Here is a 57,190-nt window from a genome sequence, read left to right as displayed (position 1 = left end):
GAAGTCCGGTTGTCCCCGGCTCACTTCGTGCTCGGAGAGCACGGTGGCCGACCCCGACGAATTCGTCCTGGACGAGCTCCTGGAGCTAGGCGCCGCCGGTCAAGCCGCAGATCGCGTACGGGTTTCCCGTACGCGAGGTCATTCGTAGAACCCGTGCGACCCGGCACCGTCCCGCCGCGTCGCGCACCGCGGTAACCAGCTGAGAACCCCCCGAAAGGCACCACCCCTGATGAACATGAAGACACGCACCTCCGTCCTCGCGGTCGCCGCGGGCCTCGCGCTCACGACCGCCGCGTGCGGCTCCTCCGACAGCGCCAAGGACAACAAGGCGACCGGTGGCGAGACCCGCACCGTGCAGTCGGCCAACGGTGAGATCAAGGTCCCGGTCGCGCCCAAGCGGGTGGTGACCCTCGACCTCGGCGAGCTCGACACCGCCGTGACCCTCGGTGTGAAGCCGGTCGGCACAGTCGGCATCCAGGCCGGTCAGGCGCTGCCGGAGTACCTCAAGCCCAAGCTCGACGGCATCAAGCAGGTCGGCGTGATCGGCGCCCCCGACCTGGAGGCCATCAAGAACCTCAAGCCCGACCTGATCCTGGGCAGCAACTTCCGCGACAAGGACCGCTACGACGAACTGTCCAAGATCGCACCGACGGTGTTCACCGTGCAGGTCGGCAAGGAGTGGCTGAAGAACTTCCCGGTCCAGGCCGACGCGCTGAACAAGAAGACCGAGGGCGAGAAGGTCGTCGCGGACTTCAACAAGCGGGCCAAGGAGCAGGGCGCGAAGCTCGGCGACCCGGCCGCTGTCAAGGTCAGCATGCTGCGCTTCATGGCCGGCCAGAACCGGCTGATGGGCAAGGGCAGCTTCATCGGCAACATCTTCGACGCGGTCGGCCTGGGCCGCCCGGCGGACCAGAACGTCGACGCGTTCATGGTCGAGGTCAGCCCCGAGCAGATCGAGAAGGCCGACGGCGACGTCCTGTTCGTCTCCACGTACGGCGACCCGGCCAAGACGGCCCAGGGCAAGGTCATGGACGGGGCGCTCTGGAAGACGCTGGGCGCGGTGAAGAGCGGCAACGCGCACGTCGTCAACGACGACTACTGGATGGTCAGCACCGGCTATACGGCGGCGAACAAGGTGCTGGACGACCTGGGCGGGTTCCTGCCGCCGAAGAAGTAATCCCGGCCGCACTCCACCGCTCGCTGCCACGTCGGTCGTGTACAGAAGTCCCCTCCGCCATCTCTGGAAGGGAATTCGGTACACGACCGACGCGCTTCACCCCTCCAGCACCACCACACCGCGCTGGTACCGGACAAGCCGCCACACCAGGTAGGCAGTGGCCAGCCCCGCGGCGATCCGCACCATCGACGGGGTCTCGCCCCAGAACCACGCGTACGACGTCGGCACGTCGGGGTCCGCGGCGCGGTCCGGACCCCACTTTCCCTTGCCCCGCAGCCACGCGGCGACCGCGTAGCCGGTGACCACCAGGCCGGGGATCAGGTAGACGGCGGTGCGTTTCTCGCCCTCCGCCCACAAGTAGGCGGCGAACACTGCGAAGAAGCCGAGCAGGCAGACCACCACGGAGCCGACCGCCGCGCCGACGGCCAGGATGAGGATCGCGAGGATCTCCCGCGGCCGGGTCCTGACGAATTCCAGCGGCGTCACGGCGACGACGGATTCCAACGCCAACCCGTCGCCCTCGCCGTCGGCCAGGTCGTCGAACCCGGGGTCCGGGGCGAGGCCGATCGGGTAGGCCGGGCCGGCCTCCGACTTCCCCGCGGCGGAGGCCTTGGTCAGGTCGGCCCCGCTGCCGCTGCTGGGCCGCTGCCGCCACCAGCTCTCGTCCGCCTGCGCGGGGGTTGTCTGCTGCGGCACCCGGCGCGCGGTCCCGGCGGGCCGCTTCACCGCGCCCTCCCACACGTCGGGCATCGGCGTCGTATCCGGCCGGAAACCTATCTGCGAGGCCACCGAGCCCTGCCCGGCCGTACGCCCCAGCATGTGGCCGAGGCCGGGGTCCTCCCCTTCGGGCCCGACCGGTTCCGTGGCGCCGTACTCGGGCGCCCGGAACGCCTCGTTGGCGACCATCGACTCGGCGCTGCCGAGCCGGGCCAGGATGCGGCGGACCACCGTCGGGGTGTCGGCGGGAGCTTCCTCGCGCTCGCTGTTGATCTGGCTGCGCAGCCGCTCGACCAGACGCATCCGGTCGGCGGGCCTCAGCCGCCGCTGGGCGATGGTGGCCACCTCGCCCAGGTAGTCGAGGACCAGGCGGTCGCTCTCGAAGTCCATCCGGGCCCCCAAGCCATCGGTGCTCTGCGGTGCGCCGCGCTGCGGCGACAGGTCATCGTACGAGTGCGGCGGGCAACCAGGCAGTCGTTCCGTGAGGATCAAGCCGCGGTCCGCTCACCGGAGGTGTACCCGCCGGGAGGCGCGGCAGTGTCGACGCGGGCCGGTAACGTAGGCGGGATGACCACCACCGTGCCGAGTGCCCGCCGCAGCGACCCGACCGGGGCCGGCGCACCCCGCACCCTCGCGGAGGACCTGCGTGCCCGGACCACCGCCGGGCTCGCCGACCTGTTGCGGGCCCGCCCCGACCTGACCGCGCCGGTGCCGGTGGACCTGACGCAGTTGGCGACCCGGGCGACCACCCGGGCCTCGGTGGCCCGCGCCCTGGAGCGGCTCGACCGCTTCACCCTGCAAGTGGTGGACGCGACAGTCGTCCTGCAGGACGGATTCGCGTACGGGCGGCTCAAGGAATTGGTCGGCGATGTCCCGCAGTTCGACGGCGCGGTGGCCCGGCTGCGCTCGCTGGCCCTGTTGTGGGGACCCGACGACGCGCTGCGGGTCGTCCGTACGGTCCGGGAATTGCTGGGTTCCTCCCCCGCCGGGCTCGGCCCGACGCTGACGACGGCGCTGGCCGGAGCCTCCCCCGTGCGGCTTCAGGAGTATCTGGCCGATCTCGGTCTGCCGCCGACCGGTGACCCGCGGTCCGCGGTGAACGCGATGGTGAGTCTGTTCGACACTTCGGCCGGTCTGGCGTCGATCCTGATCCAGGGGCCGCCGCAGGCGCTGGAAGTGCTGGAGAAGCTGGCGTGGGGGCCGACTGTCGGCAGCGTCCGCGGCGCTGACCGACCGGTGCGCGCGGCCGACGCGACGACCCCGGTGGAGTGGCTGCTCGCCCGCGGACTGCTGATCCCCGCCGGGCCTGACGCTGTCGTGCTCCCGCGTGAGGCCGCGTTGCAGTTGCGCGGCGGCAAGGTGCACGCCGAGCTCGAACCTGAACCGCCGGTGCTCGACGTCCGCACATTTGATCCACAGACTGTGGACGGCACGGCCGCCGGGCAGGCTTTCGTCGCCGTCCGCCGGATCGAAGACCTGCTCGAACTGTGGTCCCCCGGCGGCCCGCCGATGCTGCGCGCCGGGGGGATCGGCGTGCGTGAGGCCAAGCGCACGGCGACCCAGTTGGACGTGCCCGAGTCCGAGGCGGCCCTGTGGATGGAGCTCGCCTACGCGGCCGGGCTCGCGGCGGGCGACGGCGAAGAGAATGAAATCTGGCTGCCGACCCCGGCCTACGACCTGTGGCGGGCGCAACCCACACCCGAGCGCTGGGCGGTGCTCGCCGGGGTGTGGCTGGAGACGACCCGGGTCGCTTCGCTCGCCGGGTCGAAAGATGAGAAGGGGAAGGTACGGAACGCTCTGGGTCCGGACCTGGACCGCACACCTGTCCCTGAACTGCGGCGCGGCGTGCTCGAACTCCTGGCCGCCCAGCCGGTGGGCGGCGCGGTGCCCGCCGCGCAGGTGTCCGCCTGCCTCGGCTGGCAGCGCCCGCTCCGGGCGGCCAAGCTGCGGCAGACACTCGTACCGCAGTTGCTCCTCGAAGCCGAGTTGCTCGGAGTGACCGGCCGCGGGGCAATCGCCTCGTACAGTCATGCGGTTTTGGACGGCAACCTGACCGTGGCCGCGGACGGGCTGCGCCCGCTGCTGCCCGAACCCCTCGACCACGTACTGCTGCAAGCCGACCTGACCGCCGTCGCCCCCGGCCCGTTGGTCGCCGCGCTGGCGCAGGAGCTGCACCTGGCCGCCGACGTGGAGTCCACCGGCGGCGCGACCGTCTACCGGTTCTCCGAGGCGTCCGTACGCCGGGCCCTGGACTTCGGCCGGTCGGCCACCGACCTCCACCGGATGCTCGCGGCGCACTCACGCACCCCGGTGCCACAGCCGCTCACCTACCTGATCGACGACGTCTCCCGGCGGCACGGCAGAGTCCGGGTCGGTTCCGCTTCCGCGTATCTGCGCTGTGACGACCCCAGCCTGCTCGCCGAACTGCTGGCCGACCGCCGGTCCGCCGACCTGCGCCTGCGGCTGCTCGCGCCAACTGTGGCCGTCGCCCAGGCCGCACCGGACAGCGTGCTGGAGAAGCTGCGCACGATGGGCTACGCCCCGGCTGCCGAATCGGCCACCGGCGACGTCCTGGTCACCCGCCCCGACGCCTGCCGCACACCGCCGCGCTCACTCCCGCCGAAGGTCACCGGCGAACCGCCGACGCTGAGTCCCGCATTGCTGAAATCCGCCGTCGCCGCCATCCGGGCCGGGGACCTCGCCGGTTCCGTCGCGACCGAGGAGGCCGGCGAACTCCCCCGCACGACCGCCGCCGAGACGCTGCTCGTCCTGCAGTCCGCGCTCGCCGCGCAGCGGACCGTACGCATCGGCCACGTCTCACCTGAGGGCCGGGCGACCCGGCACCTGGTCCTGCCGATCAGTCTCCAGGGCGGCTACGTGACGGTCCAGGACCACACACTCGGCGGGACGCACACGTATCTGCTGCACAGGATCACGGGCGTGGCCGAGGTCGCTCCGGAGTAGCGGCCCGGGCCGGGGGCAGCCCGGACCGCAAGGCGCGCAGTAACGAATCAAGCACTCACGGTTTGCTAGAATCATTTTAGGTAAAATGAATCTACCCAAGTGGCAGGCATAGCTGAGTTCATCGGACGGTCCACGGAACTGACCGCTCTCACCAAAGCGCTGACCCGGGTACGCAGCAGCGGGGAAGGCTCTTCGGTCGCCATAAGGGGCCGCCGCCAGGTAGGGAAATCCAGGCTTGCCCAGGAGTTCTGCGACCAGGCCGAGGTGCCGTACTTCTTCTTCGCCGCAACCAAGGGCATGTCACCCGTCGCGTCCGTTTCCCGGTTCTGCGCCGAACTCCGGGAGTCCGGACTTCCCACAGACCCGGCCCTGGTCCCCGACCTCAGCAACGGCAACTGGTCGGACGCCCTGCGCGTCCTCGCCGCTGTCCTGCCGGACGCTCCATGTGTCATCGTCCTCGACGAAATCCCCTGGCTGGCCGAACAGGACCAGGTCTTCGACGGAGCGCTCCAGACCGCATGGGACCGCCTGCTTTCCCGCAGGCCGGTCCTCCTCCTGCTGCTGGGCAGCGACCCGCACATGATGGAACGGTTCACGGCATACGACCGGCCGTTCTACGGACGGGCCACCCCGCTGCGGCTGGGACCGCTCAATCCGTACGAGACCGGAACCGCCCTGGGTCTGGACGCCGCCGACGCCCTGGACGCACATCTCGTGTGCGGCGGACTGCCCGGAATCATCCGGGCCTGGCCTCAGGGCACCCCTGCCCTCGAATTCATCCGGCAGGAATGCCACGATCCGGCCTCGCCCCTGTTCGCCGTACCCGAAACGGCTCTGATGGCCGAGTTCCCCCAGCCCGACCACGCGCGCAGAGTCCTGGAAGCCATCGGGAGCGGCGAACGCACTCAGGCCAACATCGCCGCCGCGGCCGGCGGACGGGGCGGCGGCCTTCCGTCCGGGGAACTGTCCCCTTTGCTTCGGCGTCTGACCGAGGAAAAGGCCGTGGTCGTTCAGGAATCGCCGTTGTCCACCGTTTCGGGGAAACCTTCGCTCTACCGGGTCGCGGACAGCAACCTGCGTCTCCACCTCGCGCTGTTGCGCGACGCCGCCGAGGAGATCCGCCGCGGCCGCCCGCAGATGGCCTACCGACTGATCGAACGCCGCTGGACCTCCTGGCGGGGGCGTGCGATCGAACCTCTTGTACGTGAAGCCCTCGCCCGCGCGGCCCACACCCTCCCCTGGCCGGAGACCGGCGAAGTGGGCGGCTGGTGGAACCGACGATTCGACCCTGAGGTAGACCTTGTCGGCGCCGACCGGGGGCCGATCGCCCGCCAGGTCTACTTCGCCGGGTCCGTCAAATGGCTGGGTACGTCTTTCGACGGCCACGACCTGGCGGCGCTCCGAACGGGAGCCGCAGCGATCCCCGGATGGTCCGAGGCCGCGCAACCCGGCCTTGTCGGCGTATCCCTATCGGGATTCGATGTCCCCAAGGACGGGCTGGACGTGTGCTGGGGTGCCGGCGAAGTGTACGAAGCCTGGCGGTGACGGGAGTTCACTCCCCGCCAGACAACTGCCCGCCAGACAACTGCCCGTCATCGCGACGATGGCTCTCGCCCACGAAGCGCTACCGGCACGCCCCGCCGGACCTCAGATCCACTTTGCGGCCGAGGCGAAGCAAAAAGCCACCATCCGGCAATGCGTGACACACATCACATCACCCTAAGTCTCCCCCTCCTCGCACAGAAAGGCAAAGGGAGCGCAAAACGGTCGTCGATGTCCAGCAAAGCGGACTAATGCCCAAGGGTGCCAACTACCGAAGGTAGTCGCACGTCTTCGGTAGGCAATCTTCTTCCATCATGGCCTTGATCAATCCCTCCTGTGCTGGCATCTTCTAATCATCGCACTAGGAACGCACCTGGCAGCGTGACCAAAGAATCCATCCTGAGGGGGGAATGAATAAAATCAAACGCCTTCTGAGCGCCACTCGGAAGTGGCGGAATCAACGATAACGACCTTCGCAAATCAAAGCCGAGACACTCTTCTGATCGAATCAGGGTCGCGGCTACTTAGGGAACATAAATCATGCATTCGAAAATTTCAACACTCCGAATGATGCCGGCCATCGCAGCTGTCATCATTCTTTCCGCATGCGCTAATTCGGAAAGCAAGGACAAAGGGAAAGAACCCGCGTTGGGCGAAGTCAAGAAAGTCACTTCATATCAAGATCTAGCCCTCCCGTTTGACGCGTATGATTTCGACGGGCAAACACAGTCCAAAATAGATCAAACAACAAAAATGCTCGCAAGAGACTGCATGGTGCGCTTCGGGATCGACTGGCCAGTCCTAGAGATTTTGGAAGTAAAAAAATCATCAAACGATAGGAGATACGGAACATTCTCAATCGAAGAAGCAGCGGAATTTGGATACCACCCCCCCGCACCTAAGGGTGGGGACGAGGAAGAGAAACCAAAGCTTCCTCCCGGAGTTTCTCGCGAGGCGCTGGCTGTTTACTCTGGGGCTACTGCATCGTATGCGAGCAAGGAGGTCCCGCAGGGCGGGTGTCTCGGGGAAGCCAGGCGGGCACTCGAAGCCGGCGCACCACCAGCATCCAACTCCTCTCTCGACTCTCTCAGAATGCCAGCTCTAGAGCGCATGGAAAGCGACAGTCGAACGCTTGCTGCTTTCTCTAAGTGGAGCGAATGCATGAAAAAATCAGGCTTTAAATACAAAAACCCACGGGAATCCAACGACAGTCAAAAATGGTGGTCTGGAAGCGAAGGAGATAAACCCGGAATGGAAGAAAAGAAAACCGCCACTGCAGATGTAAAATGCAAATTCGAAACCGGCCTGATCGACGTCATGGCTTCCGTGGAATCGGCCTATCAAAAGAGATCGATCGATCGGGACCCGGAAATATTCTCAGATCTCAAAAAAAGGAAATCTGTCGTAATCTCCAACATAAACAGGATGCTCACTGAAGGTAAATAGACAAAACAGCCACCGGGGAATCGCAGGGCGAAATACCGCTTTAAAGACCCTTAGAAACAGCATCTCCGAACAGTCAGCGCAGTAAGGATCAGCAAAATATGGCTGAACAGCATCCTGGCGTACAGCTATCCAGGCCTGTTGACATAGAACGTCCAGCTTTGGCTCGGCGTCGCCGGCTTCTGTTCGCCGTCATTGCTAGTGCAGCCGTCCTGGCCGGCTCCGGTATCGGTGTATCTTTCCTTGTAAAATCCCCGGATCAAGTCGCTGCCGAGGCCGATGCGCCCCCCTCATCAATCCTTACCGCAACCACCGAGAAGCGGCCACTCAAAGACACAGTCGTAGTCCGGGGCAAAATCACCGCCGCACAGTCGGTGCACATTGCCCCGTCTGGCGGCAGCAGCAAAAACAGCGGCAAGCCGGTAGTGACCGGAATCCACGTAAAAGTCGGCGCGACGGTCAAAGCCGGACAGGTCATGATCGAGGTATCCGGTCGTCCCGTATTCGCACTGACCGGCTCAGTGCCGACCTACCGCGACCTTAAACCGGGGGCCGTCGGCGACGATGTCGCCCAGCTGCAAAAGGCATTGACTTCGCTCGGTTTCAAGTCGACGGACAAGGCCGGGAATTACGGACCTTCCACCAAAGCAGCCGTTCAAAAGTTCTACACCTCGATCGGATACGACCCGCTACCCGCAGCAGACGGCGGCGACCAGCAGATCCAGGCTGCGCAGAAGCAAGTAAAGCAGGTCGAAAGGCAGTTGGAGGCAGCGAAGGAAGCTGATTCAGCCGCGCAAACTCCACCACAGACACCACAGACACCACGGCCCGTTGGCACTCCGGCTGAGAATAAGACAGGTGGCGACAGTAAGACCCAACTCCGTTATGCAACTGAAGACTTGGTCGCTGCCAAAAAAGCCCTCACCGAGTTGCAAGCCGCCGCCGGACCTATGGTCCCGGTGGGCGAAGTCGTCTTCGTCCAGGGCTTCCCCGCCCGCGTCGACGCCGTCAAGGCCGCCGTCGGCGGCGAGGTCAAGGAGGAGCTCCTGACCCTCTCGGCCGGTGAACTCGTCGTCCAGGGCGGCCTCGCAGCCCACGAGAGGGGCCTGATCCGGCCAGGGCAATCCGTACAGATCCTGTCCGAACTCGGCGGGGAATCCGTGACCGGAGCCGTCACTGCTATATCCGACACTCCGGTAACCACCGCCGGCGACAGCAGTTCCCAACGGACCCAGGTTTCCGGCGGCCGGGGCTACACCATGACGGTCAAGCCGAATCAGCCGCTCGACCCGAAGCTCGCCGGCCAGGACGTGCGCCTCACCGTCGAAGCCGCGTCCAGCGACGGCCCGGTGCTGGTGGTCCCGGTCACCGCGGTGTCCGCCGGAGCTGACGGCCGTACGGTCGTCACCGTCCTGGAGGCGTCCGGCGACCGCCGCCGGGTCGAAGTCACCCCCGGCACCTCGGGGGACGGATATGTCGCCGTCATCCCCGTAGCCGGAAACTCCCTCGCTCCCGGTGACAAGGTCATCGTCGGTGTGAAATCCGGGAGTTCGAAGAACAACGCAACTGATCCCACCGGCCGTGCCTCATGACTCCACCGGTGATCGAACTCCGCCAGGCAGGACTCACGTACCCCGGACCGCCTGCCGTCGACGCCCTGCTGCCCTGCGATCTGACGGTTGATCAGGGTGAGTACGTCACCATCGTCGGCCCGTCCGGCTCCGGGAAGTCCACCTTCCTCAACATCGCCGGGCTGCTCGACCGCCCCACCTGCGGCAGCTACCTCCTGGACGGCATCGACACCGCCGGGCTCAAGGAAGCAGACCGGGCGGCTTTGCGCGGGCAGCGCATCGGCTTTGTCTTCCAGGCGTTCCATCTCCTGCCCTACCGCAGCGCGTTGGAGAACGTCCTCCTGGCACTGCTCTACGGCGGTGTCCCCCGCAAGGAGCGCGATTCCCGCGCCCGTGCGGCCCTGGAGAAGGTCGGTCTCGCCCACCGTGTCAATGCAGTCCCCACCACCCTGTCCGGCGGCGAGCGCCAACGGGTGGCGATCGCCCGCGCACTGGTCGCCGAACCCTCCCTCCTGCTGTGCGACGAGCCCACCGGCAACCTCGACACCGCTACCGCCGAAACTGTGCTCGGCCTACTTGACCAGCTGAACGCCGACGGCATGACAGTCATGGTCATCACCCACGACCCTGACGTTGCCGCCCGAGCCTCCCGTACGGTCACCATCCGCGACGGCCGCCTCTTCGAAGCCACCCCGTCGATCATGCTCGAAACGTCGTGATCCCCCGTGAAACCACAGCATTCGGAACATGATCGAGCCCAAGGTCCAAAACCCGCCCGGCGTTCACAGCTGGCCTGGCGCGACCTGCTGGGCGAAGCGCTCGCAGGAATCCTGCAGCGCCCGTCCCGCTCCGCGCTGACCACCCTCGGCACGGTGCTCGGCGTCGGCACCTTCGTCGCCGTACTCGGCCTGACGGCCACCGTCTCGTCGCAGATCGACTCGCGCTTCAACGCGCTGACCGCCACTGAGGTCACTGTCGAGGACACCGGCGGCGAAGACCCTGACGACGTGCCCATCGGGTTCCCGGTCGACGCTGACCAGAAAATCCGCAGTCTCAACGGTGTTCGGTCCGCAGGCGTCTACTGGCAGGTCAAGCTGCAGAACGCGACCGTACGGTCCGCCCCTGTCGGCGACGATGCGGCCGGACAGCAGATCACCGTCGTGGCCGCCTCATCCGGCGTCCTCGACGCCGCCGTGCCGACGATGAACTCCGGCCGCACGTACGACAGTTTCCACGACGCCCGCGCCGAACAGGTCGCCGTACTCGGCACCGGCATGGCCGCCCGCCTCGGCATCACCACACTCGACACCAACCCCGCCGTGTTCATCGGCGATATCCCATTCACCGTCATCGGCGTCATCGACGACGTCGAACGCAAACCGGATCTGCTGCTGTCCGTGGTGATCCCCCGTACGACCGCTGAAAAGATCTGGGGACCACCGGACGTCTCCGACCGGGCCAAGATGCTGATCTCCACCAGACTCGGCGCAGCCGTCCAGATCGCCGACGAAGCGGCCCTGGCCCTGCGCGCCGACGCACCCGGCCTGTTCAAGGTGATTCCGCCGCCGGACCCGAAGACTCTGCGCGGCAACGTCACCGGTGACCTCAACCAGTTGCTCCTGCTCCTCGCCGGGATCTGCCTTGTGATCGGCGCTGTCGGCATCGCCAACACCACGCTCGTCGCGGTGCTGGAGCGCACCGGCGAGATCGGGCTGCGGCGGGCGCTGGGCGCCCGGGGGCGGCACATCACCGGCCAGTTCCTCGCCGAGTCCGGCACCCTGGGCATGCTCGGCGGACTGGTCGGCGCCACGCTCGGCACGCTGACCGTGGTGGGGGTGTCCATCGCCCGCGAATGGACCGCCGTCATCGACCCGGGCATCGTCGCCGCGGCCCCGCTCCTGGGTCTGGCCACCGGCCTGCTCGCGGGGCTCTATCCAGCCTGGCGGGCGGCGAGGATCGAACCGGTCGAGGCACTACGCAGGTAGGCCGGGCTGTGTACGAACATCAAGCCACCTTCACTCAACCAGGTGATCGCAGGCCGAAAGACGGACAGGCGTTGGGCCGCAGGCCCCTTCCTGCTCGGCCCGCAGGAGTGGACGGTGCTTTCTTTGCGCCCGCTGGTCCTGGGCCCGGACAACGTCCCGGTGATCACGGACCCGGCCGAAGCCGCCCGGAACCTGACGCTCGCGGCGTTCTCGGCCATGACACATGGCCGCGACCACAACGCTCCGGCCATATTGGAGGCACTGGCACGGGCTCTGGGGACAGCTGATCCAGAGTCCATCGCGTACTACACGGAAATGCTGGAAATCGGCCTGGGCGACACCCCGGCACGGGAAACCTGGAGGAACCTCATGAGCGTGGGCAGTTACTTCCCTGGACGCGGAACCCTCATCGAGCAGAATTTCCTGCAGGGCAAAGCTGAGGGCAGGGCAGAGGAGCGGACGCATTTCCTGCTGCGTGTGCTCACCAACCGCGGCATCCTGACGTCCGCCGCACAGGACCGCATCACCGACTGCACCGACCTGGACACCCCCGGCCGCTGGCTGGACCGGGCCTTCACCGTGGTCGACGCCGACGCCCTTTTCATCGACGAATAGGCGAGTAAGCGAAGAGGCGGACCGGCGATCGGGGGAACAACCGCTACATCTCCCGGCGCCCCACCCGTCGCACCGCCAGCATCAGCATCAGCACCGACATCACCACCGCCACGATCGCCGCCGGGACGTACTGCCCCGCGTCGCCGCCGTCGATGATGTCGGACGACGCCGATCCCAGCTGGACGGGCAGGAGGTCACGCAGTGAATGCCACAGGCCGAAGATCGGCATCGCGATGAGGATGCCCAGGGTCGTGCCGAACACCGGGACGGGGCGGCGCAGGAACGCGGCGACCGCAGCGGCGAGGGACATCCCGAAGACGATCACCACCAGGTCGAACCCCATCCCGGCGAACATCTGGGACGCGGGCAGCGGCCCGAGCAGGTACCGCACCCCGATCCAGGCGATGGCCGTGCCCAGGAGATTGGCCACGGCCACGGCGGTCGTGGCCACCGTCCAGCGGGGCAGGAACAGGTCTCGGGGGCGACGCACCCGCGTCCGGTAGAAGGCCGACTTCCCCGGCTGGTGGTCGAAGGTGAGCGAGGCCGCGAGGATGCCGAGGGCGACCAGGCCGCCGATCTGCCCGGTGCTCATGATGTACGCGTGCATCCCGGTGACCGCGTTGACCTCCGTGATGCGCATCGAGGCGTCGGCACCGAAGGCGTCCAGGATCGCGTTCCAGTTACGCGCGGCCAGCGGGGCGACGATCCCGCCGCCGGGGTAGGCCAGGACCAGGAGCAGCAGCCCCTTGGTCCGCCACAGGCGCAGCCACTCAAGCCGCCACAGGCCCAGGCGGTGCCCCTCCCGCAGAACCGGCGGACGCCGTCGGGCGGCCGCGTCCGCGACCGGGGCCTGGACTTCAACACGGGTTGCCGTCTTCACGAAAGGTGCCTCCTCATCGCACGACCCCCGTGATCGACAGGAACGCGTTCTCCAGGTCGGACTCCTCCGGAGCGACCGACACCACCCGGGCACCGGAACGGTCGATCACCCCGTGGATCAGCCGTTCCCCCTCCTCCATGGTGCGGGCCTGGACCCGCAGCAGGCCAGGGCGTACGGACGTCACTCTGGCCACCCACTCCTCGGCGGCCAGGGCACGCAGCAGCACGGGGTTGCCGTCGCGGACCCGCACCAGCCAGGTCGGCTTCATGTGGGTGCCGACGAGGTCCGCGACGGGGCCTTGGTAGATCAGCCGCCCGGCGCGCATGACGCCGACCTGGTCGCACACCCGTTGGACGTCGGCCAGGATGTGGCTGGAGAACAGCACGGTGCACTTGCCCCGCATCGCGGCGACGATGTCGAGGACTTCGGCGCGACCGCGCGGGTCGAGCGCGGAGGTCGGTTCGTCCAGGACGAGCAGTTCAGGGTCGGCGACGAGCGCGCAGGCCAGCCCGAGGCGCTGCAGGGTGCCGCGGGACAGCGTGGAGACCCTGCGGTTCATGATCTCGTTGAGTCCGGCGCGGTGCAGGGCCGCCTTGACCTGCTGGTACGGCAGGCGTGGATAGACGAGCCGGCCAGCGAGCTCGACCGTCTCGGCGGCGGTGAGCCACGGCTCGAACTCGGGGACGTCGGTGACCACGGCGACCTTGGACGGGATCACCCGCAGGCCCACGGTCCCGGAGTCGGGGCGGCGCAGTCCGGTGACCAGGTTGAGCAGCGTGGTCTTGCCGGCGCCGTTCGGTCCGACGAGGCCGTAGACGCAGCCCCGGGGCACGGTCAGGTCGACGTCGAAGACGCCGGTGCCGCCGGGGTACGTACGGGTCAGGCCCTGGCTGCGCAGCGCGGAGGGCGGCCCTGGGTCGTCGGTGCGACCGGGGCCTGGATCGGGGGATGCGGCGGAGCCCTCGGGTAGCACGGGGTAGCGCCCTTCGGGGTCCTGCACGGATTGTTGCGCCATCAAGTTTCAGCCTAGGTGCGCCGGGAGTACTTCCGGTTCCTCCTTGAGGAGGTGACCTCTACTCCTCCCAGCGCAGTACGGAGCCGTACGTACTACTCGGGGAGGCATATAGGCCGGACTGTCACAGGTGAACACGCAGGTGCGGAACCGGGTTCGGAACACACCCGGTCCGCCGATGGTTCAAACTGAAGGTTTCGCCCGTCACCCCCCAGCAGGAAGGCGTGTGAGTGTCAGCGCCGACGACCGGCCCCCTCATCGTCCAGTCAGACAAGACCCTTCTCCTTGAGATCGACAACGAACTGTCGGCCGAGTGCCGCCGGGCCATCGCGCCGTTCGCCGAGCTCGAGCGGGCGCCCGAACACATGCACACCTACCGGCTGACGCCGCTGGGCCTGTGGAACGCGCGGGCCGCGGGGCACGACGCCGAGCAGGTTGTGGACATCCTGCTGAAGTACAGCCGCTATCCAGTGCCGCACGCGCTGCTGGTCGACGTCGCGTCCACGATGGACCGGTACGGGCGGCTCCAGCTGCTCAAGCACCCGGTGCACGGCCTGGTGCTGACCGCCTCGGACCGCATGGTCCTGGAGGAGGTCCTCAAGTCGAAGAAGATGGCGCCCCTGGTGGGGGCCAGGATCGACGCCGACACCGTCGCGGTTCACCCGTCCGAGCGCGGCCAGGTAAAGCAGGTGCTGCTGAAGCTGGGCTGGCCGGCCGAGGACCTGGCCGGTTATGTGGACGGCGAGGCGCACCCGATCGAGCTCGCGGAGGTCGGCTGGACGCTGCGGCCGTACCAGCAGGAGGCCGTGGAGGGCTTCTGGCACGGCGGCTCGGGTGTCGTCGTGCTCCCCTGCGGGGCCGGCAAGACGCTGGTCGGCGCGGGCGCGATGGCGCAGGCCAAGGCCACCACGCTGATCCTGGTGACCAACACCGTCTCCGCGCGGCAGTGGAAGTCCGAGCTGATCAAACGGACCTCGCTGACCGAGGAGGAGATCGGCGAGTACAGCGGCACGAAGAAGGAGATCCGCCCGGTCACCATCGCGACCTACCAGGTCCTGACGACCAAGCGGAAGGGCGTGTACGCGCACCTGGAGCTGTTCGACTCCCGTGACTGGGGTCTGGTGATCTACGACGAGGTGCACCTGCTGCCGGCGCCGGTGTTCAAGTTCACCGCAGACCTCCAGGCACGGCGGCGGCTCGGCCTGACTGCGACGCTGGTACGCGAGGACGGCCGTGAGTCGGACGTCTTCTCGCTGATCGGCCCGAAGCGGTACGACGCGCCGTGGAAGGAGATCGAGAACCAGGGTTACATCGCCCCGGCGGACTGTGTCGAAGTGCGGGTCACACTGACCGACGCCGAGCGGCTCGCTTACGCCACGGCGGAGCCGGAGGAGCGCTACCGGTTCTGTGCGACGACGGCGACGAAGACGCGGGTAGTCAAGCAGCTCGTCGAGAAGCACTCGGACGACCAGGTCCTGGTGATCGGCCAGTACATCGACCAGTTGGACGACCTCGGCCGTGTCCTGGACGCCCCAGTGATCAAGGGCGAGACCACGAACAAGGAGCGCGAGCGGCTGTACGAGGCCTTCCGGCAGAAGGAGATCTCGACGCTGGTGGTCAGCAAGGTGGCGAACTTCTCCATCGACTTGCCCGAGGCCGCGGTGGCCATCCAGGTGTCGGGTTCGTTCGGGTCGCGCCAGGAGGAGGCACAACGCCTGGGCCGGGTCCTGCGGCCGAAGGCGGACGGGCGTTCAGCCCGGTTCTACTCGGTGGTCGCCCGGGACACCATCGACCAGGACTTCGCCGCGCACCGGCAGCGGTTCCTGGCTGAGCAGGGGTACGCGTACCGCATCCTCGACGCGGACGACGCGATCGCCTGACCCGGGGCGACCCGGGGACATCATTCGACGCCGTTGCGGCCCAGGAAGACGACTTTCAGGGTCGTGAAAGTGAAGATCCAGACGCCGCGGGCGGCGGTCTGCAGGATGTGCGGGAAGCCGGTCGCGATACCGGTCACCGGGGCGGATGAGGTCGGGGTGTGGAGTGCGGTAGCCATGTCTCAAAAGTACGTTTTCCTACATATGGACCGCGTCAGTCCACAGGCTTTCCGCACGTACATCCGAAGGATGATCCCGGTACGCCCGAACCCTGAGGCGGGCCCGGGAAGCCGCGTACGGCCGCACCCGACCCAAGGCCCGGGAACGCGCGTACGGCCGGATCAGGTGTCAAAACCCGGTCCGGCCGTACGCAGAGCCATCCGGGCGGCGCTCACGCCGCCCTTCTGCTCTTCAGGTGACACCCTTCCCGCCGAAGAGCAGGAAGGTGACGATGACGACGGTGAACACGGCTACCCCGCGAAGGACCGTGCCGATCGCCCGGCCCGTGACGCCGGCGCCGTGCCGGATACCGTCGAAGGCGTAGTGGTCGTGGGTGCTGGAGGTGTGGAGTGTGATCGCCATGACTTCACGGTGCCCGGCGTATGTGATGAACGTGTGAGTTCCCTGTGCGATCCATGTAAGAAAACGGACATATCGTAAGGAAAATCAAGAAACGGCCCTTGGCGCCCGCGGACCTCGACACGGCACCCGCAGACCTTGCACAACCCTCACGAGCCTTGCACCGCACACGCGCCGCCGCTTAGTCTGGCGGGCTCCGCTGTCCACACCGGCACCTGTGCCGCTCCACTGCGCTTTGCCCAGCGGTGTCCTCTTACGTCCGCCCCCCGCTTCGCTGCGGGCTGACGCCGGACATCGCGGCGGAGATTGAGCACCAAGCCCTGTGTATGGAGCAGTCATGCCCGCGCCCGTCTCCCCCGCAGTTTCCCTCGCGCTTCCCACAGATCCTTCCCCCGTGTTTTCCGCCGAGCCTTCGCTCGCCGCCGAACAGGCCCACCTCGCCGCCGCCCGTAGCGCCCTGCGCAGCATGCGCGAGGAAGCCGAAGCCCTCGACCTGACCGATGTCGGCGGCAACAAGGTGTCGAACGAGATCGTGTACGGGCTCATCCAGCTGCGCATCAAAGCACTGGCCGACCACGCCGACACCGCCCTGTTCTTCGGCCGGGTCGACGGACACTGGGGGGCCGGGGGGATCGCCCCCCGTAAACACAACTCGGGTGGTTCGGACGGCAGTGAGCCCGTCGAGGTCACCGCCGACCCGACCCGCCCCCTCGAACGCTTCTGGATCGGCCGCCGCCACGTCCACGACGCAGCCGGCGACCCGATGGTCGTCGACTGGCGCGCGCCCATCTCCCGCACCTTCTACCGGGCCACCCGCAAGGACCCGATCGGCGTCGAACTGCGCCGCCGCTTCGGCTGGACCCGTGGGGAACTGACCGCGTACGAGGACGAACACCTCACCGACGTGACCGAAACCGACACCGCGAGCGGCATCCTCGCCGCGGAGATCGAACGACCCCGGGTGGGGCCGATGCGCGACATCGTCGCGACGATCCAGCCGGAACAGGACGAGATCGTACGGTTGGACTTGAGCGAAACGGTCTGCGTGCAGGGGGCGCCGGGAACCGGGAAGACCGCCGTCGGCCTGCACCGTGTCGCGTGGCTGCTCTACGCCTTCCGCGATCGGTTGCACCGTACGGGAACCCTCGTGGTCGGCCCCAACAAGTCCTTCCTCGACTACATCCAGCAGGTGCTCCCGGCGCTCGGTGAGATCGAGGTCGGGCAGACCACCGTGGAGGACCTGCTCGCCCGGGTCCCGGTCAAGACCGCTGACACCGCTGCGGCCGGGCGGGTCAAGGGTGACGCGCGGATGGCCGAGGTGCTGCGCCGGGCCGTGTACGCCGGAGTCGCCGCACCGGTGGAGCCGTTGCTGCTGCTCCGCGGTTCGCGCCGCTGGCGGCTGGCCGCGTATGAGATCGAAGAGGTGCTCGACGGTCTCAAGTCCCGCGACCTGCGCTACGGCGCGGCCCGCGATGCCCTGCACCAGCGGATTTCCCACGCGCTCCTGGTGAAGATGGAGGACGGCGGTGAGGCCCCTGACGACCGGGTGCAGAACGCCGTCGCGCGGAGCAAACCCGTACGGGACGCCGTCAACGCCGTCTGGCCGGCGGTGGACCCGGCGAAGCTCGTGCTGCGACTGCTTTCGGATCCGGAGTTCCTGGCCGCCTCGTCGGAAGGCATCCTCACAGCCGACGAACAGTCAGCGATCGGGTGGCCCAAGCCCGCCCGCGGAGTCAGGACAGCTCCTTGGGCCCCCGCCGACACCGCGCTTGTCGACGAAGCCTTCGACCTCGTCGAACGCACCGCCAGCCTCGGCCATGTTGTGGTCGACGAAGCGCAGGACCTTTCCGCGATGCAGCTGCGCGCGATCGGCCGCCGCTGCTCGACCGGTTCGGCCACCGTGCTCGGCGACATCGCGCAGGGCACCACCCCGTGGGCGACCCCGTCGTGGGCCGAGACGCTGAAGCACCTGGGCCGCCCCGACGCGCGCGTCGAGGAGCTGACCCGCGGTTTCCGCGTGCCGCGGGAGATCCTCGACTTCGCGTCCCGACTGCTGCCGTCCATCGCTCCCGGCCTGGCTCCGGCGTCTTCCGTCCGGGAGGCACCCGGATCTCTGACGATCATTCAGACTGACGATCCGACCAGTGAACTGCGGGACACCGTAAGCAAGTTCCTCGCTCTCGAAGGCTCCGTCGGCCTGATCGCCGCCGACGCTGACATCCCCCGGATCGCCGCCGCCCTGGCCGATATCCCGCATCTCCCGCTGGGCACGGACAGCCGGTCCGAACGCTTGACGCTTGTCCCCGCGACGCTCGCCAAGGGCCTGGAGTACGACCACGTGATCGTGGCCGAACCCGCCGCCATCGTGGCCGCTGAAGCCTATGAACGCAGCGGTCTGCGTCGCCTGTACGTGGTGCTCACGCGCGCCGTGTCATCCCTCGCAGTGATCCACACCACCCCCCTTCCGGAGGTGCTTTTGTGACGAACTCACCACTACAAGTGAAGCATGAGTCGATCTACGTAAGATTTGTCCTTACTGAGAATGCGCCTTGCAAAGATGCGGTCGGCGACCCGGGGGCCCGCAGTGGCAGGTTTCGCTGGCCGTTCCGGATGACACCCCAAGCATCGTGGTCATCGATGAAGTCCCCTGGCTGGTCGAGCAGGACAGCGAGTGCGAAGGCGCTCTACAGACGGCCTGTGGCCAACGCCTGTCCCGGAAACCAGTCCTGCTGATCACCGGCGGGTTCCCCCCTGTCGCAGTTGCCTCAGGTGACACGCCACGTCGGCCCTGACAGCGAAACCGGTACAGAACCGCAGTCCTCTGACATGCTGTCCGACGTGGAACGCACCCAGGAATCCGCCCACGGGCTGCTGATCGACTACTGGACCCGACTCACCGGCGACGATGCCGATGTGGTCGTGCAGGATCTGCTCGCCCGCTACACCGAGCCGCACCGGCACTACCACACGGCGGGGCACCTGCTCGCGGTGCTCGACCTGGTGGACGAGCTGGCGACGTACGCCGACGACGCTGACGCGGTCCGCCTCGCCGCGTGGTTCCACGACGCCGTGTACGACCCCGCCAGGGCCGACAACGAGGAGCGCAGCGCCCGGCTCGCCGAGCGCGCCCTCAACGAGTCAGGGCTGCCGCAGGAGTACATCGACGAGACGGCCAGGCTGGTCCGCGAGACCACCCTGCACGCCCCCGCCGTGGGCGACTGGAACGCAGCCGTGCTGTGCGACGCCGACCTCGCGATCCTCGGCTCTGACCCGCAGGTGTACGAAAAATACGCCGACGCGATCCGGCGGGAGTACCACTTCGTGCCGGAGGAGGCGTTCCGCAACGCCCGCGCCTCGGTGCTGCGTGACCTGCTTGAGCTGCCGACGCTGTTCCACACCCCGCTGGGCATCGAGCGCTACGAGGCGAAGGCCCGGGCGAACATCCAGGCGGAGCTGGTCCGGCTTGAGGGCGGCATCCCGCAGCAGTCAGCCTGATCCGTCTTTACCGCGTCGGTCAGGTACAAAAGTGCCCTTCTTGATCTCTACAGGGGACTTTTGTACCTGACCGACGCAGCCGAACCGACGCGGCTCAGCCCGGGAACTTTCTCTTCCGCAGCCCGCCCGCGGTGAGCCGGGCCACCAGTTCCTTGCCGCCGACCTGCTGCGCCCCCAGGGCTACCGCCGCGGCGTGGTACTCCGCGGGGACGTCGTAGTGGTCCCGCTCGAACGCTTTCTCCGGCACCCCGAGCCGCCGGGCGAAGTCGTGGAGTTCTCCGTACGAGACATCGCTGACCAGGTGGGACCACAGACGCCCGTGTCCGGGCCAGGTGGGTGGGTCGATGAGGATCGCCATCCTCCAATGATCCCGCAGCCGGTGCGCGCCGGCGGGGACAATAGGGGGATGGATCTCGAGGAAGCCCTCCACAGCGCCCGCGCCCTGGTCCTACGGGATCTGAGAGTCTGCGGTGCCGAGACACCCCGGAAGTGGTCTCCGTCGTCGAGGACGCGGTCGCCGGGCGCCGATGGTGGGTGGAGCAGTGGCCGGGCTGGGTGAGCTCTAGCTGTGTCGATCATGTACAAAAGTGCCCTTACCGATCTCCGTAGGGGACTTTTGTACATGATCGACACGGCTGGATCCGGGAAGGCGAAGGGGCGGCACCCCGGCTGACGCCGGGATGCCGCCCCTCAGTTGTGGATCAGCTGGTCCCCCAAGGGATCAGAAGTCCATACCGCCCATGTCCGGAGCGCCGCCGCCGGCGGCGCCACCCTTCTCGGGCTTGTCAGCGATGACGACCTCAGTGGTGAGGAACAGCGCGGCGATCGACGCGGCGTTCTGCAGCGCGGAGCGCGTGACCTTCGCCGGGTCGATGATGCCCGCGGCGACGAGGTCGACGTACTCGCCGGTCGCGGCGTTGAGACCGTGACCGGAGGGCAGGCTGCGGACCTTCTCCACCACAACGCCGCCCTCAAGGCCGGCGTTGATCGAGATCTGCTTCAGCGGAGCCTCGACAGCAAGGCGGACGATGTTGGCGCCAGTGGCCTCGTCGCCTTCCAGCTCCAGCTTCACGAACGCGAGCTCGGCAGCCTGGAGCAGGGCCACGCCGCCACCGGCGACGATTCCCTCTTCGACGGCGGCCTTGGCGTTGCGCACCGCGTCCTCGATGCGGTGCTTGCGCTCCTTGAGCTCAACCTCGGTCGCGGCGCCGGCCTTGATGACAGCGACACCGCCCGCGAGCTTGGCCAGACGCTCCTGGAGCTTCTCGCGGTCGTAGTCCGAGTCGGAGTTCTCGATCTCGACGCGGATCTGGTTGACCCGGCCGGCGACCTGGGCCGACTCGCCGGAGCCGTCCACGATGGTGGTCTCGTCCTTGGTGACGACGACCTTGCGGGCGCGGCCCAGCATGTCCAGGGTGGTGGCGTCGAGCTTGAGGCCGACCTCCTCGGAGATGACCTGACCACCGGTGAGGATGGCGATGTCACCGAGCATGGCCTTGCGGCGGTCACCGAAGCCGGGAGCCTTGACGGCGACCGACTTGAAGGTGCCACGGACCTTGTTGACGACGAGGGTGGCGAGAGCCTCGCCCTCGATGTCCTCAGCGATGATCATGAGCGGCTTGCCGGACTGCATGACCTTCTCAAGGAGGGGCAGCAGGTCCTTCAGCGAGCCGATCTTGGAGTTGACGATCAGGATGTACGGGTCCTCGAGGACCGCTTCCATCCGCTCCATGTCGGTGGAGAAGTAGGGCGAGATGTAGCCCTTGTCGAAGCGCATGCCCTCGGTGAGCTCAAGCTCAAGACCGAAGGTGTTGCTCTCCTCGACGGTGATGACACCTTCCTTGCCGACCTTGTCCATCGCTTCGGCGATCATCGCGCCGATCTGCGGGTCGGCGGCGGAGATCGAGGCCGTGGAAGCGATCTGCTCCTTGGTCTCGACATCCTTCGCCAGGATGAGCAGCTGCTCCGAGACGGCCTCGACGGCCTTCTCGATGCCGCGCTTCAGTGCCATGGGGTTGGCACCGGCCGCGACGTTGCGCAGGCCTTCGCGGACCAGGGCCTGGGCCAGGACAGTCGCGGTCGTCGTACCGTCACCGGCGACGTCGTCGGTCTTCTTCGCGACTTCCTTGACCAGCTCTGCGCCGATCTTCTCGTACGGGTCCTCCAGCTCGATCTCCTTGGCGATGGATACACCATCGTTGGTGATCGTGGGGGCGCCCCACTTCTTCTCAAGGACAACGTTGCGACCCTTCGGGCCGAGCGTGACCTTGACGGCGTCCGCGAGCTGGTTCATCCCGCGCTCGAGGCCCCGGCGGGCTTCCTCATTGAACGCGATGATCTTGGCCATGTGGTGGGGTCCTCCCAGAAAGCGGGGTGGATGCATAGGACCGCGCAGGCGCCCGCGACGGACGGTCTGGCCGACCTCGGCGATCCTGTTTGCCGTGGTCGTCCAGGCCTCACCGGCCCGGTCCGTTTATCACTCTCGCATCCAGAGTGCTAACGCCAATCATTAGCACTCGCCTAGGGTGAGTGCAAGCGACTCGGGTCGGTTGCCTGGTCAGAGACCCCGTCCATGAGCCGGGCGCAGCACCGGATACTCAGTCATCTGGTCCAACGTTCCGGCTGCCGGGAACATGCCCGTACGTCCACGGCACTTCACGCCGACTGCGCTTCCCTGGCTCAAACGGCGTCAAGGCTCCGAGCGGCGTCAAAGCTCCGAACGGCGTCAAGGCTCCGAACGGCACTGAGGCCCGGACTGCTCTTCCCGGGCCCGGACAGCGTTGAGGCCCGGACCCCGTCGGGGGTCCGGGCCTCACAACGCTTGAATGTGGTGCAGATGAGGATTGTGAGAAGCCCCAGACTCAGACAGCCAAGCGGACCATGTCGGCCTGCGGGCCCTTCTGCCCCTGCGAGATCTCGAATTCGACTCGCTGCCCTTCCTCAAGCGACCGGTACCCGTCCATCTGGATCGCGCTGTAGTGGACGAAAACGTCCGCACCACCGTCGACCGCGATGAAGCCGTACCCTTTTTCCGCGTTGAACCATTTGACGGCGCCCTGAGCCATTCCGAACTCCCCTGCTGCTTACTGACCCTTTCACAAAAGCTGCGCTGCACAGCCCCGGGTCGTCCCCACTGTCACCACGTGCCAGAACCAGTACGTGGAACTGTCCGACCGCGGCTGAATGTATCCGGATGGGTGCCCGCTGCAACAGGTCAAACGGACGAGAATTCCAGCGAAGTCAAAACCTCCCAAAAGCGGCATAGGCAAACTATTGCGGCATATACCTACGGGATATTTACCGCATACCGTGCCAAGTCGGATGCAATCTCACAGGCCGGCGGTCCGGCTGCTTTCCCGGAAATACCAAAAGGCCGAAAACTGGCAGGTTACGCACCGCGTTGTCCGATCTCTCGCACGTCCACCCGGCTTAACCGGAGCGCTCAAGAGCGTTCGAGCACTCCGCCCTTCCCCTCCGACACTTGCATCACACATGGAAAATCCGCCGCACAGTCACGCTGTGCGGCGGATTCCCTATTGCGCATTCGCTTTGATTACCGAGCGTCAGCAGACTTCCCTGACGCGGCCCGGCCCGGCCCCCGCGGCCACCGCCTGTATCCACCCGGGGACCCAGCCCCCGGCCCTTCGGACAAAGCCCGCGGCCCGGCCTCAGCCCCCCGCGACCGCCGGGATGATCGAGATGTTCGCGCCCGCCGGAGTGGGCGTCTGGAGGCCCTCCAGGAAGCGGACATCGTCGTCGTTCACGTAGATGTTCACGAAGCGGCGCAGCTTGCCCGCGTCGTCGAGGACGCGCCCGGCGATGCCCGGGTGGCCCTTCTCCAGCGCGTCGATGATCTCGGCCAGGGTGCCGCCCTCGGCGGTGACCTCGGCGGAGCCGCCGGTGTAGGTGCGCAGGATGGTCGGGATGCGGACGGAAACGCTCATGGTTCTCTTCTCCTCAACAGCAACGGCAACGGCAGGGTGCGGACGGAAGCTCAGGAGTCGAGCCCGGCCTGGCGGAAGGCGTCCAACGTGGGACGGATCGTCGCGGTGACGCCCGTGGTGGGCACGATCGCGTCGAGTGTCTTGAGGCCGTCGCCGGTGTTGAGGACGACGGTGGTGGCCTCCGGGTCCAGCTTGCCGTTCTCGACGAGCTTGCGCAGGCATCCGACGGTGACGCCGCCGGCGGTCTCACCGAAGATGCCTTCCGTACGGGCGAGCAGCTTCATGGCGTCGACGATCTCGGCGTCCGTGACGTCCTCTACGGCACCGCCGGTGCGGTTGCAGATGTCGATGACGTACGGGCCGTCCGCCGGGTTGCCGATGGCCAGCGACTTGGCGATGGTGTTCGGCTTGACCGGGCGGATCGTGTCGTGACCGGCCTTGAAGGCTGCGGAGACCGGCGAGCAGCCCTCGGCCTGGGCACCGAAGATCTTGTACGGCTTGTCCTCGACCAGGCCCAGCTTGATGAGCTCGCGCAGTCCCTTGTCGATCTTCGTGAGCTGCGATCCGGAGGCGATCGGGATCACGAGCTGGTCGGGCAGTTCCCAGCCAAGCTGCTCGCAGATCTCGTACGCCAGGGTCTTGGAACCCTCGCCGTAGTACGGGCGGAGGTTGACGTTGACGAAGCCCCAGTCCTCACCGGCGGGGTCGCCGATGAGCTCCGAGCAGAAGCGGTTGACCTCGTCGTACGTGCCCTCGATGGCCACCAGCTCGCCGCCGTAGACAGCCGCGGTGACGACCTTCCCGGCTTCGAGGTCGGAGGGGATGAACACGCACGAGCGCAGGCCCGCCCTGGCCGCCGCGGCACCGACCGCGCCGGCGAGGTTGCCGGTTGAGGAGCAGGACAGCGTGGTGAAGCCGAACTCACGTGCGGCCTCGACGGCGATGGCCACCACGCGGTCCTTGAAGGAGTGCGTGGGGTTTCCGGAGTCGTCCTTCACGTACAGCGTTTTGATGCCCAGCTCGCGGGCCAGGTTGTCGGCCTTGACCAGCTTGGTCCAGCCCGGGTTCAGGTTGGGCTTGGAGGCGACGTCCGCGGGGACGGGCAGCAGCGGCGCATAGCGCCAGATGTTGTTCGGTCCCGCTTCGATCTGCTCGCGGGTGACCTGGCCGAACTCGTAGGCGATCTCGAGGGGGCCGAAACACTCTTTGCAGGCGAACTCCGGGCCGAGCGGCGAACGGGCGCCGCACTCCCGACAGGACAGGGCCACTGCGGGGCCGAAAGCGGCCGAAGTGGCCGTGGGGGTTGCAACGATCGTGGCGGAAGCCATGGCGAAGCCTTTCCTCTCCTCATCTTCCCCTCGACGTGTTCGCCGAGAGCCGGAGTTGGCACCAGTCCAGACCGTCGACCGGACAGGAAAATGTCACAGTCGGTGATCGGATGGTTGCCGGGGCTTCTACGGGCCGGTCCCTCTGCCCCTCTGGATGAGCTCTATGACGGTTCCGATCCCCGGTCTCCGGGGGTGATCCGTGTTTGTCCGACCTGACGTGCGATCGTCGTAGGTCGTGGCGAAGACTGTAACCGACACCCGGTCCGCGGATCATCAGGGTTCCGGTACGTGGGACGCGGATCGCCGTAAAGAGGACAGTGACCGTACGGATCCAGCCAGCCGGCAGCCGTCCGGGACGCGCCGGGAACCACCGGGGACGAGTAGGGGAAGAACGACGTGCTGCCCGAGGTGAGCCGCTGGCTCGAGCGACGCTCCTCCACCGCTGCCCAGTGGCCCGTGGACCGGCTCGTCGACGCCAAGCGCGCGTCCGGGACGCGGATCAGCCTGGTGCTCCCGGCACTCGACGAGGAAGCCACCGTCGGGGAGATCGTGCGGGTCGTCCGCAAAGAACTGATGGAGGCGGTCCCGCTCGTCGACGAGCTGATCGTCATCGACTCCGGATCGGCCGACCGGACGGCGGAGGTCGCCCTGGAAGCCGGGGCGCACGTCATCGCCCGCGACGACATCCTCCCCCGCATCCCCGCGCGGCCCGGGAAGGGCGAGGTTTTGTGGCGGTCGCTGCTCGCCACTTCCGGCGACATCGTCGCGTTCGTGGACGCCGACCTGCGGGACTTCTCCGCCGACTTCGTCACCGGCATCCTCGGACCGCTGCTGACCGACAGGTCCGTGCACCTGGTGAAGGCGATGTACGACCGGCCCCTGGAGATCGGCGACACGGTCGTCCCCGCGGGCGGCGGCCGGGTCACCGAGATCGTCGCGCGTCCGCTGCTGAACATGTACTGGCCGCAGCTGGCCGGATTCGTCCAGCCGCTGGGCGGCGAGTACGCCGCCCGCCGCTCACTGCTCGAACGCCTCCCCTTCCCGTGCGGCTACGGCGTCGAGACGGCAATGCTCATCGACACCCTGCATCTGGTCGGCCTGGACGCGATGGCGCAGGTCGATGTGGGGGTGCGCCACCACAGCCACCAGGGCGACCTGGGCCTGGGCCGGATGGCCGGCGAGATCTGGCAGGCCGCCGCCGAGCGCCTCCACGCCGACGGCCGGATGACCCAGAACCCGGGCGAGCTCAACACCGTCTTCAGCCAGTTCGAACGGACCGAGGACGGCTTCCAGCCGCGCAGCACCGACATAACCGCGGTGGAGCGGCCGCCGATGGTCACGGTGCCGGAATACCGGGCCCGGCAGGCCCTGGCGGGCTGAGCGGATGACCCCGGTGGGGCACCCGAGCACAGTGGGCGCTCCATACGTTCGCAGGCCGAACAAGAATCGAACAACCAACCATTCGCTTAAGTGAAGCGAAGGCGAAATCCTTCAACGGGCTGGGTATCGTCAATACGGTGCGGTGGTGGTCAGCCAAGGACGTCACCCCAAATCCGATATCGCCGCCGCTCCGGACCGAGCCCGAGCAGCAGGCATGGCAGTCAACTACGCCAAGAACGGGCACCGCTGGGGATGGGTGGTCTGCGCCCCCTGCGGCGAGCGTCTCCCCGTCTGGGGAACGCCGAGGAGCCCCGGCAACGAGGCCAACAAGATCGATCGATTCGTCAACCGGCATTCCCACTGAGAGGAGACAGCAGTGGCCGACTGGAACTTCGAACTCACTCTGAACCGAAATCCCACCGACGGTGAGATCGACGCCATCTACGAACACCTGGGTGAAGGCGACTGCACCCCCACCGTGCGGGACCGCGGGCCCGCGACCCTGTAGTGCGACCGGGAAGCGGACACCCTCCTCGACGCCGTCGCTTCCGTCTTCCACGGGCTGCGCCAGATCCCTGACCTGCGTGCGGTCGGCGTCGTCCATCATGACGATGTGACCCTCGGCGAAGCCGCCCAGCGGCTCGGCACCACCGTGCAGTCACTGCACAACTACTCCATCGGGAAGCGCGGCCCCGGCGGTTTCCCCGCTCCGCTCGCCACGGGTGGGGTGAGCTTCTATTCGTTCCATGCCATCGCCGAGTGGATCCGCGACAGTCTGGGACGGGAAGTCCCCGAAACCCACCCCGAGTTGATCATCGCCGACCTGCTGATCCGCGCCTCGGTCCTGGGTGAACAAATCAATCGCTCCCCCAAGCGGTTCTTGCGGCAGGCGACCTGAGGCAGCCCCCACCACACCCCCCGGTGTGACCGATCACGCGATTACACCCCCGACCTGCCGGTTATGGTCCCCCCTATGAGCACTCCCCCCACCGCACAGGTCCTGGTCGCCTCCAACCGGGGGCCCGTCTCGTTCACTTCCGAGGACGACGGCTCGCTGTCCGTCAAGCGCGGCGGCGGTGGTCTGGTGTCGGGGCTGTCCGCGGCCACCGGCGGCTCCGACACCGAAGCGGTGTGGGTGTGCGCCGCACTGGCCGACGCCGACCGGGAGGCCGCGCAGAAGTCCCCGGGGGGCCGGCTCGACCGGGGCGGGTTCGACGTGGGCGGTGCGGCGGTGCGGATGCTCGACATAGACGAGCAGACCTTCACCCGGGCTTACAACGGCATCGCCAACTCGACACTGTGGTTCGTCCACCATCTGCTTTACGACACTCCGCTGATGCCCGTCTTCGATCGGGAATTCCGTACGGAATGGTCTTCTTATGCGGCCTACAACCGGGCCTTCGCCGAAGCACTCGCCGAAGAGGCCGCACAGGGCGCACGCGTCGTCGTGCAGGACTACCACCTGACGCTGGTCCCCGGCATGCTCCGTGAGTTGCGGCCCGACCTGCGGATCGGGCACTTCTCGCACACCCCGTGGGCACCCGCCGACTACTACCGGATGCTGCCGGACGATGTCGCGCGCGAAGTGCTCGAAGGCATCCTCGGGGCGGACCGGGCCGGGTTCCTGACGCACCGTTGGGCACGGCTTTTCCTGGACTGCTGTGAATCCGTACTCGAATCGGCCGTCGACCGGGAGGCGATGACTGTCACGCACGCCGGCCGTACGACGGTCATCGGTGTGCACGGACTCGGCGCGGACGGCGACTTCCTGCGGGACCGCGCGGCGCAACCTGATGTGGAGGAACGGCTCACCGCGCTCAGGGAGTTGGTCGGCGGGCGGAAGACGGTCGTCCGGGTCGACCGGACGGAACTCAGCAAAAACATCGTGCGCGGCCTGCACGCCTTCCGAGACCTGCTGCGGGCGCGGCCCGAGTGGCGGGACGACGTTGTGCACGTCGCGTTCGCCTATCCGTCGCGCCAGGACGTGCCGGAGTACCGCGCCTACATGGACGAGGTCCGGCGGGTCGCCGACGAGGTGAACGAAGAATTCGGTACGGCCGACTGGCTGCCCGTGCTCCTGCGCACCGACGATGACTTCGCGCGCTCGCTCGCCGCGTACCGGCTGGCTGACGTGGCGCTGGTGAACCCGATCCGGGACGGCATGAACCTGGTCGCCAAGGAGGTCCCGGTGGTGTCCGACGCCGGGTGCGCGCTGGTGCTGTCCCGGGAGGCCGGGGCGTGCGAGGAACTGGGCGCCGACGCTCTGGTGGTCAATCCGTACGACGTGGTCCAGACCGCCGAGGCCCTGCACGAGGCACTGTCGATGGACCCGGCCGAGCGACTTGAGCGCACCAAGCGCCTTGCCGCGGCAGCGACTTCCCTGAGTCCGCAGCAGTGGTTCCTGGACCAGCTGGACGCGCTGGCCTGAGCCGGGCCCGCTGTCCGGCTCACAGTCGGGCTCACAGTCGGGGCCACCCCCTGGGCCGGGGCCACAGCCGAGCCCGTGGTCAGGTCGCCCGGAAAAGCATTTAAATGGACAATGTCCAATCTGAGTGACAGAGTGGAACCTGTCGGCCCGTCCGGTGTTCCCCCCAGACCGGGCGGGCCGACCACCAATCCACGGTCACACCGGAAGGGGCACCCCCATGCCTGAGCAGCGCACCCTGACCACCGAGTCGGGCGCCCCCGTCGCCGCGAACCAGTTCAGCCAGTCAGCCGGGGCCGGCGGCCCGCTGCTGATCCAGGACCAGCAGCTGATCGAAAAGCTCGCCCGGTTCAACCGCGAGCGCATCCCTGAGCGCGTCGCCCACCCGCGCGGCTCCGGCGCGTACGGGCACTTCACGGTGACCAACCCGGACATAGCCCAGTACACCAGCGCTGACTTCCTCGGCGAGGAAGGCCGCCGTACGGAGTTGTTCCTGCGTTTCTCCACCGTCGGCAACAACCTCGGCTCCGCCGACGCCGTCCGTGACGTGCGCGGCTTCGCGGTGAAGTTCTACACCCGCGACGGCAACTACGACGTGGTCGGCAACAACACTCCGGTCTTCTTCCTGAACGACCCGGTCAAGTTCCCCGACTTCATCCACACGCAGAAGCGCGACCCGCAGACCGGAATGCCGTCGGACGAGAACAAGTGGGACTTCTGGAGCCTGCACACACCGTCGCTGCACCAGGTGACCATCCTCTTCAGTGACCGCGGCATCCCCGCCTCCTACCGGCACATGCACGGCTTCGGCTCGCACACCTTCCAGTGGGTCAACGCCGCGGGCGAAGCCTTCTGGGTGAAGTACCACTTCAAGACCGACCAGGGAATCAAGAGCCTCACCGACGCCGAAGCGGGCGAACTGCTCGCCCGGGACACCGACTCGCACCAGCGCGACCTGCGCGACTCGATCGGGGACGGCGACTTCCCGTCCTGGTCGCTGAAGGTGCAGATCATGCCGGTGGCCGAGGCCGCGACCTACCGCTTCAACCCGTTCGACGTCACCCGGACGTGGTCGCAGCAGGACTACCCGCTGATCGACGTCGGCACGATGGTCCTGGACCGCAACCCCGAGAACGTCTTCGCCGAGGTGGAGCAGTCGGCCTTCAACCCGGCCAACTTCGTACCCGGCATCGGTCCCTCCCCGGACCGGATGCTCCAAGGGCGCCTGTTCGCGTACGGCGACGCGGCCCGCTACCGCATCGGCGTCAACCACACCCTGCTGCCGGTCAACGCCCCGCGTGCGACAACGGCCGACAACTACGGCCGGGACGGTTCGATGGCCCTGAACACGGCCGGAGCGCAGAAGAACTACGAGCCGAACAGCTTCGGCGGCCCGGTGCAGTCCGACCGGCCGCTGTGGGCTCCGGTGCGGGTGGAGGGCGCCGCGGGCACGTTCCCTGTCCCGGCGCACGCCGAGGACGACGATTTCGTGCAGGCCGGTGACCTCTACCGGCTGCTGCCCGTGGACGAGCGCGCCCGGCTGGTGGCGAACATCGCCGGGAGCCTGGGCAACGTGGACCGTCAGGACATCGTCGACCGGGTGCTCGACCACTTCACCAAGGCCGACCCGGAGTACGGCGCGGGCGTCCGCGAGGCCGTCAAGGCCGTCAAGGCCCACCGGAGCAACACCGCCCGGAGCTGACGCTGCTCGGAGCTGACACGGCTCGGAGCTGACGCTGCTCGGAACTGACGCTGCTCGGGGCGGGCCTGGCTTTCGGCCACCCACAACCGCTGGCCCGCCTCGCGGTGCGCGTTCCGTACGGGAGACTCAAGGCATGGCTTCGACAACCGATCAGGCCCCGTACGACCCCGCCGCCCGGCTCCGGGGGGCGGGGCTCAAGGCCACCGCCCCCCGGGCCGCCGTGCTCGGCGCGCTGGCCAGGCTGGGCGGGCACCGTACCGCCGACGAGGTGCGCGACCTCCTCGCCGCCGACGGCGTCGCGCTCCCCCGGTCCAGCGTCTACAACATCCTGCGGGACCTCACAGAGGTCCACCTGGTGATGCTCGCGGACGCCGGGCACGGTGCCGCGCTGTACGAACTGGGCGGCACATGGCACCACCACTTCGTCTGCACCCGGTGCGGGGACGTCAAGGACGTCGACTGCGTCGTGGGCGCCAAGCCGTGCCTGGACGCGGGGCCCGGCTTCGGCCGGATAGACGAAGCCCAGGTGATCTTCCGGGGTGTGTGCCCGGCTTGCCTGGCGGTGGAAAACCGGTAGCGACTACACGCCGAGCCGGTCCGCGAGGTCGGCGAGGAGCGTGGCGAGCCCGGCCGGGCCGTCCACGATCAGGTCCGCGCGTTCAGCCAGTATGTGCACCTCTTCGGAGCCACTGCACACGTTGATGCCGTACCGGCCCTCGTGCGCGCGGAACGCGCTCACCTCCTCGAACGCCGACAGGTCGCCGAGGTCGTCGCCGCCGAACAGTACGGTGTCCACGGCCCGTCCGGTCAGGTAGGCGTTCAGCGCCCGGCCCTTGTCCATCCCGGCCGGGCGCAGTTCAAGGACGAACCTGCCGGGTTCCAGGACCAGTCCGTGCGCTGCCGCCAACTCGGCCAGCGGGTCGCGGAGCCGCCGGAAGTCGCCGTCCGGGTCGGCGGCCCGCCGGGTGTGCACGGCGAGCGCGCTGCCCTTGTCCTCGATGGAGATGCCCGCGTCGGCGCTGAGACCGCGCAGCAGGTCCGGGAGCAACTCCCGCACCGCCGCGACGCCTACGGGCACGTCCGGCGCGGTGACCCGCCCGGTGCCCGCGTCCCAGCGCTCCCGGCCGTAGTGGCCCAGCACCACCAGGTTTTCAAGGCCGGGTGTCCCGGCGAACCCGCCGTACTCGACGGCCAGCGCGGCGGGCCGCCCTGTGACGATGACGACCGAGTCGAGTTTCGGCGCGATCCTGGCGAGCGCTTCGACGGCGGCGGGTTCGGCCCGCGCCGCCGCCGGATCGTCCACGATCGGCGCGAGCGTGCCGTCGAAGTCCAGTGCGACCACGGCTTTGCCGGGCCGGTCGAGCAACGCGTCGAGGGCGGCTTTTCCTTCTACGGTCCTGAGCCGGTGCTGGTCCATGTGACCAAACATATCCATCTAGCGCGCCATCGAAGGCTTCACGGGACGTTCGGCCGGGGCGCTGCCGTCATCCTCGACGAGGACCAGACTCAGTCGGTTACGGGACAGCCCGGCGAAGGCCGGCTTGACCCGGTGCACATCGGGGAACTGCGCTGCCAGTTCGTACGCTGCCTCCTCCTGGCCCACCGGGAAGTACACCGTCGTGGCCGGAACCCTGCCCTTGAACTTGCCACTGCCGGACACACCCCAGCCGCCGGCCTCCAACTGCTGCACCATGCGGTCGGTGCGGGCCTGCCCGCCGTCGAGGTCGAGCACGGCGACCTTGATGTCGCGGGCGGCGGGCGGCGGACCTGGCGCCGGAACTGCGGCGGGGACCTGCGGTTGCGCGGCCACCGGCGGCCCGGCGGGTGCCGGTGCGGCGGAGACCGTCGAGGTCACCGCGGCGTCCGCGGCCTTGTGCCGGTCCCGGCCCTCATGGTTGTTGGTGGCGGCGATGACGGCCACGAGGGCGACTGCACTGAGGGCCGCCGCGGTGGCGACGACCGTGCGGCGGCGGCGCGGGTCGGCCGTGGGCCGTTGGGGCACCTTGCCCGTCTGGAAGTCGAAACCGGCGAACGGGCCGGGGACGACGCAGGACGGAATGTCGTCGTACGGGTCGTCATCCGCGTCAGGCGCGGCGGATTCGCCCGGTGGGGTTCCTGGTCTGCCCGTGGGCTTCGCGGGTCTGATGATGGAACGGACGGCGACCGCTTCGAGTCTGCGTTTGCGCCACGGCACCTGGGCGGGATCCGCCTGGGGCGGCTCGGCTGTGCTCAGCTCGACTGTGCTCGGTTCAGCCACGCTCGGTTCAGCCACGCTCGGTTCAGCCACGCTCGGCTCGGCTGTGCTCGGCTCGCTCGACTCGCTCAGGGCCGGCTCGGCGGGTTCTGCTTCCAGGACGGATTCCGGCACAGCTTCCGGCCCGGTTTCCGGCTCCCCCGCCGCTCCCGCGGCCGATCCGGTCACCGCGGCCGCCGGTGCCGCCGGTGCCGCCGTCGGCTTGGGCGGCGGTTCGACGGGGCGCGGCCCGCTCTGCCCGGTGTTGTGCCAGACCTCTGGGCCGCGGCCGAAGCCGGGGAAGCTCTCGTACTCGTCGTCATGGGAGCGCATAGCGTGACTTACCCCTACCGTGTGTTCGAGCGGTTACGGTACGTGTCCATCATGAGATGTGCGTGTTGTGCGCAGATCGCGTACGGATGCCCTGTGGTGTTTCGGGACGGCGGCTCTCAGTTGCTGGAGCGGGCCTGGCGCCGGGCGTCACGCAGGCGGCGCAGCCGCTGGACGAGCACCGGATCGTACTCCAGGGCTTCTGCCCGGTCGATCAGCGCGTTGAGTGCCTGGTAGTAGCGCGTCGGGGATGTCTCGAAGACGTCCCGTATCGCCCGTTCCTTGGCGCCGGGGTGCTTCCACCACCGGTGCTCGAAGACCAGGATCTGCTTGTCGTGTTCGCTGAGGCCCGACCCGGCGGAACGCGGCGCGGGCACGGCTGTGGCCTGGGTGTCCGTCAGGTCTTCACCGTCCACTGCTGGCCCTCCCCCGCTGCGTTGTTTTACGAGTGTGTCCGTTTCGACCTGGACTGCCATTGTGTACGGGGTCACTGACAGAGCCAGCCGACACTCCGCGCGTCCGTTCGGATTCACCCATCGCGAAGAACCGATCGTCGTACAGATATTGTGCGCGACATGTCGATCAACCCCGGCTCCGCCGCCCCTGGACTTGTACAGAACATCCCGAGTGCCGCACTCGAACCCGACCCGCTGGACCCCGCGCAGGTCGTTTCGGGGAACCCTGAGGTCAGCGGCCTTGTGCTGGCCGAGTCCGAATCCGTCGTACGGGGCATCTGGCAGCACACGCCGGGTGTCTCCACCGACACCGAGTCGGACGAGATGTTCGTGGTGGTCAGTGGCCGGGCGATGATCGAGTTCTTCGCGGGCGACACCGACGAGGTCGAGTCGAAGCTGGACCTGGGTCCGGGTGACGTGTGTGTCCTCACTGAAGGCGCGCGGACCCGGTGGACGGTCTACGAGACGCTGCGTAAGGCGTACGCGATCCAGCTGTAGAACCGCGAAGGGACCGCCAGGCCATCGGCCGGGCGGTCCCTTCATCGTTCTGACCAGTTATTTCACAGATCCCGCGGTCAGCCCCGAGACCACGTGCTTCTCAATGAAGATGAACAGGATCACGACCGGCACCACGGCGACCACCGAGCCGGCGAAGAGGTACTGCCACTGCACCTCGTACGCGCCCATGAACGAGTTGATTCCGACGGTCAGCGGCTGCTTTTCCGGGGTGGTCACCAGCGTCAGCGCGACCACGAACTCGTTCCACGCGGCGATGAAGGTGAAAATCACCGCGGTGACGATGCCGGGCAGCGCCAGCGGCAGGGTGATCCGGCGCATCGCGCCGAAGCGGGAGGAGCCGTCGATCATCGCGGCCTCTTCCAACTCCACCGGGATCGCCGCGAAGTACGCGGTGAGGATCCACACCGAGAAGGCCAGGTTGAAGGCCCCGTTGACCAGGACCAGGGCCCAGTACGAGTCCAGCAGGTCGAAGCTGTAGAACTCGCGGTACAGGCCGACGAGCAGTGCTGTGGGCTGGAACATCTGGGTGACCAGGACCAGCATCAGGAACGCACCGCGACCGCGGTACCGCTTGCGTGCGGTGTAGTACGCGGCGGGCAGTGCCACCGCGATGACCAGCACCGTGGACAGCGCGGCGACGACCAGCGACACCTTGAGGTTGTCGCCGAGTTTCGACTCGCTCCATACGTTGACGAAGTTCGACCATTCGAACTTGGACGGGAGGTAGCCGTCCTTGGTCAGTTCGTTGCTGGGCCGCAGTGCGGCGATTCCCATCTCCACGTACGGCAGCAGGAACAACAGAGCGATGGCCCAGGCGACCACCGCGGTGACCGCCTTGCGGGCCGGGCTCGCCCCGAGGTTCCGGCGCCGGGACGGCTTGGCCGCGCTGTCCGCCCGCACTGCCGGGGAGGACTTGGCCATGTCCACAGTGCTCATGCGCCTTCCTCCTTGTTCCAGCGGCTGACCTTCAGGAAGAAGCCGACCAGGATGATGACCAGCAGGAAGTTGACCACCGACATCGCGGCGCTCTCGCCGATGTCACTGGCCTTCAGCTGGTACATGAACACCGTGGTGGTGGCCGTCTCGTAGCCGGGGCCGCCGTTGGTCATCCCCCAGATGATGGGGAACGAGTTGAAGACGTTGATCAGGTTGATCACGATCGCGACCATGACGGCCGGGCGGAGCAGCGGCAGCGTGACGCTGACGTACGTCCGCCACGTCGAGGCGCCGTCGATGCGGGCCGCCTCGTACACGTCGCCGGGGATCGTCTGCAGACCCGCGAGCAGGGTGTACGTGGTGAACGGCAGTGAGACGAACACGGCGACGGCGATCATCCACGGCATCGCCGTGGACGGTTTGCCGAGCCAGTCCTGACCGTGGTCGATGAGGTGCAGGTCGACCAGGAGTGTGTTGATGACGCCGTGTCCGTCGTGGAGCATCCAGCGGAAGACCAGCGCGGTCATGAAGATCGACGCGGCCCACGGCACGATGAGCGCCCACCGGGCGTACCTGCGCCCGGGGAAGGTCTGGTTGAACAGCTGTGCGAGGGCGAGCGAGATCAGCACTGTGATGAAGACGACCACGAGGACCCACACGACCGTGTTCTTCAGAACATGGGCGAAGTCGGGCTCGTTGAAGAGGTTCTCGTAGTTCTTGGTGCCGTTGGAACCTTTGACCAGGCCGCTCTTGCGGATCCGCAGGAACGAACTGCGCACCATCTCGACGACCGGCCACAGCACGACGACCGCGATCAGGAGGACGGCCGGGCCGATCCAGGGCAGGGGGCCGAGGGCCCGGCTCAGCCGCTTTGTGAGCGACGGCCGGGCCCCGGTGGGGATCTGTGACACGAGGAGTCGTTCCTACTTCTGCTGCGCGACGGCTGCTTCAGCGTCCTTCTGGAGCTGGTCCAGAACTTCCTTGGGCGACTTGCCGGAGACGGCGGTGCCGAGAGTGGTCTTGATCTTCGGCGAGACGACATCCCAGGCGACGTCGTTCAGCGGGTAGAACTTCGCGTTCGGCAGCTGCTCGATGAACGGCTTGAGGTCGGCGTTGGCCGGGTCGGCGTTCATCTTCGCGCTGACCGACTTGGTGACGGGCGCGAACGAGTTGTCCACCTGGAACTTCAGCTGGTTCTCGGTGTTCATCGCGACGTCCATGAAGGCCTTGATCTGGTCCTTGTGGCCGCCCTTGTTGAACGCCATCAGCCAGTCGCAGACACCGAGGGTGTCGGTGAGCGGGCCGGCCTTGCCGGGGATCGGCGCGGTGGCCCACTTGACGTTCGGGTACTTCTTCTTCAGCTGCGGGAGCATCGTCGGGTGGCCGTTGGCCATCGCGACCTTGCCACCGTAGAAGTCGGTGAAGACGTCGGCGCGCTTCTTGGTCCCCGGGTTGGGCTCGGTCAGGTTGGTCTTGACCAGGTTGTCGTTGATCCAGTTCAGGGTGTCGACGTTGGCCGGGCTGTTGACCGTGTACTTGTCACCGGTCTTGTACGCGCCGCCGTTTCCGAGGAACCAGTTCATGAACTCGCCCTGGGCCTCTTCAGAGCCGAGCGGCAGGCCGTACGGCACCTCGACGCCGGCTTCCTTGAGCTTCCCGGCATCGGCCTTCAGCTCGTCCCACGTCTTCGGCGGGTCGGTGATGCCGGCCTTGGCGAAGAGGTCCTTGTTGTAGATCAGGCGGCGGGCGCTGGAGGTGAAGGGGATGCCGTACTGCTTGCCCTTGATGGAGGCGGCGGGCGTGAACGACTCGATGAGGTCGGACTTCACGGCGGGCGTCAGGATGTCGTCGGCCGAGTACAACAGGTCGTCCGCGACCTTGTCGGCGTAGCCGCCGGTCTGGAGGATGTCCGGCTGCTGGCCGTTCTGGATCATCGTGGCGACCTTTTTGTCGATGTCGTCCCAGCTGACGACATCGAGTTTCACGGTGATTCCGGGGTACTTGGCGTTGAAGTTCTTGATCACGCCGTCCCAGTACGCCTTGGTGCTTCCGTCACCGGCGCCGTAGTCAGCGGCGACCATGCTGATCGTGCCGTCCTTCGGCTTGGCCGCATCACCGGCCGCCGGGGTGCCTGCCGCCGGCGGAGTGCTGCTGCCGGCCTTGTCGTCCTTGTCGTCCGACCCGCCACAGGCGGTCAGCATCAGGGATGCAGCCAGACCCATCGTCGCCATCGCCGTCAGGCGGCCTTTTGTCCTGAGGTTCACCATGATTACCGCCTTCATCGCCACTGAGCCACTGCCACTGAAGCTGTTCCTGAACGGGGTGCACGGGGCTGCTCGATGCTGCGTACAGGATGTTCATCGGGCAGTGTTTCGCGCAGTAGCGAGCATGTTGGCCGAGTACCTGGGGGCAGTCAACAGTTTCGCTCGGAAAAGGTCTATACCAATCGGGTCACGGCCGAGTCCGACGTTCCGGTCAGACGGTGAGCACCTGAACCCCCGCCTCAACAAAACGGGCGACCATTTCCGCGGGCGCGCCAATGTCCGTGACTAGGACATCAATTGCTGAAGTGGGGCAGATTCGGGCAAAGGATCTGCGGCCGAGCTTTGAGGAGTCCGCGACAACGACCACTTTGGCCGCTTGCGTAACCATCAATTGGTTAATGTCCGCTTCGCCTTCGTGATGGGCGCTCGCGCCGTGCTCGATGTCGACCGCGTTGACCCCGATGATCGCGATGTCCAAGGCGACCGCGTGCAGGATCCCGGTGGCCAGCGGACCGATCAGTTCGTACGATTGCGGCCGGGCCACCCCGCCGGTCACCACCAGTTTCACCTGCTGCCTGACGGTCAGCTCAGCGGCGATGTTCAGCGCGTTGGTCACCACCGTGAATGCTGGCGATCCCTCAGATCCGTGCAGGTCAGCACGTGTTACCAGGGCGCGGGCGACCTCGGTCATGGTGGTGCCGCCGTTGACCGCGACCGCTTGTCCGGGCTGCACGAGGTTGGCTGCGGCGGCGGCGATCCTTTGCTTCTCGGTGGCGTGCTTGGCGACCTTGTAGCGCAGCGGCAGGTCGTACGAAACGCTGTGCGCGACCGCGCCGCCGCGGGTCCGGGTCAGCATCTGCTGCTGGGCCAGCTGGTCGAGGTCCCGCCGGATGGTGGCCGCGGAGACGTCCAGCGCCTCTGCCGCGTCCTCGACGTCGAGTTTCCCGTGCTTGGCGAGCAGCTCCAGGAGCGCTCCCCATCGGTCGTACCTGCCCACGAAATCCCCCTCATTCCCCGCGATCACCGCACTTGACGGTGCGCCAGAGACCGTACGGCACGTGCAGCTCGATACGGGCACAGCATGCACAGCATTGTGTTTTCCTGTTCTCAACTGCTATTCAATGAACACAAACGAGCATCACTCGTCATTCGGTGGCCTACCACTCACCTGCGGAATCCGCCGAAATGCCACGCCGAGAAGGAGCACTTGTGACCTCCGTACCGCCCGCACCCGGAAGCTCGCGCACTCTGGCTGAAATCAACACCCAGCCGGCCCTCTGGCGGCGGGCCGCCAAACTGATCGGGCAAGTCCCGCTGCCCGAGCCGGGCGAGCGGGTGGCGGTCGTCGGGTGCGGCACGTCGTGGTTCATCGCCCAGGCGTACGCGTCACTGCGCGAACAGGCGGGACAAGGCTGGACCGATGCCTTCGCCGCGTCCGAGTACGTCCACAACCGAAGCTACGACCGCGTGCTGGCGCTGACCCGCTCGGGCACAACGACCGAGGTCATCGACCTGCTCCGGAAGCTGCGGGGCGTGGAAGCGACCACGGTGATCACCGGCACCCCCGGCAGCCCGGTGTTCGATGTGGCCGACCAGAGCGTGCTGCTCGACTTCGCCGACGAGGAGTCAGTCGTCCAGACGCGCTTCGCGACGACCACACTCGCGCTCCTGCGGGCCTCCCTGGGCGAGGACCTGACCTCGGTCATCGCCGACGCGGAGACCGCACTGACCGGCAAGCTCGACGAACGCCTCATATCCGCCGAGCAGTTCACCTTCCTGGGCACCGGCTGGTCGGTCGGCATCGCCACCGAGGCCGCGCTGAAGATGCGCGAGGCGGCGATCGCCTGGACCGAGTCCTACCCGGCGATGGAGTACCGCCACGGGCCGATCAGCATCGCCGCGCCGGGCCGGGTGACGTGGGTTTTCGGCCAGTCCCCCGCAGGCCTCGGCGAGCAAGTGGCACCCACCGGTGCGCACTTCGAGAACGGTGCGCTGGACCCGATGGCCGACCTCATCCGGGTGCAGCGCCTCGCGGTGGCCATCGCGGAGAAACAAGGCATCGACCCGGACCAGCCGCGCAACCTCACGCGGTCGGTGGTTCTGAGTGGGCAGAGCTTGAGTGGGCAGAGCTTGAGTGGGCAGAGCTTGAGTGGGCTGAGTTCGGCCGGGACCGAGTGATACTCGCGGTCACCCCGAACCCGGCGCTGGACATCACCTACACGGTCGACCGGTTCGAACTGCACGGCAGCAACCGGGTTTCCGCCGTGGCGCAGCGGGCCGGCGGCAAGGGGATAAACGTCGCCCGGGTGCTGCGGGCGATCGGCGAAGAGGTGGTCGCGCTGGCTCCGGTGGGCGGTTCGACCGGGGAGTGCGTACGCGCTGATCTGAGCGTCGCCGGGATCGACTTCCGCACAACGCGGCTCTCCGCTGAGACACGACGTACGGTGACGATCGTGGACGCCGCGAACGCGACGGTGTTCAACGAAGCCGGCCCGCAGGTCTCCGCGGAGGAGTGGGCCGGCTTCGAGGATCTCTTCCGGGAGCTGCTCCCGCAGGCGAAGGCCGTGACGCTGTCGGGGAGCCTGCCGCCGGGTGCGCCGGCCGACACGTACGCACGGCTGATCCGCTTCGCCAAGGAGCGCAACGTACCTACGCTGCTTGACAGTTCGGGCGATGCGCTGCGGCACGGGATCGCCGCGGGGCCGGATGTCCTGAAGGTCAACGACGGGGAAGCGGCCGAACTGGCCGGTTCGGACGACCCGGTCCTCGACGCCGTCCTGATCGCTGAGGCTTCGACGATCCCGAATGTGCTCATCTCCATGGGCGAGCACGGTCTGTACGCCGACACTGAGGCCGGCAACTGGTTCACGAAGCCGCCCCGGGCGGTTCCGGGGAATCCGACCGGGGCCGGGGACGCCTGCCTGGCGGCACTGGCCGCCGGGTTGGTCCGGGGTCTTTCGTGGCGTGAACGGCTCTCCGAAGCCGTCGCGTGGTCCGCCGCGGCCGTCGCGGCTCCGGTCGCCGGCGCGGTGGACCGGCAGGTCTACGACGACCTGCGCGACCACATCGTCACTGAGCGGAACCCGGGCACGGACAGGACCCACAGGAAAGGCAGGACACAGTCATGACCCTGACCCCCACCGGTGACCTCGTCGCCGCGGCCTACCGGACCGGTCGCGGCCTGCCCGCGTTCAACGCCGTCACGCTGGAGCACGCCGAGGCGATCGTCGACGGCGCGGAGGCCGCCGGGCAGCCGGTGATCCTGGCGTTGAGCGAGAACGCGGTCATCTTCCACGGCGGCCGGCTGAAGCCGTTGGCCGCCGCCTGCGCGGCGCTCGCGGCGGGGTCTTCCGTCCCCGTGGGTCTGCATCTGGACCACGTCGTGTCGGTCGAACTGCTCTACGAGTCGGCTGAGGTCGGGATCTCGTCGGTGATGTTCGACGCGTCGAAGCTGCCGTACGGGGAGAACGTCAGGGCGACCCGGCGGGCCGCCGAGTGGGCGCACGCGCACGGCGTCTGGCTGGAGGCCGAACTGGGCAAGGTCGGCGGCAAGGCCGGCGAGCCCGCGCTGGACGCGCACGCGCCCGGGGCGCGGACGGATCCGGCTGAGGCGGTGGCCTACGTCGAGGCGACCGGGGTGGACGCGCTGGCCGTCGCGGTGGGGTCGTCGCACGCGATGACTTCCCGTACGGCCGAGCTCGACAACGACCTGATCGCGGCACTCCGCGCGGCGGTTGCGGTGCCGCTGGTCCTGCACGGTTCATCGGGGGTTCCGGACGAGCGGATCCGGGCGGCCGTCACCGCCGGGATGACAAAGATCAACATAGGGACGGCACTGGCGGTCGCCTACACCGGAGCGGTCCGCGGCCACCTCGCGGCGGACCCCGCGGGGGTGGACCCGCGCCGGTACATCACGGCGGCGCGGGAGGCGATGACCGGGACGGTCCGGCACCTGCTCGGGATCGTCGCGGGATAGCCACCGCCCGGTGGGTGCCGACGGTGCCCGCCGGGCGGTCGACCAGGCACAATGGTCTGAACCAATCGCAGCCAATCACGGCTAAGCACGGCTAAGCACGGCTAATCACGGCTAATCACGGCCAATCGCAGCCAATCGATACAGGAGCCCCCATGCCGCAGGACGTCGAGTACGCAGTCGCTCTCGACGTCGGCGGGACCATGATCAAGGGCGGGCTCGTCTCCTCGGACGGCCGCCTGGTGCACGTCGAGCGGCGGGACACCGGGCGTGAGCTCGGCCCCGACCACATCATCGAGGTCCTGCTCGGCTTCGCCGACGACCTCGCGGGCGTCTGCCTGACGGAGTTCGGCAGCCCGGCGAAGGCCGGCGGCGTCGTGGTGCCCGGCATGGTGGACGAAGTCGGCGGCATCGCCGAGTACGCGTCCAACCTCCGCTGGCGGAACGCCCCGCTGCGCGCCCTGCTCGCCGACCGGCTCGGGGTGCCCGCCGCGCTCGGGCACGACGTACGCGCCGGGGGCCTGGCCGAAGGGCGCCTCGGCGCCGCACAGGGCGTGGACAACTTCTTGTTCCTCCCCATCGGTACCGGCGTGGCCGGGGCCTTTGTGGTCAACGGTCACCCGTACGCCGGGGCGTCCCACCGCGCCGGGGAGATCGGGCACATCATCGTCCGGCCGGGCGGCCCCCTGTGCGGCTGTGGCGCGCGCGGCTGCCTGGAGCAGCTGATCGGCGGCCCCGGCGTCTCCCGCGCGTACGCCGAGGCCACCGGCGGCGGGCAGGTCAGCGCCGCTGAAGTCGCCGGACTTGCGGCCCGGGGCGACGCCACCGCCCAAGCGGTGTGGACCGACGCGGTGTCCGCGTTCGCCGACGGCCTGCTCACCGGAATCGCCCTGTTCGACCCGGGGCTCCTGGTCATCGGCGGCGGTCTGTCCCGCGCCGGGGAGCAGTTGTTCACTCCCCTGCGGGAGATGCTCGACGAGCGCGCGACCTTCCACCGGATCCCGGAGATCGTCGTGGCCAAGCTCGGCGACGAAGCAGGGTGCCTGGGCGCGGGGCTCCTGGCCTGGGACGCCCTCCAGCTCGACGGTCCGGCCTAGTGCTGCTCCGGGCTCCCGCCTGATCGCAGCGGGTTCACCCGTACGCGATCACCACAGGTGAAAACCGACAAATCGACTAGCCTCGCGACATGTGCGGCCCCCTGGGTCCACAGGCCGCCTTCGACGTCCGGGATCTCCACCGCCCACCAGTTTTTCCTGCCAGATGTCACCCGTACAAGACGACATCCGTCAGCACCGCGTGGTGGTCCGTGTCCGGCAGCGTCAGAAACCGTACGGACTTCGTCTTGAAGGACTTCGAGTCGAGCAGCACGTGGTCGATCTGCGACCCGAAGGTCGGCGCCCACCTGGCCGGCCAGGTCGGCGTACGGGCCTTCCCCTGCGCGGCGGCCGCGTCGTAGAGGCCGGTGTCCAGGACCCCGCGCAGCGCCGCGTGGTCGAGGGTGGCGTTGAAGTCCCCCGCCACGATCGTCGGCCCGGTCCGCAGGCTCCGGCGCGCGTACGTCTCGATCGTCCCCAGGTCGCGCTTCCACGTGCCGGTGGCCCCCGGGATCGGCGCCATCGGGTGCGCGACCTGGAAGCTGACGTCCCGTCCGGCGATCCGCACGACCGCGTCGGGCATCTGCATCACGCCGGGAAGACTGCCGCTGGAGACGATCGGGAACCGGCTGAGCAGCCCGGAGCCCTCCGCGTTCCGCACACCTGTCGCGAGAAGATTTTTGTACGGGTACAAATCCTGGACATCGGACTGTCGCAGACGCTCGGCACAGCGGACGTCGCACTCGGGGATGGACACCAGGTCGGGCTTCTCCCGTTTCAGCACCTCCACCAGGTCTTCGACTGCGTTCCCGTACTCAAGGTTGGCGGACAGGATCCGCACGGCGGCGAGCGGCCGGCCGGCCGGGGACCGGGAGGGCTCCCCCGGTACCTGGAGGGTGAAGTAGCCGATGCCGAGCACCAGCACGAGCCCCCACACCACCCCGGCGATCCACCGGGCGCCGGTCGTGAGCAGCAGGGTGACAGCGGCCGGGACCAGGAGGTACGGCCAGAAGGCCGTCAGTTGCGGCACGGGGGTGTACATGTCGAAACCGAAGGTGCGGGCGGACAGCAGGACCGACAGCCCGGCCAGCGCCGGGACGGCGGACCAGGCCGCGGCTCTGCGGCGGCGCGGCTGCGGCAAGGCATAAGTGTTGCGTGCGGCCAGGCCGCGTAGCCGTTGCCCGTCGATCGCCACCGGTCCGCCTCCCAAGCGTCACTGCGTACGAAGGGAGTAACGCACTGGGGCCGCGGCTAGTTGCTCCGTACACCAAATGATCTTGTGGGGATATCCGGTGCCCCGTCGGGCATACATGAACCCATGTCTGTTTCGAAGCAAACCCTGTTGGGACTGCCCGACTCCGTCGACACCTGCCTGTTCGACCTGGACGGCGTGCTCACCCAGACGGCGAAGGTCCACGCCGCCGCCTGGAAGCAGATGTTCGACCACTTCCTGCGTATCGAGGCGGCCCGGAACAAGACGGAATTCGCCCCGTTCGACCTCGGCAAGGACTACACCTCGTACGTCGACGGCCGGCCACGCCTCGACGGCACCCGCACGTTCCTTGAATCACGCGGCATCCACCTGCCCGTCGGTGGTCCGGCTGATCCGCCGGACGCGCGCACCCTGTCGGCCCTGTCCAACCAGAAAAACGATCTTGTGCAGGAAATAATCCGCCGGGACGGCGTGGAGACGTTCGCCGGTTCGGTCCGGTACGTACGGCTCGCCCGGGACAGTGGTCTGAAAACCGCCGTGGTCTCGTCCAGCGCGAACACAAAGGAGATCCTGGAGTCCACCGGCATCGCCCACCTGTTCGACACGGTGGTGGACGCCGTCGTGGCACAGGAGCGCGGGCTGACCGGCAAACCGGCTCCGGACACCTTCCTGGCCGGGGCCGCCGAGCTGGACTCGAAGCCCGCGCAGTGCGCGGTGTTCGAAGACGCGCTCGCCGGCGTGCAGGCCGGGCGGGCCGGGAACTTCGGGTACGTCGTCGGCGTGGACCGGGCCGGGCAGGCCGACGCCCTGCGGGAGCACGGCGCGGACGTAGTCGTGACCGACCTGAAGTACTTGATCCAGAATCCCTGACCAGCAGAAATCCCTGATTACCGGAAGATCCCTGGCCACCAGAGATCCAGAGAAGGCGGTAGGCACTTGATCACCCAGCGGGCCTTCTCGGTGGAACCGTGGGGACTGACCGAAGACCGGTTCGACCTGGACATACTGGCCCAGGCCGAGTCGGTCTTCGCACTCTCCAACGGGCACATCGGACTGCGCGGAAACCTGGAGGAGGGCGAGCCGCACGGCCTGCCCGGCACCTATCTCAACGGCATGTTCGAACTCCGGCCGCTGCCGTACGCCGAGGCCGGCTACAGCAACCCGGAGTCCGGGCAGTCGGTCATCAACGTCACCAACGGCAAGCTCATCCGGCTCCTGGTGGACGACGAGCCGTTCGACCTGCAGTACGGCCAGCTGCACGAGCACACCAGGCGGCTCGACTTCCGCGAAGGCGTCCTGCACCGCAGCGTCGAGTGGACTTCGCCGGCCGGGCAGACCATACGGATCAGGACGCGCCGCCTGGTCTCACTGACCCAGCGGTCGATCGCCGCGATCGAGTACGAGGTCGAAGCCGTCGGCGGCCAGGCCCGGATCGTCGTCCAGTCCGAGCTGGTGGCGAACGAGCAGTTGCCGCCGTCGGGTGCCGACCCGCGCAGCGCGGCCATCCTCGAAGCTCCGCTCAAGTCCGAGGACCACAGTCACAACCACAGCAAAGCGATACTGGTGCACCGTACGGAGTTCAGCCAGCTGCGGATGGCCGCGGGCATGGACCACGTCGTGGACGAACCCGAGGGCCGTCTCCACACCGAGATGGAGACCTTCCCGGACGTCGCCCGGATGAGCATGACCACCGTGCTCGAACCCGGCCAGAAGTTCCGCTTCGTCAAGTTCATCGCGTACGGCTGGTCCTCGACCCGGTCGGTACCGGCTGTCCGCGACCAGGTGGCCGCCGCACTGACCGCGGCCTGGCACACCGGCTGGGACGGCCTGCTGGCCGAACAGCGTTCCTATCTCGACGCCTTCTGGGACCGCTGCGACATCGAGGTGGACGGTGACATCGAACTGCAGCAGGCGGTGCGGTTCGCGCTGTTCCACATCCTGCAGGCGGGTGCCCGCGCCGAGCAGCGGGCGATCCCGTCCAAGGGGCTGACCGGGCCGGGCTACGACGGGCACTGCTTCTGGGACACCGAGGCGTTCGTGCTGCCGGTCCTGACGTACGGCCTGCCCGAGGCCGTGGCGAACGCGCTGCGCTGGCGGCACAGCACCCTGGATCTGGCGAAGGAGCGGGCGAAGCTGCTCGGCCTCAAGGGCGCAGTGTTCCCGTGGCGGACCATCAGGGGCGAGGAGTGCTCGGGCTACTGGCCGGCGGGGACGGCCGCGTTCCACATCGGCGCGGGCGTCGCGAGCGCGGTGCTGCGTTACCTGCGGGCCACCAACGACGTCGAATTCGAACGGGCGTACGGCCTTGAGTTGCTCGTCGAGACCGCCCGGATGTGGCGCTCCCTGGGCCACCACGGTCAGGACGGCAACTTCCGGATCGACGGGGTGACCGGGCCCGACGAGTACAGCGCGGTGGTGGACAACAACGTCTACACCAACCTCATGGCGCAGCTGAACCTGCGCGCGGCAGCCGATTCGGTCACCAGGCACCCGGAGCTCGGCCGCTCGTTCGGTGTGGGCTCGGATGAGATCGCGTCCTGGCAGCATGCCGCCGAGACCATGTACATCCCGTACGACGACAAACTCGGGATCCACCCGCAGGACGACGCCTTCCACCGGCACGAGGAGTGGGACTTCGAGGGGACCCCGCCGGAGAAGTACCCCCTGCTGCTGCACTTCCCGTACTACGACATGTACCGCAAGCAGGTGGTCAAGCAGGCCGACCTGGTGCTGGCGATGCAGTTGCGCGGGGACGCCTTCACCTGCGAGGAGAAGGCCAGGAACTTCGCGTACTACGAGCGCCTCACGGTCCGCGACTCGTCCCTGTCGGCCAGCACCCAGGCGGTGATCGCGGCCGAGGTGGGCCACCTGGACCTCGCCTACGACTACGCGGCCGAGGCCGCCCTGATGGATCTGCACGACCTGAACAACAACACCCGCGACGGCCTGCACATGGCTTCACTCGCCGGTGCGGTGACGGCACTGGTGGCCGGTTTCGGCGGGATAAGGGACCACGGCGAACGCCTGGTGTTCCGCCCGCGGCTGCCGTCCGGCATCGCCCGGCTGGTGTTCAACGTGACCGTGCGCGGCAGCCGATTGCGGGTCGAGGTGACGCACAAGAAGGCCGTCTACACGGTCCGCGGCGGCCCCGCCCTGGTCATCCGGCAGAACGACGAGACGTTCACCGTGGAAGCCGGGAAGGCAGTCACGAAGAAGGTGCAGCACCCGGTGCCGTTGGAGCGCCTGACGCAGCCGCCGGGCCGCGAGCCCGCCAGGCGCGAGCAGGGGACGGCGGGCTGAACGGCGTTGTTCCGTACGGAATGACCCACCGCCCGTGACGACCGAAGACCGCCGGGGAGATCCCCGGCGGTCTTCGGCGTCCACGCACGGACCAGGGTCAGAACGTCGGCTTGTCCTTCGACACGTAGACGCTGTCCACCGGTGCCTTGCACGCGTTGCCTTGGCCGCAGAACAGCGCGACTTCGTTGTCGCCCGGCTTCAGCGTCACGTTCGCCCAGGTCCCCACCGGCGTCTTGGATCCCAGCGCGTAGAGGTTGATCGGCGTGCTGTTCGCCTTGCCGTTGGCTTTGACGCTGAGCGTCTCACCGGGCCGCTTCCCGTCCGCCCCCGCGGCGCTGGAGTCGGAGTTGATGTACTTGACCGCGAGGTAGTACGTGCCGGCGGTCGGCACGGTCACCTTCCACGTCATCGTCGAACCGACGGCGCTCAGGTCGACCAGGTTGTTCCCCGTCGTCCCGTCGCCGCTCACGACGGTGGCGCCGCCGGTCAGCTGGGTGGACTCGGCCTCGACCGCCCCGAGCTTCCCGTCCGCCGGAGCGGCGGACGACGGCGGGGGCGAAGCCTGCTGACTCTGGACACCCGAGGCCGGGGCGGACTGTCCGGCGGTGGCCTTCTTGTCATCGTCCTCGGGCAGCATCGCGATGATCACGGCGATGATCGCGGCGACCACGACAACGGCGACGATCGCCATGATCATCGTGCGGTTGCCGCCCCCGGACGGCGGTGGCTGCTGGCGGCTGCGGCGCGGCTCGGGCACCTGCCGCACCGGGCGGGTGGCCTCCGCGTCGTGCTGCTTCCCCTGCTGCTGCGGCGGGTGCTGCACGTTGTGCGGCGCGGTGGCCCCCGCCTGCACCTGGCCGACCTGGATGTACTGGGCGGACATCCGTCGCGGATGGTGTGTCGTCGGTGTCCCGGTACCCGTCACGTCGGCCTCGTCGCCCGGGTTCGGGCGGTACAGGTACCCGTACGTATCGTCCGGTTCACCGTCGGTGCCCACCGTGTTTTCCTCCTACGTAGTCGTCCCGGAACCGTCCTGCGGGACCGTCCGGGTCCAAGCCCTTCACACTAATGGGCGATGACCGGTCCGACGGCCAGTGTCCGAAGTTGTCCGCGCGTACGGGTGCTGATCTTCACCCCCGGCCCGCGCGCCTGGTCCTATCCGACCTGCGCCTTCCAGGTAAACCAACCGGTTCGGGCACGGTTCGGTTACGCCCGATCGAAAAAGCAGATGAAATGCTCAGACGTGCGGGTTTCAGCCCGCACGGCGCTCGTGGACACGCCCTGCGGCCCTGGCCCCGCGCTCCCGCTTCTGGACGTACATCTGGGCGTCGGCGGCCCGCAGCAGTTCCTCGGGCCCGGTCCCCTGATCGGCCCAGCCGATCCCGAAACTCGCCCCGTCCAGCGGCACCACCCCGACCTCGGTGGGGATCGGCGCGATCAGCGCCCGGCTGAGCCGCCGGGCCAGCTCGTACGCCTCGTCGCCGGCGATGCCGTCGGCGAGGACCACGAACTCATCGCCGCCGAGCCGGGCGACCACGTCCCCCTCGCGTACCGCCGCGGCCAGCCGCCGGGCGACTTCGACGAGTACCTGGTCCCCGACGTGGTGGCCGTGCTCGTCGTTGATCCGCTTGAAGCCGTCCAGGTCGCAGAACAGCAGCGCGAGCCCCTTGCCGCCGCCGGGCGCGCCGCTCGGAACGCCGCCGGTGACACCGCTGTGGGTGCTGTTGAGAGTGCCGGTGTGGGAGCCCGCATGAGCGCCGGTGTGGGAGCCCACATGAGCGCCGGTGTGGGAGCCCGCATGAGCGCCGGTGTGGGAGCCCGGCTCGACACGGCTGATCTCCCGTACCGGACAGGCCGGCTCCGCCAGCTCCTGCGCCGCCCCACCGGGGGACAGTGGCCCGGTGGTGTCCGTCCGCTGCTCCGGGCGCTCCGCCACGGCCTGCCGGGCGCTGTCCCGGCGCCGCACCGCTTCGGGGGCCGGATCGCGGGCCGGCAGGTAGGACAACTGCGCGGCCGTCAGCCGTTCGGCGAGCCTGGCCCGGAACTCCCGGCCGTTCGGCAGGCCCGTCAGCGGGTCCGTGCTGGCCTGCTGGAGCAGCGCGAGTTCCCACCGCTTGCGGTCCTCGACGTCCTCGACGTGCGTGAGCACAAAGCCGGGCGGCCCGTTCCCGTCCGAGTCGGCCACCCAGGAGGTGCGCAGCGACACCCAGCGGTACACACCCGCGCTGTCGGCCAGACGCACCTCGGTGTGGCTGCCGCCGACCGGCTGCGGGGCGGCCCGCAGGTGCGCGGCGAGCAGTTCCCGGTCCTCCGGGTGCGCCAGGGCGATCAGCCCGAGGCGGCGCAGAACCGGGGCCGGGTAGCCGAGCATCCGGCACAGGGCGTCGTTGGCCCGCAGCAGCCTGCCCGCCTCGTGGTCGCGGACGCCCGTCATCAGCATGCCGCTGGGGGCGTACTCGAACGCGTACCGGAAGCTCTCCTCGCTGGCCCGCAGGGCGTGCTGCTCGCGTTCCAGGCGGCCGACGGCGCGCATCATGTCGCCGCGCAGCCGGGCGTTGTCGACGGCTATCGCGGCCTGCCCGGCGAACATGCCGAGCAGTTCGCACTGCCAGGACCCCGGGCGGCGGCCGTCCATCGGCAGGTCCACGGACAGGACACCGACGAGATCGCCTTCGGGTGTGCGCAGCGGGGCGAGCAGTCCGTCGCGTGGGTGCCACGCGTCGGGGTCGTCGCTGGCCGGGGTGTCGGGGATCCAGTTGGGTATCCCGGGTGTGCTGGACAGCGGGTGGGTGTGGGGCAGGTAGCGCAGCGCGCCGAGGGGTTCGGCGGCGTCGAGGATCGCGTCCCAGCGGGCGCGGGCGCCGACCTGTCCGGTCATGGCGGTGGCGAGCTCGCGGCTTCCGGCAACGGCGGAGACCTCCAGGTCGCCGTCCGTCCGGACGAGGTTGATCGCGGCCACGCCGAAGCCCAGACCGCACACCACGCCGTCGACCACGGCCTGCAGCGTGTCACGCAGGTCACGGGTGGCGTTGAGATCCGCGACGACCCGGTAGAGCAGTCGCAGGGTCGCCAACCGGACGCTTGTCTCCACTTCGGCCGTCATCACGGGTCCCTCAAGGCACACGCAGGGTCTCTTAGAAACAGAAATCGTCCGATTGCAAGAGAAACTGAATCACAGCGGGCGCTGACTTGGCGACGTTCCGTCATGGATAGGTTCGCCTCTGTGAGGCAGCTCACGCCCAGCAACGTAGCGCGCGCAGACCGCAAAGGACACGGGAAGGTCCAGACCATTCCCGAGTCGTGACCGCAGTACCTGATTCGATCAAGTCTTCCCCCCGGGGCCCAGCAGTCCGTACCGTACGTTCGTCAGGTAGCCGTTCCAGATCCTGGAGCCGGCACCGGTCCGCTCCATGGCTCCTGACGCAAGCTCAGCTGACTCATAGTCAAGAACTATGTGCCGTACGGGTGGGGAGGGTCACATGGATGCCCTGGAAGTTCCGGAAACCAAGGACGCGCCGCTCGGTCGGCCCGGTTCCGACACATCGGAAGGACCGCAGGTCCCGGTGGGGACCGTACCGGCTCAGCCGGGCACTACCGCGGTCCCCGGCAGCGTCGCGGCGGCCCGTGACACCACAACGGACCCCGACCGGGTCGTCGCCCTGCTCGGCGACCGCCCGATCACCCTGGCGGAGCTGGGCGCCGCCACAGACCTGGCGCTGCACGCCCTGACCACGCACGGCATCGAGCCGGGCGACCGGGTGCTGTGCCGACACGCCTCCCCGCTCGCCGCGCTGCCACTGGCAGCCGCACTCGGCCGCCTGAACGCGGTCTACGCACCGGTGGGGGCCTCGCTGACCGGAACCGGACAGGAGGCCCCGGGGGCCTCCGGAACCGCCCGCACCGGAGCCGGCCTGGCCGAAGCCGTCAAAGCCGTCGGACCGACGCTTGTGGTCACCGACGTTTCGGACCCGACACTCGACGCCCTCGATGTGCCCGTCCTGGTGTTCGACGTGCTCGCCCTGTTCGCCGAAGCGCCGGAGCCCGGCGGCGAAGACCTCATCGTCTCCCCAGTCGAGGTCGAAGCCCTGCTCGCCACGGTCGCCGGCATCCGCGAAGCCGCCCTGATCACGCTGCCCCGCCCCGGCGGCGGTGGACTGCTCGCCGCAGTGATCGTCGCCGAGGACCCCGCGGACATCCCGGGCCCGTCCGCCGTCCGCCGGGCCTGCGCCTCGCGGGTTGCCGAGCACCTGCGCCCGGAGCGGGTCTTCTACGCCGCCGAACTGCCGCGCACCCCCGGCACCGGGCAGATCCGCCGCTCGGACCTGGTGGTTGGGATCACCGGTTCAAAGTAGTGGCCGCCTGGCCGCCTGGCCGCCTGGCCGCCTGGCCGCCTGGCCGCCTGGCCGCCTGGCCGCCTGGCCGCCTGGCCGCCGCTGCGTCGATCATGTACAAAAGTCTCCTTTGGGGATCGTTAAGGGCGCTTTTGTACAGGATCGACACAGTCGGGTAATTCCGACTCCGTACCCTTGACCCCGTGCACGACCACCCCACGCCGCCCCCGGCCCTCCCCACGCCCGTAGACCCCTCCGCGTTCAAGGCCGCGATGTCCCGCTTCTCCGCGGGCGTCACGGTGATAACGGCCTGCGAAGCCGACGGCGACGGCATGCCGTCCGAAGACGCCGGAATGACGGCCACCGCCTTCATGTCCGTTTCACTGGACCCGCCGCTCATCCTCATCAGCGTCCGCAACCAGGCCAGGATGATGGACGTCCTGGCCGACCAGCCGTACTGGGCGGTGTCGGTCCTGTCCCAGGCGCAGCGGCACATCGCAGGCCGTTTCGCGATCCCGGGCCGGCTCTCCGACCGGCTGATGTTCGCCGACATTCCGCACCGCCGCGGAGAAATCTCCGGCGCACTGGTGGTCAGCGGCGCACTGGCAGTGTTGGAATGCCGTACGCACCAGGTGGTGGAAGCCGGGGATCACACCTTGTTCCTCGGCGAAGTGCTGTCAGTGGACCTGCCCAGCCCCGAGGGGCTGCCGCTGATCCACTACCGGGGCAGGTACCGCAGTCTGACCTGATCTGTACGCCCGGCAGGCGCGTACTTCCGTACGTGACTTTCCAGGGGGCAGTCCATGCACACGTACGACTACGTCATCGTCGGCGCCGGATCGGCAGGCTGCGTCCTGGCCGCCAGGCTCTCGGCCGACCCCGGTGTCCGGGTGGCCCTGCTCGAAGCCGGCGGCCCGGACCGCAAGATGGAGATCAAAGTCCCGGCGGCCTTCGGCAAGCTGTTCAAGACTGCGTACGACTGGGACTACAGCACCACCAAGCAGGCCGAGCTGTCCGACCGCGAGCTGTACTGGCCGCGGGGCCGCACACTGGGCGGCAGTTCCTCGATCAACGCCATGATGTGGGTGCGCGGCCACCGGGCCGACTACGACGGCTGGGCCGAAGGTGGTTGTACGGGCTGGTCGTACGACGAAGTCGCCCCGTACTTCCGCAAGTCGGAGGACCGGACCGGTTCGAACACCGGCGGTGTGTACGGAACGGGCGGCCCGCTGCGCATCGCCGAGCTGCCCGACCCGAACCCGACAACGCGGGCGTTCCTCGCCGCGTGCGCGGAAGCGGGGCTGACCCGGCTGCCCGAGCTGAACGTCGCCGAGCCCGACGGCTACGCGCCCACGCCGGTGAACCAGCACCGCGGCCGCCGGTGGAGCGCCGCCGACGGCTACCTGCGCCCGGTTCTCAAGCGGCCGAACCTGACGGTGTTCACCCGAGCGCACGCGCGACGGCTGCTGCTCGCTTCTGACGAGCTGCGGGCCGAAGGCGTCGAGTACACCGACGCCACGGGCATTCCGCAGCGCATCGCGGCCCGGCGTGAGGTGATCCTGTCCAGTGGCGCGATCGGCTCCCCGCAGTTGCTGATGCTGTCCGGGATCGGCGACCCCGAGGTGCTGCGCGCCGCGGGCGTGGACGTCCGGCATGAGCTGCCCGACGTCGGCCGGCACCTCCAGGACCACCTCTCCACGGCGGCCGGGGCGGGGTGTCCCAGCCCGGTCACGCTGGAGAGCGCCGAGAGCATCCCCAACCTGCTGCGCGCCATCGTGCTCGGCCGGGGTCCGCTGACCTCCAACATCGGTGAAGCGGTCGCCTTCGTCCGCAGCGACCCGGCGCTGGCCGTGCCCGACCTGGAACTGCTCTTCGCCCCAGTGCAGTTCATCAACCACGGGCTGACTCCGCCGACGCACAGCGCCACCACGCTGGGCGTGGTCCTGCTCCAGCCGGAGAGCAGCGGCTCCGTGGCGATCACCAGCCCGGACCACCGCCAGGCACCGGCCATCGAACCGCGCTACCTCAGCGCCCCCGCGGACCGGGAGCGGCTGCTCGCCGGGCTGCGGATGGCCGAACGGCTCTACGCCACCCGGGCGATGGCCCCTTACGCCACAGGACCGATGGCACCGTGGCCCGGCGGCAGTGACGAAGGGGCCTGGAACAGGTTCCTCGACGACTACTCGCAGACGCTGTACCACCCGACGGGCACCTGCCGGATGGGCGCCGGGAACGGTTCCGTCGTCGATCCTGAATTGCGGGTGCGTGGCATAGCCGGGCTACGGGTGGTCGACGCGTCGGTCATGCCGCAGATCAACCGGGGCCACACGCACGCGCCGACGGTGATGATCGCGGAGAAGGCCGCGGACCTGATCCGCAGCGCACGGTAGGGACAGCGCGGCGAAAACCACACGGCAAAAACCACGCGGCGAAAACCGCTGAGGGCGGACGGCCTGATCACGCAGGCCGTCCGCCCATCAGTCAGTCGCGCTCAGTCAGCCGCGCTCAGTCAGCCGCCGGCAGTCCTCAGTCGCCTGTACGTCCAACTAGGACGAACCCTTCCGCAGGAACTTCGTCACGAGCATCACCAGCACCACCGCGAGAACGATGCTCACGATCCAGCGGAAGAAGGTGCCTGCGTTGGGGACGATCCAGTAGCCACCGAGCATGCCCACGATGCCGATGCCCATGGTGGCGAGCACCCCCATGGACTGCTTGCCCGGGATGAAGAACCTGGCGAGAGCTCCGATGACGAGCCCGCCGATGATGAGACCAATGATCGACATGGTGGCTGTACCTCCAGTTCTGTGATCCGCGGGTTCCCGACGTCTATGTCCGAAACCGGTCGAACTCCGCAAAACAACAGTTACCCGATTTTTCGGACTTCGATCATCGACACGCCGAAGCCCGGAACCGGATGCCACTGACCGTCCGGGCAATCCTTTTCCCTCGCTCCCACCGGAGCCGATAGAGTGTTCTCGCAGCTCCACAGCACCACAGCTCCATCACCCGCCGCGTTAGCTCAGTTGGCCAGAGCGTCGCTCTTGTAAAGCGAGGGTCGTCGGTTCGAATCCGACACGCGGCTCCACGCAGAACCAGCACAAACGCCCCGGACCATGGTCGGTCCGGGGCGTTTTCTGTGCTCTGACATCACCACGTGACATCACCAAGTGACATCACCAAGTGACATCAACGGCGACGACGCAACAGGGTGTCCATACGCCCGATGGCCTCACGTTTCGTGTCGTGGACCACGTGCGCGTACACGTCCATCGACATGCCGACACGGCCCGGCGCTGGTGACCGCCCGGTCCCGGTGAACCGCTGCCCGCCCGCGCTGCCGCGAGCGCGGTCGGTCTATCCCTGGAGGAACTGGAGGTAGTGCGCGACGCTGGAGTACACAGCGGGCGAGTTGGGCAGGGCGCAGCCGCGGGCCCAGGAGACGATGCCCACCACGCGGCCGTTGACGACGAGCGGGTCGCCGGAGTCGCCGTTGCAGACGCCCTGGCCGCCGGCCGGGGTTCCGGCGCAGAGCATGCTCTTGGTGTCGGGTACGGGGCTAAGGCCGCCCAGCAGTTGGCCGTTCTCGTCGTAGTTGTCGCCGAGGTTCAGTCCCGGGTAGGAGGCCTGGCAGGCCGCGGCCGTGGTGATCGGTACCTGGACGGTGTTCTGGGTGATGGAAGCGGTCGGGGCGAACGGTTGGGTCAAGCCCCAGCCGGTGACCGTCGCGATCGTCCCGGGAGCGGGGTCGCTGATGGCGACCGCGACGGATCCGACAAGCTTGCACAGCAATACGGAACTCCCCGAGCATGCGGCACGGCCCGGCCGCACCGCAGGTGATTTGGACACAACATCAACATCGTTGCGTTAGCTGCTCCGGCCGTTCTGCGACCCCGCTGGGGCAAGGCAACGGGACCTCTTACCCGGTGGAGCCATCCGATCATCCCGCTACCGGACCGGCGGTGGCGGTAAAACTCACCAACTCCGTTTCCCAGGAACCTTGGTGACTCCCCGACTGTCCTGCAACCGGCAGCGAAAGTCACCTACCTAATCACCCCGGGCGCTGCCCGGACCCGGCCCTCCCTCGGAGGCTCGCCGAAAATCGCACACCGCAGCCCTGCTGGAAGCGATCAGCGGCCTGACGCCTCAGGGGCCGGCCCGGTCGAACCCCGCACGACTAGTTCGGGACGGAGTTCTGTCGACTGGAACTCGGCACTGCGACCGTTAGAGAGAACGCGGCCGAATCATCGCGGTAGGCCGAGGCGAGTCCGGAGACGGCTGCTGGGAGTTGGACGCCACATACCCCCACGACACGTACAGAGTCTGAACCCTGCCGTCGCCGGCGAGCGGTTTCACCAGGCTCGATGATCGCGCCAATGCCGTGGTCGGAGTCGGCAATGACCTTCAGGCTCTGGTCGCTGAACGGCGTCCACCTGGCGCGACCGGGGGTGCCGGGAGCGGTCGTTGTGCGTCACCAGGGTGGGGTGTCGCCCTCGTTGTGGTAGAACCAACAGCCGATGTTGCAGCGCGGGGTCAGCGAGACCCGGAACTGACCGCCCAGGGCGACGAAGTTGCGGGCGGCGGTCCAGTTCGGTGCCGAAGGATTTGCCGTTGGGGGAAGTAGCGGGATCGTCACAGCCGGACAGCAGGTGGGCCGCGGTGGCGGTGCGGGTGCGCGAGCCCCGGGCGCTCTTACCGTCCACCGCCGGCCGCTTCGGGGCAATCCACGTCGCGGCACGGCCGCTCAACAGGGCACAGATCCCTTCGGGTCGGGTCATCAGTAGCAGACGCCGGATGGTGTCCTTGGTGGGAACGGCATGGATCCCGAGGCTTCCCTTCGCGGCGAAGCCCAGGCGGGCACGGGCGTCCTGGGAGCTGCGCCACAGCCATCCGGCGATGGCCGCGTAGGACTTGGCACCCGCGATCACCGCCGCCTGCGCGGCGAGCAGAACCGGCGGCAGTGGCCAGCGCCGGCCCCGGCGGTTCCGGGAGTCGAACACTTCCGGATCATCGCCGGTGGTCACGGTGCCCCTGACCAGCAACTTCCCCAGGTCATCCGAACTTGCATCAGCCCTGGCCGACAGGCACACCGTAAGTGCACAGATAACCCATAAGTGGAACGGGATTGTCAGCGCAGTAGGGACGTCGGAAGGCCTGAAGCTCACGTCACTCCTCACCGCGATCACCCCGGGCGGCGGCGCCACAACACAGTGGTCCGACGACGATCTGGGAATCCACTGTGATACGAACATGGGCACGCTGACGAACCTGAGAAGGGTGAAGGGCTGCGTCTTCCCTTCTTACATACCCACGCTCGAGATGGAAACAGAAAAATATCCGGCGGCTTCCGCTATGCACTGGAAGCTTATGGAGACTCTGGCGACCTATCCCGGCAGCGAGAAGTACAGCAGCCCCCTCAGTCGTCAGTGGGACGGAAAAATCGCGCAGAAAAATCGCGATATAATCTGCCCTGATGCATGGGTCCGCCGTCCGAACCTCTCAACCGAGGCGAAGGATTTCCCGTCCTGTGACGAATACCCCTTCGCAAAATCTAGGCAGAGCGGCGGAGGGATGGTCACAACAGGTGACAAGTGCGTGCAGTTCTATACGCTGTATGACAAGGTGGCCAATCGGTGGAGCCTCAAATACGATCCTCTGGCAGAGATGCCGACCGGGAAAGAAGTGTGCGGTCGGGCCAGCATGCCCGAGCGTCAGAACACCGACGCGGGCGGTCGCCTCGGCAGGTTCACTATCGCAGTGCGCCTGAAGGATACGGACAAATATTTTTTGAGTACTAAGCATATTGCAAGCATCTAGACATCTTTGATGGTTTGCGGTAGGAGTAAGTCATGACTTCGGGTGGGGATGGCCGAGCGCTTTCGCATGATGTTCTTGAAGAACTGCGC

General features: G+C 67.9%; 53 protein-coding genes, 1 tRNA gene and 1 riboswitch (1 of these 55 cut by a window edge). Of the genes, 31 read left to right on the top strand and 23 right to left on the bottom strand.

Going from position 1 to position 57,190, the window contains the following annotated elements:
- A protein-coding gene (locus AC0Z36_RS17485; protein ID WP_485463838.1) for a sucrase ferredoxin crosses the window boundary here: on the top strand, window positions 1-148 show its final stretch. Its footprint begins 812 nt before the window's first position; only the last 148 of its 960 coding nucleotides appear in the window; its start codon lies off the left edge, out of view; the stop codon is at window positions 146-148.
- 87 nt (window positions 149-235) lie between these two features.
- Window positions 236-1,177 carry an ABC transporter substrate-binding protein gene (locus tag AC0Z36_RS17480; protein WP_485463837.1) on the top strand — a complete coding sequence of 314 codons (942 nt, stop codon included), beginning with the start codon at window positions 236-238 and terminating at the stop codon, window positions 1,175-1,177.
- Between the two features lie 96 nt (window positions 1,178-1,273).
- On the opposite strand, the gene AC0Z36_RS17475 is transcribed toward AC0Z36_RS17480, so the two are convergent.
- Window positions 1,274-2,284, bottom strand: a complete 1,011-nt coding sequence (locus tag AC0Z36_RS17475; protein ID WP_485463836.1) for a hypothetical protein — start codon at window positions 2,282-2,284, stop codon at window positions 1,274-1,276.
- Between the two features lie 177 nt (window positions 2,285-2,461).
- Between AC0Z36_RS17475 and AC0Z36_RS17470 the strand changes: the two genes are divergently transcribed.
- From AC0Z36_RS17470 to AC0Z36_RS17440, 7 genes are all read left to right on the top strand, one after another.
- Window positions 2,462-4,858 (top strand): helicase-associated domain-containing protein, encoded by a 2,397-nt coding sequence (locus AC0Z36_RS17470; RefSeq protein ID WP_485463835.1) that lies wholly within the window; start codon window positions 2,462-2,464, stop codon window positions 4,856-4,858.
- A 99-nt stretch (window positions 4,859-4,957) separates the two neighbouring features.
- Entirely contained in the window at window positions 4,958-6,403 is a 1,446-nt protein-coding gene (locus tag AC0Z36_RS17465) for an AAA family ATPase (RefSeq protein WP_485463834.1), read from the top strand.
- A 567-nt stretch (window positions 6,404-6,970) separates the two neighbouring features.
- Window positions 6,971-7,846 carry a hypothetical protein gene (locus AC0Z36_RS17460; protein ID WP_485463833.1) on the top strand — a complete coding sequence of 292 codons (876 nt, stop codon included), beginning with the start codon at window positions 6,971-6,973 and terminating at the stop codon, window positions 7,844-7,846.
- Between the two features lie 473 nt (window positions 7,847-8,319).
- Complete coding sequence (locus AC0Z36_RS17455) at window positions 8,320-9,435, top strand: peptidoglycan-binding protein (protein ID WP_485463832.1); 1,116 nt, start codon at window positions 8,320-8,322, stop codon at window positions 9,433-9,435.
- The gene (locus tag AC0Z36_RS17450; protein ID WP_485463831.1) at window positions 9,432-10,133 is read left to right on the top strand and encodes an ABC transporter ATP-binding protein; all 702 of its coding nucleotides are present in this window, start codon (window positions 9,432-9,434) and stop codon (window positions 10,131-10,133) included. Before AC0Z36_RS17455 ends, AC0Z36_RS17450 begins: the two co-directional genes overlap by 4 nt.
- 6 nt (window positions 10,134-10,139) lie before the next feature.
- On the top strand, window positions 10,140-11,399 hold the full coding sequence (locus AC0Z36_RS17445; protein WP_485463830.1) for an ABC transporter permease: 1,260 nt from the start codon (window positions 10,140-10,142) through the stop codon (window positions 11,397-11,399).
- A 42-nt stretch (window positions 11,400-11,441) separates the two neighbouring features.
- Window positions 11,442-12,014 carry a hypothetical protein gene (locus tag AC0Z36_RS17440; protein ID WP_485463829.1) on the top strand — a complete coding sequence of 191 codons (573 nt, stop codon included), beginning with the start codon at window positions 11,442-11,444 and terminating at the stop codon, window positions 12,012-12,014.
- Window positions 12,015-12,057: 43 nt separating this feature from the next.
- On the opposite strand, the gene AC0Z36_RS17435 is transcribed toward AC0Z36_RS17440, so the two are convergent.
- Both AC0Z36_RS17435 and AC0Z36_RS17430 read right to left on the bottom strand, forming a co-directional pair.
- The gene (locus AC0Z36_RS17435) at window positions 12,058-12,894 is read right to left on the bottom strand and encodes a hypothetical protein (protein ID WP_485463828.1); all 837 of its coding nucleotides are present in this window, start codon (window positions 12,892-12,894) and stop codon (window positions 12,058-12,060) included.
- 13 nt (window positions 12,895-12,907) lie between these two features.
- Window positions 12,908-13,909, bottom strand: a complete 1,002-nt coding sequence (locus tag AC0Z36_RS17430; RefSeq protein WP_485463827.1) for an ABC transporter ATP-binding protein — start codon at window positions 13,907-13,909, stop codon at window positions 12,908-12,910.
- Window positions 13,910-14,136: 227 nt separating this feature from the next.
- On the opposite strand from AC0Z36_RS17430, the gene AC0Z36_RS17425 reads away from it, so the two are divergent.
- Window positions 14,137-15,786, top strand: coding sequence for a DNA repair helicase XPB (locus AC0Z36_RS17425; protein WP_485463826.1), 1,650 nt, complete (start codon window positions 14,137-14,139; stop codon window positions 15,784-15,786).
- Between the two features lie 20 nt (window positions 15,787-15,806).
- Here AC0Z36_RS17425 and AC0Z36_RS17420 read toward each other — a convergent pair whose 3' ends face one another.
- Together AC0Z36_RS17420 and AC0Z36_RS17415 are read right to left on the bottom strand one after the other, a co-directional pair.
- Window positions 15,807-15,962, bottom strand: a complete 156-nt coding sequence (locus tag AC0Z36_RS17420; RefSeq protein ID WP_485463825.1) for a hypothetical protein — start codon at window positions 15,960-15,962, stop codon at window positions 15,807-15,809.
- 232 nt (window positions 15,963-16,194) lie between these two features.
- Window positions 16,195-16,365, bottom strand: coding sequence for a hypothetical protein (locus AC0Z36_RS17415; RefSeq protein ID WP_485463824.1), 171 nt, complete (start codon window positions 16,363-16,365; stop codon window positions 16,195-16,197).
- Between the two features lie 334 nt (window positions 16,366-16,699).
- Between AC0Z36_RS17415 and AC0Z36_RS17410 the strand changes: the two genes are divergently transcribed.
- Together AC0Z36_RS17410 and AC0Z36_RS17405 are read left to right on the top strand one after the other, a co-directional pair.
- The gene (locus tag AC0Z36_RS17410; protein ID WP_485463823.1) at window positions 16,700-18,844 is read left to right on the top strand and encodes a HelD family protein; all 2,145 of its coding nucleotides are present in this window, start codon (window positions 16,700-16,702) and stop codon (window positions 18,842-18,844) included.
- A 356-nt stretch (window positions 18,845-19,200) separates the two neighbouring features.
- Window positions 19,201-19,857, top strand: a complete 657-nt coding sequence (locus AC0Z36_RS17405) for an HD domain-containing protein (RefSeq protein WP_485463822.1) — start codon at window positions 19,201-19,203, stop codon at window positions 19,855-19,857.
- Between the two features lie 94 nt (window positions 19,858-19,951).
- On the opposite strand, the gene AC0Z36_RS17400 is transcribed toward AC0Z36_RS17405, so the two are convergent.
- The 5 genes from AC0Z36_RS17400 to thrC all read right to left on the bottom strand — a co-directional run bounded on the left by AC0Z36_RS17400 (window position 19,952) and on the right by thrC (window position 25,129).
- Window positions 19,952-20,215 (bottom strand): DUF4031 domain-containing protein, encoded by a 264-nt coding sequence (locus AC0Z36_RS17400; protein WP_485463821.1) that lies wholly within the window; start codon window positions 20,213-20,215, stop codon window positions 19,952-19,954.
- A 363-nt stretch (window positions 20,216-20,578) separates the two neighbouring features.
- A complete protein-coding gene (gene groL, locus AC0Z36_RS17395) occupies window positions 20,579-22,204 on the bottom strand; it encodes a chaperonin GroEL (RefSeq protein WP_485463820.1) in 1,626 nt (541 codons plus the stop codon).
- 514 nt (window positions 22,205-22,718) lie between these two features.
- Window positions 22,719-22,922, bottom strand: coding sequence for a cold-shock protein (locus AC0Z36_RS17390; RefSeq protein WP_485463819.1), 204 nt, complete (start codon window positions 22,920-22,922; stop codon window positions 22,719-22,721).
- A 603-nt stretch (window positions 22,923-23,525) separates the two neighbouring features.
- Entirely contained in the window at window positions 23,526-23,801 is a 276-nt protein-coding gene (locus AC0Z36_RS17385; protein ID WP_485463818.1) for a MoaD/ThiS family protein, read from the bottom strand.
- A 50-nt stretch (window positions 23,802-23,851) separates the two neighbouring features.
- Window positions 23,852-25,129: a threonine synthase gene (gene thrC, locus AC0Z36_RS17380; protein ID WP_485463817.1), complete on the bottom strand. Its 1,278-nt coding sequence runs from the start codon at window positions 25,127-25,129 to the stop codon at window positions 23,852-23,854.
- Between the two features lie 16 nt (window positions 25,130-25,145).
- A riboswitch (SAM riboswitch) is annotated at window positions 25,146-25,290 on the bottom strand.
- 235 nt (window positions 25,291-25,525) lie between these two features.
- On the opposite strand from thrC, the gene AC0Z36_RS17375 reads away from it, so the two are divergent.
- From AC0Z36_RS17375 to AC0Z36_RS17345, 7 genes are all read left to right on the top strand, one after another.
- A complete protein-coding gene (locus AC0Z36_RS17375; protein WP_485463816.1) occupies window positions 25,526-26,509 on the top strand; it encodes a glucosyl-3-phosphoglycerate synthase in 984 nt (327 codons plus the stop codon).
- Window positions 26,510-26,723: 214 nt separating this feature from the next.
- Entirely contained in the window at window positions 26,724-26,873 is a 150-nt protein-coding gene (locus tag AC0Z36_RS17370; RefSeq protein WP_485463815.1) for a hypothetical protein, read from the top strand.
- Window positions 26,874-26,885: 12 nt separating this feature from the next.
- Window positions 26,886-27,017, top strand: a complete 132-nt coding sequence (locus AC0Z36_RS17365) for a hypothetical protein (RefSeq protein ID WP_485463814.1) — start codon at window positions 26,886-26,888, stop codon at window positions 27,015-27,017.
- Window positions 27,018-27,122: 105 nt separating this feature from the next.
- Window positions 27,123-27,407, top strand: a complete 285-nt coding sequence (locus tag AC0Z36_RS17360; RefSeq protein WP_485463813.1) for a hypothetical protein — start codon at window positions 27,123-27,125, stop codon at window positions 27,405-27,407.
- A gap of 75 nt (window positions 27,408-27,482) precedes the next feature.
- Window positions 27,483-28,937 (top strand): alpha,alpha-trehalose-phosphate synthase (UDP-forming), encoded by a 1,455-nt coding sequence (locus tag AC0Z36_RS17355; RefSeq protein WP_485463812.1) that lies wholly within the window; start codon window positions 27,483-27,485, stop codon window positions 28,935-28,937.
- A gap of 217 nt (window positions 28,938-29,154) precedes the next feature.
- Window positions 29,155-30,636 (top strand): catalase, encoded by a 1,482-nt coding sequence (locus AC0Z36_RS17350; protein ID WP_485463811.1) that lies wholly within the window; start codon window positions 29,155-29,157, stop codon window positions 30,634-30,636.
- A gap of 133 nt (window positions 30,637-30,769) precedes the next feature.
- Window positions 30,770-31,213, top strand: a complete 444-nt coding sequence (locus tag AC0Z36_RS17345) for a Fur family transcriptional regulator (RefSeq protein WP_485463810.1) — start codon at window positions 30,770-30,772, stop codon at window positions 31,211-31,213.
- Between the two features lie 3 nt (window positions 31,214-31,216).
- On the opposite strand, the gene otsB is transcribed toward AC0Z36_RS17345, so the two are convergent.
- The 3 genes from otsB to AC0Z36_RS17330 all read right to left on the bottom strand — a co-directional run bounded on the left by otsB (window position 31,217) and on the right by AC0Z36_RS17330 (window position 33,615).
- Window positions 31,217-32,053 (bottom strand): trehalose-phosphatase, encoded by an 837-nt coding sequence (gene otsB, locus AC0Z36_RS17340; RefSeq protein WP_485463809.1) that lies wholly within the window; start codon window positions 32,051-32,053, stop codon window positions 31,217-31,219.
- 18 nt (window positions 32,054-32,071) lie between these two features.
- Entirely contained in the window at window positions 32,072-33,202 is a 1,131-nt protein-coding gene (locus AC0Z36_RS17335; RefSeq protein ID WP_485463808.1) for a LytR C-terminal domain-containing protein, read from the bottom strand.
- Between the two features lie 116 nt (window positions 33,203-33,318).
- Window positions 33,319-33,615, bottom strand: a complete 297-nt coding sequence (locus AC0Z36_RS17330; protein WP_485463807.1) for a DUF3263 domain-containing protein — start codon at window positions 33,613-33,615, stop codon at window positions 33,319-33,321.
- 159 nt (window positions 33,616-33,774) lie between these two features.
- Here AC0Z36_RS17330 and AC0Z36_RS17325 point away from each other — a divergent pair, with 159 nt between their 5' ends.
- The gene (locus AC0Z36_RS17325) at window positions 33,775-34,152 is read left to right on the top strand and encodes a cupin domain-containing protein (RefSeq protein ID WP_485463806.1); all 378 of its coding nucleotides are present in this window, start codon (window positions 33,775-33,777) and stop codon (window positions 34,150-34,152) included.
- A 57-nt stretch (window positions 34,153-34,209) separates the two neighbouring features.
- On the opposite strand, the gene AC0Z36_RS17320 is transcribed toward AC0Z36_RS17325, so the two are convergent.
- From AC0Z36_RS17320 to AC0Z36_RS17305, 4 genes are all read right to left on the bottom strand, one after another.
- Window positions 34,210-35,109, bottom strand: a complete 900-nt coding sequence (locus AC0Z36_RS17320) for a carbohydrate ABC transporter permease (protein WP_485463805.1) — start codon at window positions 35,107-35,109, stop codon at window positions 34,210-34,212.
- Complete coding sequence (locus tag AC0Z36_RS17315; protein WP_485463804.1) at window positions 35,106-36,020, bottom strand: carbohydrate ABC transporter permease; 915 nt, start codon at window positions 36,018-36,020, stop codon at window positions 35,106-35,108. Before AC0Z36_RS17315 ends, AC0Z36_RS17320 begins: the two co-directional genes overlap by 4 nt.
- Window positions 36,021-36,032: 12 nt before the next feature.
- Complete coding sequence (locus AC0Z36_RS17310) at window positions 36,033-37,376, bottom strand: extracellular solute-binding protein (protein ID WP_485463803.1); 1,344 nt, start codon at window positions 37,374-37,376, stop codon at window positions 36,033-36,035.
- Between the two features lie 208 nt (window positions 37,377-37,584).
- Window positions 37,585-38,370: a DeoR/GlpR family DNA-binding transcription regulator gene (locus AC0Z36_RS17305; protein ID WP_485463802.1), complete on the bottom strand. Its 786-nt coding sequence runs from the start codon at window positions 38,368-38,370 to the stop codon at window positions 37,585-37,587.
- 212 nt (window positions 38,371-38,582) lie between these two features.
- Between AC0Z36_RS17305 and AC0Z36_RS17300 the strand changes: the two genes are divergently transcribed.
- The 4 genes from AC0Z36_RS17300 (at window position 38,583) to AC0Z36_RS17285 (ending at window position 42,443) form a co-directional block, all read left to right on the top strand.
- Window positions 38,583-39,551, top strand: a complete 969-nt coding sequence (locus AC0Z36_RS17300; RefSeq protein ID WP_485463801.1) for an SIS domain-containing protein — start codon at window positions 38,583-38,585, stop codon at window positions 39,549-39,551.
- Window positions 39,548-40,501 carry a 1-phosphofructokinase family hexose kinase gene (locus AC0Z36_RS17295; protein WP_485463800.1) on the top strand — a complete coding sequence of 318 codons (954 nt, stop codon included), beginning with the start codon at window positions 39,548-39,550 and terminating at the stop codon, window positions 40,499-40,501. The genes AC0Z36_RS17300 and AC0Z36_RS17295 overlap by 4 nt, the downstream gene beginning before the upstream one ends.
- On the top strand, window positions 40,498-41,349 hold the full coding sequence (locus tag AC0Z36_RS17290) for a class II fructose-bisphosphate aldolase (protein WP_485463799.1): 852 nt from the start codon (window positions 40,498-40,500) through the stop codon (window positions 41,347-41,349). Before AC0Z36_RS17295 ends, AC0Z36_RS17290 begins: the two co-directional genes overlap by 4 nt.
- Before the next feature lie 152 nt (window positions 41,350-41,501).
- Entirely contained in the window at window positions 41,502-42,443 is a 942-nt protein-coding gene (locus tag AC0Z36_RS17285; protein ID WP_485463798.1) for an ROK family protein, read from the top strand.
- 166 nt (window positions 42,444-42,609) lie between these two features.
- Here AC0Z36_RS17285 and AC0Z36_RS17280 read toward each other — a convergent pair whose 3' ends face one another.
- Window positions 42,610-43,650, bottom strand: coding sequence for an endonuclease/exonuclease/phosphatase family protein (locus AC0Z36_RS17280; protein WP_485463797.1), 1,041 nt, complete (start codon window positions 43,648-43,650; stop codon window positions 42,610-42,612).
- Window positions 43,651-43,758: 108 nt separating this feature from the next.
- Here AC0Z36_RS17280 and AC0Z36_RS17275 point away from each other — a divergent pair, with 108 nt between their 5' ends.
- Window positions 43,759-44,523 carry a beta-phosphoglucomutase family hydrolase gene (locus AC0Z36_RS17275; protein ID WP_485463796.1) on the top strand — a complete coding sequence of 255 codons (765 nt, stop codon included), beginning with the start codon at window positions 43,759-43,761 and terminating at the stop codon, window positions 44,521-44,523.
- 66 nt (window positions 44,524-44,589) lie between these two features.
- Complete coding sequence (locus AC0Z36_RS17270; protein ID WP_485463795.1) at window positions 44,590-46,953, top strand: glycoside hydrolase family 65 protein; 2,364 nt, start codon at window positions 44,590-44,592, stop codon at window positions 46,951-46,953.
- Between the two features lie 97 nt (window positions 46,954-47,050).
- Here the strand turns inward: AC0Z36_RS17270 and AC0Z36_RS17265 are convergent, their stop codons facing one another.
- Window positions 47,051-47,950 carry a carbohydrate-binding protein gene (locus AC0Z36_RS17265; RefSeq protein WP_485463794.1) on the bottom strand — a complete coding sequence of 300 codons (900 nt, stop codon included), beginning with the start codon at window positions 47,948-47,950 and terminating at the stop codon, window positions 47,051-47,053.
- A gap of 255 nt (window positions 47,951-48,205) precedes the next feature.
- Window positions 48,206-50,056 (bottom strand): diguanylate cyclase domain-containing protein, encoded by a 1,851-nt coding sequence (locus AC0Z36_RS17260; RefSeq protein WP_485463793.1) that lies wholly within the window; start codon window positions 50,054-50,056, stop codon window positions 48,206-48,208.
- 376 nt (window positions 50,057-50,432) lie between these two features.
- Between AC0Z36_RS17260 and AC0Z36_RS17255 the strand changes: the two genes are divergently transcribed.
- The 3 genes from AC0Z36_RS17255 (at window position 50,433) to AC0Z36_RS17245 (ending at window position 53,674) form a co-directional block, all read left to right on the top strand.
- Window positions 50,433-51,305, top strand: coding sequence for an AMP-binding enzyme (locus AC0Z36_RS17255; protein WP_485463792.1), 873 nt, complete (start codon window positions 50,433-50,435; stop codon window positions 51,303-51,305).
- A gap of 251 nt (window positions 51,306-51,556) precedes the next feature.
- Complete coding sequence (locus AC0Z36_RS17250; RefSeq protein ID WP_485463853.1) at window positions 51,557-52,033, top strand: flavin reductase family protein; 477 nt, start codon at window positions 51,557-51,559, stop codon at window positions 52,031-52,033.
- A gap of 54 nt (window positions 52,034-52,087) precedes the next feature.
- A complete protein-coding gene (locus tag AC0Z36_RS17245) occupies window positions 52,088-53,674 on the top strand; it encodes a GMC family oxidoreductase (protein ID WP_485463791.1) in 1,587 nt (528 codons plus the stop codon).
- A gap of 156 nt (window positions 53,675-53,830) precedes the next feature.
- Here the strand turns inward: AC0Z36_RS17245 and AC0Z36_RS17240 are convergent, their stop codons facing one another.
- Window positions 53,831-54,070: a GlsB/YeaQ/YmgE family stress response membrane protein gene (locus AC0Z36_RS17240; RefSeq protein WP_485463790.1), complete on the bottom strand. Its 240-nt coding sequence runs from the start codon at window positions 54,068-54,070 to the stop codon at window positions 53,831-53,833.
- A 225-nt stretch (window positions 54,071-54,295) separates the two neighbouring features.
- Here AC0Z36_RS17240 and AC0Z36_RS17235 point away from each other — a divergent pair.
- A tRNA-Thr gene (locus tag AC0Z36_RS17235) sits at window positions 54,296-54,372 on the top strand.
- Window positions 54,373-54,641: 269 nt separating this feature from the next.
- On the opposite strand, the gene AC0Z36_RS17230 is transcribed toward AC0Z36_RS17235, so the two are convergent.
- Together AC0Z36_RS17230 and AC0Z36_RS17225 are read right to left on the bottom strand one after the other, a co-directional pair.
- Entirely contained in the window at window positions 54,642-55,076 is a 435-nt protein-coding gene (locus AC0Z36_RS17230) for a trypsin-like serine protease (RefSeq protein WP_485463789.1), read from the bottom strand.
- A gap of 560 nt (window positions 55,077-55,636) precedes the next feature.
- Window positions 55,637-56,308, bottom strand: coding sequence for a transposase family protein (locus AC0Z36_RS17225; RefSeq protein WP_485463788.1), 672 nt, complete (start codon window positions 56,306-56,308; stop codon window positions 55,637-55,639).
- Between the two features lies 1 nt (window position 56,309).
- Between AC0Z36_RS17225 and AC0Z36_RS17220 the strand changes: the two genes are divergently transcribed.
- Window positions 56,310-57,101 (top strand): NucA/NucB deoxyribonuclease domain-containing protein, encoded by a 792-nt coding sequence (locus AC0Z36_RS17220; RefSeq protein ID WP_485463787.1) that lies wholly within the window; start codon window positions 56,310-56,312, stop codon window positions 57,099-57,101.
- Window positions 57,102-57,190 lie beyond the last annotated feature (89 nt).

Source organism: Kitasatospora sp. UYEF31 (genome assembly GCF_057291755.1).
This window is presented reverse-complemented; position numbering and strand designations above follow the sequence as displayed.

Bases quoted from the DNA above. Each gene is read 5' to 3' on its own strand.
- AC0Z36_RS17385 (WP_485463818.1), bottom strand. From the start codon at position 23,801: ATGAGCGTTTCCGTCCGCATCCCGACCATCCTGCGCACCTACACCGGC.
- AC0Z36_RS17345 (WP_485463810.1), top strand. From the start codon at position 30,770: ATGGCTTCGACAACCGATCAGGCCCCGTACGACCCCGCCGCCCGGCTC.
- AC0Z36_RS17250 (WP_485463853.1), top strand. From the start codon at position 51,557: ATGTCCCGCTTCTCCGCGGGCGTCACGGTGATAACGGCCTGCGAAGCC.
- AC0Z36_RS17350 (WP_485463811.1), top strand. From the start codon at position 29,155: ATGCCTGAGCAGCGCACCCTGACCACCGAGTCGGGCGCCCCCGTCGCC.
- AC0Z36_RS17460 (WP_485463833.1), top strand. From the start codon at position 6,971: ATGCCGGCCATCGCAGCTGTCATCATTCTTTCCGCATGCGCTAATTCG.
- thrC (WP_485463817.1), bottom strand. From the start codon at position 25,129: ATGGCTTCCGCCACGATCGTTGCAACCCCCACGGCCACTTCGGCCGCT.
- AC0Z36_RS17420 (WP_485463825.1), bottom strand. From the start codon at position 15,962: ATGGCTACCGCACTCCACACCCCGACCTCATCCGCCCCGGTGACCGGT.
- AC0Z36_RS17325 (WP_485463806.1), top strand. From the start codon at position 33,775: ATGTCGATCAACCCCGGCTCCGCCGCCCCTGGACTTGTACAGAACATC.
- AC0Z36_RS17480 (WP_485463837.1), top strand. From the start codon at position 236: ATGAAGACACGCACCTCCGTCCTCGCGGTCGCCGCGGGCCTCGCGCTC.
- AC0Z36_RS17415 (WP_485463824.1), bottom strand. From the start codon at position 16,365: ATGGCGATCACACTCCACACCTCCAGCACCCACGACCACTACGCCTTC.
- otsB (WP_485463809.1), bottom strand. From the start codon at position 32,053: ATGGACCAGCACCGGCTCAGGACCGTAGAAGGAAAAGCCGCCCTCGAC.
- AC0Z36_RS17370 (WP_485463815.1), top strand. From the start codon at position 26,724: ATGGCAGTCAACTACGCCAAGAACGGGCACCGCTGGGGATGGGTGGTC.
- AC0Z36_RS17450 (WP_485463831.1), top strand. From the start codon at position 9,432: ATGACTCCACCGGTGATCGAACTCCGCCAGGCAGGACTCACGTACCCC.
- AC0Z36_RS17290 (WP_485463799.1), top strand. From the start codon at position 40,498: ATGACCCTGACCCCCACCGGTGACCTCGTCGCCGCGGCCTACCGGACC.
- AC0Z36_RS17470 (WP_485463835.1), top strand. From the start codon at position 2,462: ATGACCACCACCGTGCCGAGTGCCCGCCGCAGCGACCCGACCGGGGCC.
- AC0Z36_RS17260 (WP_485463793.1), bottom strand. From the start codon at position 50,056: ATGACGGCCGAAGTGGAGACAAGCGTCCGGTTGGCGACCCTGCGACTG.
- AC0Z36_RS17390 (WP_485463819.1), bottom strand. From the start codon at position 22,922: ATGGCTCAGGGCGCCGTCAAATGGTTCAACGCGGAAAAAGGGTACGGC.
- AC0Z36_RS17475 (WP_485463836.1), bottom strand. From the start codon at position 2,284: ATGGACTTCGAGAGCGACCGCCTGGTCCTCGACTACCTGGGCGAGGTG.
- AC0Z36_RS17275 (WP_485463796.1), top strand. From the start codon at position 43,759: ATGTCTGTTTCGAAGCAAACCCTGTTGGGACTGCCCGACTCCGTCGAC.
- AC0Z36_RS17355 (WP_485463812.1), top strand. From the start codon at position 27,483: ATGAGCACTCCCCCCACCGCACAGGTCCTGGTCGCCTCCAACCGGGGG.
- AC0Z36_RS17310 (WP_485463803.1), bottom strand. From the start codon at position 37,376: ATGGTGAACCTCAGGACAAAAGGCCGCCTGACGGCGATGGCGACGATG.
- AC0Z36_RS17400 (WP_485463821.1), bottom strand. From the start codon at position 20,215: ATGGCGATCCTCATCGACCCACCCACCTGGCCCGGACACGGGCGTCTG.
- AC0Z36_RS17410 (WP_485463823.1), top strand. From the start codon at position 16,700: ATGCCCGCGCCCGTCTCCCCCGCAGTTTCCCTCGCGCTTCCCACAGAT.
- groL (WP_485463820.1), bottom strand. From the start codon at position 22,204: ATGGCCAAGATCATCGCGTTCAATGAGGAAGCCCGCCGGGGCCTCGAG.
- AC0Z36_RS17430 (WP_485463827.1), bottom strand. From the start codon at position 13,909: ATGGCGCAACAATCCGTGCAGGACCCCGAAGGGCGCTACCCCGTGCTA.
- AC0Z36_RS17455 (WP_485463832.1), top strand. From the start codon at position 8,320: ATGATCGAGGTATCCGGTCGTCCCGTATTCGCACTGACCGGCTCAGTG.
- AC0Z36_RS17285 (WP_485463798.1), top strand. From the start codon at position 41,502: ATGCCGCAGGACGTCGAGTACGCAGTCGCTCTCGACGTCGGCGGGACC.
- AC0Z36_RS17335 (WP_485463808.1), bottom strand. From the start codon at position 33,202: ATGCGCTCCCATGACGACGAGTACGAGAGCTTCCCCGGCTTCGGCCGC.
- AC0Z36_RS17320 (WP_485463805.1), bottom strand. From the start codon at position 35,109: ATGAGCACTGTGGACATGGCCAAGTCCTCCCCGGCAGTGCGGGCGGAC.
- AC0Z36_RS17245 (WP_485463791.1), top strand. From the start codon at position 52,088: ATGCACACGTACGACTACGTCATCGTCGGCGCCGGATCGGCAGGCTGC.
- AC0Z36_RS17240 (WP_485463790.1), bottom strand. From the start codon at position 54,070: ATGTCGATCATTGGTCTCATCATCGGCGGGCTCGTCATCGGAGCTCTC.
- AC0Z36_RS17255 (WP_485463792.1), top strand. From the start codon at position 50,433: ATGGATGCCCTGGAAGTTCCGGAAACCAAGGACGCGCCGCTCGGTCGG.